We start from the raw sequence: 56,646 nt of genomic DNA, 5'->3' as shown, positions 1-56,646 counted from the left end.
CCACGCTGCCCGCGGCATGCGCGCCCGGCTGCTTATCCACCAGGGTTTCGGCGAGGTCTTCTGGAGAATCGGCCACGCTGTCGAGGCATAATACCGGCCAAATCGTCAGCCGGAGAAACTCGAGCCGTGATCCGCCTGGGCACCAGCAAAAAGGAACTTGAACGGGCCGCCGAACTGCTGGCCCGCGGCGAGCTGGTCGCCGTACCGACCGAGACGGTCTACGGCCTGGCCGGCGACGCCGCCAATGCCGAGGCCGTTCGCCGCATCTTCGCCGCCAAGGGCAGGCCCGCCGACCATCCGCTCATCGTCCACTTGCCCGGCAGCGAGACGATGAATGACTGGGCTCGGGAAGTGCCCGAATCAGCCCGGCGTCTGGCCCGCGCCTTCTGGCCCGGCCCGCTGACCCTGATCCTGCCCAAGGCAGACCATGTCGCCGACGTCGTAACCGGCGGCCAGCAAACCGTCGGCTTGCGGGTGCCCGAGCACCCAGTCACCCTCAAACTGCTGAAGATCTTCGGCCGGGCCGTCGCCGCGCCCTCGGCCAACCGCTTTGGCCGCATCAGCCCGACCACCGCCGACCACGTAATCAGTGAGTTCAAAGGCCGCGACACCGTCGCCGCCGTCATCGATGGCGGTCCCTGCGATATCGGCGTCGAGTCGACCATCGTCGACTGCAGCGGCGCACGCCCGAGGGTGCTGCGCCCGGGCATGATCGATCTTGACCAGCTCAGCCGGGTACTCGGCGCAGCTCCGATACTGGCTGACGAGCGGGAAGGTCCGAGGGCCCCCGGCCGGCTGCCCTCGCACTATGCGCCAGAAACCAAACTCGAACTGGTCGACGCCGAAACTCTCTCGACGCCGGATGCCCATGCCGCCGTGCTGGCTCTTGACGACACCCCGAACCCGGGTGGCTTCATGGCCTGGCAGTCGCTGCCCAAAGATCCCACCGCTTACGCCCGCGGCCTTTATGCCGTGCTGCGTCGCCTCGACGACTTGGGTGCCGAACGCATCCTGGTGCAGCGGCCGCCCGAACAATCGGCCTGGTCCGCCATCCGCGACCGCATCACCAGGGCCACGAACTGAGCGGCGCCAAAGCCGGAACCAAGCAGTACAAGTGACCGCTTGTGCTGCCGGGCCGATGACCTGATACTGTCTTGTGCGAAGCGCAACTGAAGAGGCCAGTCAGCCCCTTGAACCGCCGTGCTGATCAGACGGAGAGAATGGGGGGAAGTCAACGCAGAACCGGACGCTGGCGTCGGCTGCGGCGGCGTCTGCGCACGCAATCAGTTCTAACCCTCCTGATGGCCGGTTTTGCACTGGTCGCCTTTCCCCTGCTGATCGGCCTGATCGTTTCCGGCCAGCAGATCGATCGCGTTACACACCAGAGCGAACAACTACTTGAGCGCGCGATTTCCGTCACCCAGTCGGCGCGCCAGATCAGCGATCGTGTCATTGCCTTCGAGCGATCGGCACGGCAGTTCAGAATTCTGCGGGACGCGGATGCACGAACCAGCCTGTACGACCGCCACCGGGCACTTTCCGAAGAACTCACAAGCTTCTCAGCGCTGATTGAGCGAGAGGCACTGCTTGAACTCGCCGACACGATTGCTCAGAGAAGCCGAGAGCTGCATCAACGCACGCTGAACGCCGAGGTTGAGACCGAATGGCCGCCGTCCCTGTCGGCGCTGTTCGAGGGTCTGCGTGAGATCGCAAACGAATTGCTGATCGCCACCGAAACCGATTCACAACGCGAATTGAAGCGGCTGGAAGCCATGGGCGAGGCAGCCCGTGACGCCTCGCTGCTGAGCCTGGTCTCGACCGTCCCGATTGCGATCATGCTGGCCTTTCTGATGGCCAACTTTCTCAACCGACGCATTCGCCGCCTCGACCGCGGCATGCGGGCGCTGGCCCAGCCCGAATCCGCCCGAATCGAACAGGTGACCAGCCCGCGCGATCTCCGAGCCCTGTCGACGCGGCTCGAGTGGGTGCGGCGCCGGCTGGTTCGCACCGAACGTGATCGGCGCCAACTGGTAGGCCAGGTTTCGCACGAGCTCAAGACGCCGCTAAGCGCCATTCGAGAAGGCACGAGCCTGCTGGCCGACCAGAACTTCGGCCAGCTGGGTGAACAGCAGCAGGAAGTTATCGGAATCATCCAGTCCAACATCTCCCGCCTGCAGGAACAGATCGAGAACCTGCTGCGCTTCAACCGGCTCCAGGCCCGGCCTGGCCCCGTGAGGCAGGAGGGCGTGTTGCTGGACGAACTCGTCGAGCGCGTGCTGGAGGGCCACCGACTTCGCATCGAGGCACACCGGATCAAGGTCAGGCGCAGCCGGTCTTCGGGCATCCGATTGAGTGCTGACCCCGACATGCTCACGACTGCCATCGACAACCTGGTGTCCAACGCACTGAAGTTTTCGCCCTCCGGCAGCACCATCGGCGTCGAGGTCAAACGTCAGGGTGACCGCGCACTCGTGCTGGTGGCCGATCGCGGCCCCGGCGTACCAGCGGCCGACCGGCACCGCCTCTTCGAACCCTTCTTTCGCGGCACCCGCCCGCAGAACCAGTTTCGTCCGGGCAGCGGACTGGGGCTGGCCATCTGCCGCGACCTGGTCCGCACCCACCGGGGCGAAGTCGAGCTCGTGGAACGCGCCGGCTGGTCGACGGTCTTTGCCATCGAATTACCCATCAATCCTTCAGGAGACGTTGCCGCATGACGTTCTTTCGAATCTTCCTCATTCTTGCGCTAGTACTCATCGCCGCCCCTGCGTCGGCGGCCGAGCCCGACTACATCGACGGCGCCCACATCATCGACCGCGTCGACCGTGCCATGCGCGTCAACCCGTCCACCGCCGGCATCTGGTACGCCGGGGTAGCCAACCTCGATTCCTGGCCCGCCCGGCTCGAGCGGGCCCTGCTCGAAACCCTGGGCCCTGCCGAGCTGCGAGAAACCGAGGTCGGCCTGCAGACGCTTCGAACCCTCCTGAAAGAGGATTCTCCGATTATCCCGGTTACCAGGAATGGACGCGATACGCTGTCGGTTATCGTGCAATTGGTCGAAACTCAACTGGCACTGGCGCATGAGCGTGACCGGATCGCCCGGGCACTGGAACACGAGCGCGAGGCGCACCGCCAAACGACCGACAAGCTCAACGCACTGCGCCAGATCGACCACCAGCTCGACGAACGCGAAAGTGATGGAGGTCGATGAGATGCCGGAACGGCAATCAAGCAATGATGCCCACAGTGAATCCGCGCGAATCCTCCTGGTCGACGACGATCCGGGCTTGCTACGCCTGATCAGCCTCAGGCTGGAATCCAGCGGCTACACGGTCGACACCGCCGACAGTGGCGAATCTGCGATGGGCCGGGTCGCCAGCCAGACGCCAGATGCGGTTGTCACCGACTTGCGCATGGAGGGCATGGACGGCATGGCGCTGTTCAGGCAACTGCGCGAGCGGGATCCGACTTTGCCGGTGATCATTCTGACCGCGCACGGTACGATTCCCGACGCAGTGGCCGCCACGCGCGAAGGCGCGTTCGGCTTCCTCACAAAGCCCTTCGACAGCACCGAGCTGCTCGAAACGATTGCCGAGGCCACCGGCCGACGCCGTGCAAGCGCCAGTCGCGATGCGAGTTGGCGGCAGGGTGTCGTAACGCGCAGCCATGCAATGGAAACGCTGCTTTCGGAACTGGAACTGGTAGCCGAGAGCGATGCCAGCGTGCTGATCTACGGGGAAAGCGGCAGCGGCAAGGAGATCATCGCGCGCGCAATCCACGACGCCAGCCCGCGCAAGGATGGCCCATTCGTCGCCATCAACTGCGCCGCGGTTCCCGCCGAGCTGCTGGAATCGGAACTGTTCGGGTACCGCAAAGGCGCGTTCACCGGTGCCGATAGCGACCGGGACGGCCTGTTCGTCCAGGCCCGCAGCGGTACCCTTCTTCTCGACGAAATCGGCGACATGCCGGCCGCCTTCCAGGCCAAGCTGCTACGCGCCCTGCAGGAACGGCGCGTACGCCCCGTCGGAGCGACCCGGGAAGTCGATACCGATGTACGGGTCATCTCCGCCACGCATCGCGACCTGGAGGATGCCATCAGAGCGGGCGAGTTTCGCGAAGACCTGTTCTACCGCCTCAATGTCGTTCAACTCGACATCCCCCCGCTACGCGACCGGCCCGAAGACATCGTGCCGCTGGCCGAGCACTTCCTGACCGACCTGCAGAAGGATCTCCCCGAATCAAGGCGCATTCAGGGCTTCTCGCGCGAAGCCCTGCGCGCGCTGCTCGGCCACGACTGGCCGGGCAACGTGCGACAGCTGGCCAATGTCGTGGAACAGGCCAGGGTACTGTGCCGCAAGGGCCCCATTCCCGCCAGTCTGGTCCAGCGGGCACTGCGGGGCGACCCGGGCGGCGTAAGGCCACTGGCCGAGGCCCGTGACGCCTTCGAACGCGACTACCTCGCACGCATCATGCGCATGGCCGGTGGCAACGTCAGCGAAGCGGCGCGCATGGCCGGACGCAACCGCACCGAGTTCTACCGCCTGCTCAAGCGACACGAACTCGAGCCGGCCGATTTCAAAGACTGAAGGCCCATTGACGGGAACTGTCGCCTATCGACGACAGGGCGGAACTCCCTGATCGAGGCGCTCTGCGCGCTTGTGGCCGACCCGACTGTTGCCGGCTGGCAACATATCCGGCGTGTCGCCTGCCGACGCGTCGCTATAACCCATTGATTCAACTGATTCATCGTGCGTTGGCACGGGACCTGCTGATACCGGGGCGAGCCCCCAAAAGGCTCACCCGAACGGAGAGCAGACGGACCCTCCGTTCTGCCCTGACGGAACTCCGTTCATCCCAAGCCGGTTTGCCCGCCGCCCTTGCCGGGGTTGGCGGGCTCTTTTTTGTGTGTGTCGGGCCAGGTGGGTTACTCAGTTTATACTCGCGACATTCAATCCAAGCGGCATCAACCCTGAGTCAACCCGGCAAACAGAAACGCGACCTCTACCCCGATGCGCTGCGCGCACTGGCGCTGCTCGTGGTGGTCTTCGGCCACTGGTTTGCCACCCTGCCGCGTCTGGAGGGCGGCGAATTCATCGCCACCGATCACCTGCTGCACGAATGGATACCTGCCGCCTTTCTGACCTGGGCCGTCCAGGTCGTGCCGCTGTTCGTTTTCGTCTCCGCAGCGGTCAGCGCGGACGGTGTCGCACGCCGAATGCACCAGGGCCATTCGCAGCTTCAGTGGTGGGGCGGCCGCGCCTTGCGCCTGGCCCGACCCACCGTCACCTACTTGGCCGCATTGACGCTCTTCGTGATAGCCGCGCAGTTCACAGGTGGCCGCTTCCTGGACACATTCGACGGATCGCTCACCATCCACCTGTGGTTTCTGATCATGCTGCTGGTCATCCAGGCCCTGCTGCCGCTCAGCGTGGAGGCCGACCGACGATTTGGTCTGGGCGCCGTAGTCGGCTTGATCGTACTGTCGGCTGCGGTCGATATCATGCGCGCCGGTGCCTTTTCGCCCCTGCAGTGGCCAACCCTGGGCGCCCGCGTGACTGGTACCGACGGCGGAATCGGCTGGCTCAATGTCTTCCTGGTGTGGCTGGTGCCGCAGCAGCTCGGTATCGCCTGGAAGCGCGGCCGTTTCAAGGGCGCCTTGACGGGCCTGTCGCTGTTCGCCCTCGGAGTCGCCTGGCTGGTCGCAACGGTCATCAGCGGCTATCCAGTCGGCATGATCGGACAGGATCTGGACGGCAACAGCAATATGCTGCCGCCCACACTCGCGTTGATCGGTGTGATGTGGCTGCAGGTCGGCCTGGTTCTGCTGTTCGAGCAGCCGGCTCGCTGGCTGCTCGACCGGGAGCGTCTTGCCGGCTTCGTCGCCTTCCTCGGCGCCTTCGGCATGCCGCTGTACCTGTGGCACAAACTGGCCGAGCTCCCGGCCGCATGGCTGGGCGAGAAGATCGGCGCACCCATCGACGCCGGCTCACCCGGCGATCCCGGATTCTGGAGCGGTCGGTTGTGGTGGCTGGGGCTGTGCCTGCTGATGGTCGTGCCCGTGCTCGCGATCGTGGCGTGGATTGAAACGCAGCGGCGCAAGACGGTGCCGCATTCCGAATCGGTGCCGGCAATCCTCATCGGCGGACTGGCACTGTTGCTCGGCCTGGGCTGCGCCCTGCTCATGGGGGCAATGCCGGGTGCGGTGATCGGGCTCGTGGGGGTGGTTCTTGCCTCGCTGCTGCTGCGCAGTCGCCAAAACGCCTGATCCGCTACTCAGCGGATTCGGCGCACTGCGTTGGCTTATCTGCTGCCCACCAGGCAAGCGCGGCACGGTATGCCGCCGGGGCCGAGGATGCATGATGCTGGCCTTCCAGCGGCTTGACGCTCAGATCCAATGCATCGGATTGAGCGGACTGCCAGTGTTCCAGCCAGCGATCGAGCGCGATCCGGAATGGTTCGCCGTCTTCACTCGCCCGCGTAATCATCAGAGGCGCCGGTGACGCCCGTTCTGCCGGCTCGAGATCATCAATGAAGTACTCGAGGTTGCGATGCAACGCCGGATTGATGGAAAGATAGGCTCCGAACAGCTCCGGCCGGGTCAGTGCCGTGTACAGCGTGAACTGTCCACCCAGGGACTGTCCCAGCACCAGGCTACGCTGGTGATCGATGCGGTAGTCCTTCCTGACTCGCGGAATAAGCTCTTCGGCCAGGAATTCCTGGAACGCGGCTGCGCCGCCGTAGTACTCCGGCTCGGGGGCCGGTGCCGTGTAATCGGTCGATCGCAGGTTGCCGTTGTCAAAACCCAAGCCGCCGTAGGAGATACCCACGAGTACCGCCGGCGGCGCCAGCTCGTCGATCTCCATCATGAAGTGGTATGGCGTGAGCATCGGAAAGAGGATGCCGCCATCGAGCATGTACACGACGGGCCAATCGCAGTCTGACTCGCCATATTGCAGCGGCAGTCGGACGTAAACATGAAAGTCGCGGTCAAGCGTTTTGGAATGAATGGTGAAGGTCTTCGCCGGCCCCATTCCGAACAATCGATCCAGTTCAACGCTGTCGGCAGTTGCTGAGGCATTCGCAAGCGCGAGGCCAAAAAGCATGACCCAGGAAGTCAGGAAAAGTCTTGTGCCTGATTTCATATCCATAACGGAGTGATGAGGGCCCGAAGCACATTCTCCTGCGGCTCGGGCCCTGTGGCAATCAGCGATTCATGGCGGCGCCTACATGGCGTGAATCACTCACTGTCTACTTCATCATTGATCCGGGGGGCCGGCAACTCCTGCCCGCCCTGGTAAAGGGTCAGACCGCTCGCTGGGCCGGTTTCGGGCAGGTCGAAGACGATGTCGGCACCAATCTGGCTGTTGTAGAACTTCACCGGCGATTCGGCCTGCATCGTGAAAGGCGGCTGGCCGGTCGCCTGGATTTGCATGCCGCCGTCGACCACACGAACGGTCAGGACGAAACCTGGCTGAATTTCGTAACGACCGGTCAGGCGGTCGAGCTGCTCCGCGGAGACTTCGGTCGACTCCCGCTCCCAGACTTCGTCGCTGACCCGCTCGGCCCGTTCGCCGTCGCCGCCCCAACCCTGGTGCAGAATCAAGGCCACGATGGCGCCGGAGTCATCGCGCTCGACGGTGAACCAGCTGATGGATTCGGTGAACACCAATCGGTCACCTTCGACCGGTATCACGCGCAACTCGCTGCCGCCCTGACGCTGGCTGATCAGCTTGCCGTCCTCGAAGCGAAGGGTACGTACCGTTTCCTCGTCGATTCGGTAGGTGCCCTGGAAGGCCTTCAAAGCTTCGTCGGAAAGCTCCAGTTCGGGTAGTTCGCCCGGGTAGGACTTGTCCATCGCCAATCCGGCCAGACGCAAGGTGATGTCCTGGTTCGAGTGGCCGGGCCCGGCACGGTTGGTAAGCAATATGATCGACAGCTGCGGTTCGGGCAACCAGAAGGTCATGGTCATGAAGCCGTTGATGCCGCCTCCATGATAGATCGCGGGCTGGCCCATCCACTCGGTCAGAAGCAGGCCATAGCCATAATCATGACCGCCGTATGCCTCGCGCGAAACGGAGTCCGGCGCGATCATCCGCTCGTACATCGCGTCACTCAGTACGCGACCGCCGTGGAGCGCACGTTGCCAGCGATCGACATCGATCGCAGTCGACATCAGGGAGCCTGCTGCGTGCGGCTGGGTCATGGAAAGAAAGCCGGCATTCTGTGGTTCATCGGCCGGTCCGGCATACCCGGGCACTCGGCCGGGCAGCACGGTGGCATCGGCATAGGCGTCGGTCGACTCGATTTCCAACGGCTCGAGCAATCGTTCGCGGATAAATTCGTTCCAGGGCTTGTCGGTGACCTGTTCGATGATGGCGCCGAGCAGTACGTAGCCCGAGTTGTTGTACGACCATTGTTCACCCGGCGAAAAATCCACCGGCTCATCGGCAAATACGGCGACCAGTTCATCGGTCGTCAGGTCCTTGCGAATCCGCTCGGAACTCATGTAGCCCTCGATACTGGTGTAGCTCTTGATGCCCGAGGTGTGGTTGAGCAACTGGTGAACGGTCACCTCACCCACCGGGAAGTCCGGGAGGAACTTCGACAGCGGATCGTCGAGTGAAAGCTTGCCATCCTCGGCCAGTGCCAGGATTGCAGCCGCCGTGTACTGCTTGGTCACCGAAGCCAGACGCAGGATGTGGTCAGGCGCCATGGGCACATTCAGTTCCAGACTGGCCATACCGAAAGCCTCATTGAAAACAACTTCTCCGTCACGGCTGACCACAACGACCGCGCCGGGTGTCTGCTCGGTGTAAATCGAACCGAGCATCTCACTGGCCTGCTCGGCAAAGCCATCATCGGCCTGGCCCCAGCAGGGCGCAGCAATGAACGCGGCGGCGAAAACGCCGGCAATGATTCGGCCCATTCGGACTCTCCCTGGTGAAGTGATCGTGGCGCCAGTCTAGGCGGAAGCAGAAGGAAACCGCGCGTGCCGGAAGTCACTGTGCCGCCACTCGATATGCCCTGGCACCACTTTTCGACCCATTTCGTTTGTATTGATAGAACCGCCCTCTTTTCCTGCCGAATGGCACCACAAGGAAGCCGAACAATGAAAGTACTCCGCCCGTCAAACGCCAATCCGCTGCGCCGCCCACTCCGATGGCTGCCTCTGCTGGCACTGACCTGGACCTTCATGGGCCACGCCGGTGTCGAACTGGACCAGCAAGTCTTTGGCTGGCGTGGCGACGTTGCGGTTGCCGTCGGCGGCGACTCCGAACAGATGCTGGCGCAGACCTACGAATCGCGTCTGGACGGCACGCTGGATCACGTCACGCTCGTGATCGGCTGCAGCATCGGCAGTCCGGGAATAGTCACGGTGGAACTCCGCGAAGTGCTGTCCGACGGCACCCCGTCGCATGTTGTGCTGGCAGCCACGACCCGCTTGGCCGATTCATTTGCGTCCGCGGCCATCTTGGAGGATATCGCGATGCCCGCGATCCCGATCACCAGCGGCACGGACTATGCGCTGATCCTGTCGGCGACTGCCGATGCCCAGTGCGCTACGCGGCAGGGCGGCAACGAAATGTTCCGTAGTTCCGGCGTGCGAGACGCATTTTTCGACGCCCGCCCGAATCCGCCCGGCTGGGTGCCCTGGACCTACTTCGGCATCGATGGCGCCCTGCCATTCTCGGTCTACGTCGACACCGGCACCCCCACGGGACCGCGCTTCTGCGATTTCGAAACCGCCGACGGTATTCCCAACGACTGGCTGCCAAATGATGTACCCCTGTGCGGTTGTGCCCGTGACCCAGGACTGGTCGCTCACCGGTGCTGGTTCGCCACACCCGACTTCGTACTCTGGCGCACGCTGCCCCTGGTCTTCGAAAAGCCGCGGGTCCGAGCGGAATGGAGCCTGGTACCCATGGTCGCCGACCTGCCGGGCATATCCATCAAGGAATACGATCCCGATGGCCAATTCGCCAGCGATGCGATCCTCTTCAAAGCGGGCGCGAAGCCAGGGAAGCCAATCCGGCAGAATGTTCTCTACTCCGGCAGCACCAAGCAGTCGGAAGTGATGATCCTGATCGATGGTGAGGCCGCACCAATCAACATCATCTTCGAGACGCTGCTGGATATTCCGACGAATAAGTAGTCTTTCCAGCTGACAGTTCCGTCGTCGTTTCGGCCACACGGGCGAGTTGGCCCGGCGACAGCCTATTGAGGCTGCAATCGCGCCAGAATCCAACATGAATACAGCCGGCTGGGGTGGTAACGGACTTCGAAAGTAGCCACAACAACGTTGTCGCCCTGGACCTGAGCTGAGCGGTCGGGCTAGTCACTCAGGTCGGCCTCGCTCTTGCAACGAAACGAGTCGCTCACCCGCCTTTCCAGCGGAATGATGGCAAACTCGCCGGCCAGTTCCGGGTCGTCGATGGTGTACTGAACCAGGCCACGGTCGCAATCGGAAAACTCGATGGTCATGCTGCCAACTTCCACCGATTCCTGCCCGGGCTGGGCCGGAGCGTCGAACCGCCCGCCGGTCGAAGCGTAGAGAGGGCCGCTGGCGACATTACCGTCCACGTCGAGTGAAGCAGTCAGCCAACGATTGTCGACCGCGCCGATCCTGTCGACACCCTCGGACGAATCGGTTGCAGCCGCGTCGACATAGGTAAACCAGGCTACGAAAAGCAGGTCGGCGAAGGGCATGTGATCGAGGGCCAGGCCCTGCCCGTGCCCGATCAGCTCCTCTTCATCGGCCACCCACTGGCCATCGGCGTCCAGCGTGAAATCGAACGCCTGCGGCGTTTGCTCGTTGCAACCCGACGCTTCGCTATCGGAGGACTGCTTGCAGTGAGCCACGTAGTCGACTTCCATGGTCGCCTCGTCGAGATCCGGATCGATGGCACCGCCCAGGTTGCCGCCCATGGCGACGTTAAGCAGCACAAACATCGGCTCCTCGTAGACCGGGCAGTTACTGACGTCGTAGCTGCGCATCAGTTCACCGTCCATGAAGAAAGCAATCTCGTCGGCGCTCCATTCCATGGCGTAGGTATGCCACTCGGTCACGTCGGCCGCGCCGCCGGGATAAGGAAAGCGGGCCTCGCTGCCGCAGGCACCCCCGTAATTGTTGAAGAAATTGACGATGTAGGAATCGGACTCATTGGAAAACCACTCCCACACGTCGATCTCCGAAGCCCCCGGATTGGGCCACCCGACGTTGTCGTTGTCACCCTTGACGGGTTGTTCGTCGATGCGGTTTTCCAGCATCCAGAACGCGGGCCAGGTGCCGCCCTCGAGGTCGTGGACGCGGATTCGCGCCTCGATACGGCCGTAAAGAAATTCCCGCTTGTCCTTGGTGTTGATGCGCCCGGAGGTCCAGCTCTTGGGCGTGCCGTTGAGCCCGGGGCAGTCAATGGCCTGACGGCGCGCGATGATCTTGAGCGTGCCGTCGGAGACATCGTAGTTTCGATCCGGAGACGCGTCGTCGTCGGTATAGCACTGGACTTCGTTGTTGTAGTTGGCAGCGGTCTGGGCCGTCCAGTTGTCCCAGTTGACGCCGTCGCCATCGAAGCGCTCGATCCACGCGAGCTGCCAGCCCGCAGACGCCGAGGCGGCAAGCAAAAGCCCGACGCCGAAGATGAGAATTCTGTGCATGATGACACCGCTGTCTTTTCAGTCGTGGCACCAAGTTAATTCATCGGATGGGTCCGCGTCCATGGCCGCGATCACCTCGAGCACAAGCTGGAAGCTGCCCGTCCCCGTATCGTGGGTGGCGCCGAGGCGCACGACCACCAGAGAGCAAAGAGATACTGTGAGGATACCGCGACCCCGCCCAGCCGGCATATGGCCCCAGTCACCCGGCCCGCATAAACTGTCTGCCTGAGGCATTCCCGTCTAGTGCAGTGGGAGAAAAGCAAGACATGAAAAACGACCTACCGAAAACCAATCGACTCCGGCGTCGCTTCGAGCGCATCCAGCGCATCCACGCCCCACCCGATGCCGTCTTTCCTCTGCTCTGCCCAGTGCGGGAATATGACTGGATTCCCGAGTGGGATTGCCGGCTTCTCTATACCGAGTCGGGACTGGCCGAGGCCGGCTGCGTCTTCCAGACCAACCGCGAAGCCGAAGGCGGCCTGGACACCTGGGTGATCAGTCGGTATGAGCCCAACCGGCATATCGCCTTCGTACGCATCAATCATCTGCGCGCCATGCAGTACGACGTCCGTCTTGAAGCGATCGATCAAAATTCGAGCAAACTGCTATGGGCACAGGTCATCACCGCCCTGTCCGACAAAGGGGATCGACACGTGGCCTCGCTGCAGGAAGCCGACTTTGCCCGGGGGATCGCCAACCTGGAGACGTTATTGAACGACTACCTCGCGAGACAGGCAAACGCGCAAGCCGGGAGCTGAGCAATGCAGACCGCTGGCCGCCTTATGCGACCGAATTGGGGTGCTCGATCGCCCGGCTGGCGCCCGCCACCCAGATGAAAACGGCCATCAGGAACGGCAGAGTCAAGTCGTACCACAGGGGCTCACGCGAAAGCAGCAACATCTGATACCAGGCCTGCGGCGCTTCGACGAGAAAACGAACGGGAAGGAACCACTGATGCCAGGCGGCATCAATCAGCCCCAACACCGCCACAACGACGACCAGACCGATGACTGCGCCGAGCGAACCGGACAGGCGATGCACCACCCAGCCGCCAATGCAGGCGGCAATCAGGGACACCACCATCGAGATACCGATCCAGAGGTTGTTGAACGCCAGGCTTTCGTCCAGGGCCCGCTGCGGCCCCATGATGATCGAAAGCGGCACCAGAAAGAGAAGCACCACGCCGGCCATCAGGGCCAGGGCGGCGACGACACCACGAACCGTACGCATATGGAAATGCCTCCCGGAAAGATACGGCAAACGGGGCCGCACCGGTCTGTCCCGAAAGACGAGGATCAGGCTAGCATTGGATTTGAAATCCGGGGCGAAGTTCCTATCGGCCCACACTTGAAAGAAAACGTCCACTCACTTTCGCCTCAGTTGGTGGATGTCTTCCGCCCGCCCTGGGCAGGAGCAATCAACTCCCGTCTGGAATTTCCGGCTCGACCAGTTTCGCCAGCAGCTCAAGTGATTCCTGCCAGCCGAGGTAGCAGTGTTCCGGCGGGATGGCGTCAGGCAGGCCTTCCTGCGTGATGTTCACTTCCGTGCCGCAGGACACTTCGCGCAGGGTCACCGTCACTTTCATCTCCCCGGGCACGTTCGGATCGTCGAATTTGTCGGTGGAGACGATGCGCTCGTTCTCGATCAGTTCGAGGTACTCCCCGCCGAAGGTATGGGCCTGGCCGGTACCGAAGTTGATGAACGACATCTGGAAGGTGCCGCCAGGCTTGGCCTCGTGATGGTGCACCTTCGCGGTGAAGCCGTTGGGTGGATTCCACTTGACGATGGCCTCGGGCTCCAGGAAGGCGCGGTAAATCCGCTCAGGCGGTGCAGTAAAAACACGATGGATTCGAACGGTATTGGGCATGTCGGTGCGCTCCGTGGTCAGTCATTACATACTTCTAGATCGAACGGGCGGATGCAAATTCGACAGGTTCGAAATCATCCGGGAGAGTCGTCATCGACATCAGCTGCCGCGTCTCCGTTTGCGCACAGGTGAGCGCGCGACTACGATGGGAAACGGGCTCCCAGGGTGCTCTGGACATGATTCGCCAGCAAATCCGGATTGCCAACACCAGTGATGGCGTACGACTGGCCTGGTCGCGCGTGGGATCGGGGCCGACCCTGCTCAAGGCAGCCAACTGGCTGACGCACCTGCAGTACGACTGGGAAAGCCCGGTCTGGCGACATTGGATGGACTTCCTCGCCGGCCACTTTTCTTTCGTTCGCTACGACGAGCGCGGCTGCGGAATGTCCGACTGGCAGGCCGATGATGTCTCCGAAGACAACTGGCTCAATGACCTCGAATGCGTCGCCGATGCGGCCGGGATCGACGAGCCGGCCATCCTGCTTGGCGTTTCCCAGGGGGCCGTGACGGTCATCCGCTATGCCGTCGAACATCCCGAGCGGGTTTCGAAGCTGATTCTCTACGGCGGCTATGGGCTGGGATGGGGCAAACGCGGCGGTCGCGAGGACGAGCACTTCTTCGCCGTGCTCGAGATGATCCGCCTCGGCTGGGGCCACGACAACCCGGTCTTTCGCCAGGCATTCACGTCGCGCTTCCTGCCCGACGGCACCCACGAGCAGATCGACTGGTTCAACGAACTGTGCCGCAGGACAGTCTCGCCGGAACAGGCCGTTCCCCTGCTCGAGGCACGGGGCGACGTCGATATCCGGCACCTGCTCGACAGAGTTCGAGTCCCCACGCTGGTCTTGCATGCGCGAAACGACCAGGTCGTGCCGTTTTCGGAAGGCCAGAGGCTGGCCAGCGAGATTCCCGGCGCGCACTTCGTGGAGCTGGACTCCCGCAATCATGTGCTGCAGGCGGACGAACCGGCCTGGCGGGAATTCAAGCAAGCAGTCCTGGACTTCACGGGGGTTGCAGCCGATGATGCGGCGACTCCCACCGATCGACTTTCGGCACGCGAACGTCAGATCTTCTCCGTTCTGGCACAGGGCGCGACCAACAAGGAAATCGCCCGAACCCTGCACATCAGCGAAAAGACCGTTCGCAATCACCTCACGAACGTCTACCGAAAGTTGGGTGTGCACTCGCGCGCTCAGGCGATCGTCAAGGCCGCCCGGGTCGAGCCGGCCAGTCAAGTTTAGTCGTAAACCGGGACAAATGTCCCAGTCAGCCGGCCCGGCGTCGAGCAATTGGGCCGCCTGCCCCATTGTCTGCATGCCGTACCCCGCATAGCGTAAAGCCCGCTTTCGAAATTTATGGAGATTCCGCCATGCAACGCATCGCGATCCTGCTTTTCGGTCTGATTGCCTATGCCGTCTTTTTCGGCACGTTCCTGTACCTGATTGCCTTCGTCGGCAATCTTCAGCAAACCGCGCTCGCGCAATCGCTGCCCTGGCTGCCCGAGCTGGTGCCGCATTCGATTGATGCAGGGCGCCCGACCGGTCCGGTTGCCCTGGCGGTGGCTGTCAACCTCGGGCTGATCGCGCTGTTCGGTTTGCAGCACAGCGTCATGGCACGCATTGGTTTCAAGGACTGGCTGAAGCAGAAGCTGCCGGCCGCTGCCGAGCGCAGTGTCTATGTCCTGTTGGCCAGCCTGATGCTGATACTCCTGTTCTGGCAGTGGCGACCGATTCCCGAGGTGATCTGGTCGGCCGAATCCGGCCTCGGACAGGCGATTGGCTGGACCGTGTTCGCCGCTGGCTTTGCCATGGTGCTGCTCGCCACATTCCTGATCGACCATTTCGACCTGTTCGGGCTCAAGCAGGTCTGGAACCAGTTCGTCGGGCGGCGCCCCGAACCACCCCGCTTCGTCACGCCCCTGTTCTACCGCCTGGTGCGACACCCGCTCTATCTGGGGTTCATCCTCGCGTTCTGGGGCGGGCCGGTGATGAGCGTCGGCGGCCTACTGTTCGCCGCAGCCATGACCGGCTACATCCTGATCGCCATTCAGCTCGAGGAACGGGACCTGATCAAGTTCCTTGGCGCGGACTACGAAGACTATCGCCAGCGCGTGCCGATGCTGGTGCCGGGCACGAAGCGGCGGCAAGCTTCGCAAGTCGACCAGCGGGGGGCTGCCCACTGATCGTTTGATCGGCCGGCGCGATCTTCGGGCGATCGAGAACCGGGAAGTCCCGGATATGCGCGTACGCGCATTCCGGGACGACAGCCGTTCCTGCGCATCGCGCAGTCTACCTAACGGGCTTGCGACCGGTGAACATGGCCCGCACCAGGTTTTCACGATGAAGCCGGCTGGAAATGACCACGCCCAGGACGTGTATGATCACCAGCCCAAGCATGACGTTGACCAGCACTTCGTGGGTTTCCTCCCAGAAATGCTCATCTGCTGACCATATCGCCTGGGCACCGCCCTCGCCGGCCTCGATGACCCAGCCAGCCAGCGGACCGGCATTTTCCTCCAGGGCGTAGAGCACGATGCCGCTGAAGGCCAGCGCGGTCATGCAGGCGAGCAGCAGCAGGATCATGATTCCGCCGGCAGGATTGTGACCCAGATAGTGTTTCGCCCGGCCGCGGAAGAGATCGCCGAGGTACCGAGCGACCGTCGAAGGCGAACGGACGAAGTCGCCGAAGCGGGCATGCTCGGTGCCGATAACGCCCCACAGCACCCTGAACAGTACGATCGCCACGATCGAGTAGCCGATCCAAACGTGCAGAGACATCACCTCGTCTTCCATGATGTAATTGGTGAAAAAGCCAATGACCAGCAGCCAGTGGCCGATTCGGATGATTGAATCCCAGACCTTGATGGATGAGCTGTTTGCAGGGACATTCATGCCGATACTCCTTCGGTTTGAGCTGGAATAAGCATGTCCCGGGCCCCATCACATTAGAATCCGGCAAATGACCTGTTCACCCGTCTGAGCCCGCTTATGTCGAATGACACACCACAGATGCCCGGCAGGCACATTTTGCTGATCACCTTCGGCACGATCGCTGCCCTGATCGGCTGGGATCTGCTCTCGGACTACAACGAGGGTGTCGAACCGTTACACGTCCTGGTGGAGCTGACGGTATTGCTGCTCGCTGCATCCATGTTCGGTTATGTTTTGGTCCGAATGATCCAGGGACGACGCCAGCTCAACCAAATGCACACGCGCCTCGACTCTGTCCAGACTGAATCCCGCCAGTGGCGCGAGCGCTATCAATTCACGATCCGTGGGCTGAGCGAAGCGATCCAGGAACAGTTCGAAATCTGGCAGTTGAGCAAGGCCGAAGCCGAGATCGCACTGCTCTTGCTCAAGGGCCTGAGCCTGAAGGAGATTGCCGCCGTGAGAACAACGGGCGAGCGGACGGTGCGCGAACAGGCACGCGCCATTTACCGCAAGGCGGGACTGGCGGGCCGGTCGGAACTGTCGGCGTTCTTTCTCGAAGACCTGCTGCTGCCAGACCCCGAGGCAATCCCCGACAGGGAATAAGCGCCAATCATGGAATCCGAGATTCGCAGCCTGGAACAACTGCTCGATCGCATTCGCGAAATCGACAAAGTGCACGATCCGGTGCGCCTGGAGTCGATTCTTCATGCCGTGGGTCGACGCTCGTTCGGACCCATCATTCTGGTCACTGGATTGATCACCCTGGCGCCACTGATCGGGGATATACCCGGTGTACCGACCATGATGGGCCTGTTGGTGTTGTTGACCGCCGGCCAATTGCTGGTGGGCCGCAAGACTTTCTGGCTACCAGGCTTCCTGTTGCAGCGCTCGGTAGATCGCACTCGCCTGCACCGGGTCCTGGATTGGCTCGAAAAACCGGTCCGATTCATCGATCGCTTCCTGCACCCGCGCCTGGAAGTGATCACTCACGGCAAAGGGGCGCTGGTCATTGCCGTGGCCTGCGTGTGCATCGCCCTGACCATGCCGGCACTGGAATTCATTCCCTTCAGCGCCAACCTGGCCGGCGCCGCACTGACTGCCTTCGGCCTGGCCCTGATCGTTCGCGACGGCTACCTGGCGGTATTTGCATTAGCGGTCACCGCCGGGACGTTCTGGGCGGTCATCGCCAACATCAGCAAGATTTGGGGTGAATAGGCGATCGAGCGATGGACCGCTCTCGCCTCCCCTGCGCGCTCAGTCGCAGGCCTTGATGGCGGGACGCTGGCTGACGGCTTGATACCAGCGCGCCAGATGGGTCAATTCGTCGGGCCGCGGCACTTTCAGGCCCCACTGAGCGAAATCCACGGTCACGAGTGCCGTGATGTCGGCAACCGAAAACGCTTCGCCCGCGACATACTCGGTTTTTGCCAGCATGGCATCCAGGTCTTCGAGAAACCAGCGAAAGCGCTCACGGCCGCGATCAGCCAGCTCGGGAATCTGGGCCACCGGCCTCCGGCCGGGCAAAGCGTGATCCTTCATCCGGGGTGCGACATTGCGGAACCCTTCCATTACCGCCAGCAGGCCATTCATTTCGATCCAGCGATCGCGATCGTCGATGCGGGCGCACTCTTCCGGCGAGCTGCCCAGCAGCGGCGGATCGGGCTGAACGGATTCGAGATAACGGCAAATCGCGGCACAGGAACTCAGGCAGGTGCCATCGTCGAGTTCGAGAACCGGCAGGGTGCAGTCGGGATGAATGGCGGCGAATTCATCGGACATGTGCTCCGCCTTGCGCATGTCGACGATTACCTGCTCGATCTCCAGTTCCTTTTCGGCCAGGAACAGGTGCACGCGGCGCGGGCTGGGGGCTGTGGGAAATGTATGTAGTTTCATGACGGCATTCTGGATGGTGGCTCCGGGCGCGTCAATCAAGTTCGACGTCTACGTGTGAATGGGAGAAGCCCTCCCGCCGTATGGCGGGGTGTAGCACACCGAAATCCTGCCGGAAGGCTTTTAGCCGCCAACGCCGCCGGGCCGGCGATCAGGGTTCAACGGTGTGGCTGAAGCGCAGATCACCGCCATCAAGGTAGACACGCAATCTGCGGCGTTCGAACAGGCCCAGGAAAGGCGGTTGCATTCTTTCCTCGCCGGCTCGCGACTCGTGCCGGACGATGGTTTCGTGTTCCTTGAGCAAGGTCGAGCGAACCAGCTGATAGAGCTCCCGGCGACCCTTGTCGTCGGCTTGCACAAATGCTTCTTCCGACGCCTGCATTTCACTCAGGGCGTCGAGCGCGCTCGCACCCCACAATCGCAGGTTGTTCCAGGTGGTCGTGAACTCACGCAATGCGCGACGCGGGTCGGGGATACGCTCGACCAGGTCGGCAAACTCGGCCAGTTGCCGGGGCAATTCGGCCAGCCCCAGCAGGCCGCAGTCCGGATTGAAGTGCAGGCGGTGGGCGTGCATATAGGTCACCATCCGTTGTCGTCGGTTGCGGGCGGTGCGGCGGTCGGCCCGCTCGAGGCGAGTGGCCTCGGCCCGCAGCAGGGACTCGGCGGTGCGGTAGAGTTTGGCCACGTGGTGGCGTGTGATGTTCTGGCGCCGGAAGTCACAGGCCAGGTGATCGAGCAAATCGATGACACGCGGATCGAGCCAGACGCCCACGCCGTTGCGATTGTCGCGCGGATGCTGGAACAACGGCGTGATGCGGCGCTTTTTGTCGATCGTCTCCGAGCGCAGGCTGACGATATCGAGCAATCGGCCATCGCACAGCTGCATGGCCGACTCGAGATCGAGCATGACCTGCCTGTCTTCCCGCCCCTGCCGCTTGAGCCGGATGGCCTCGTCGAGATGCCGACTCACCCGCTCCTGTGCGAGCTGCCGCCCCTTGAGCCGGCGCGTCTCCTCGTCGGGTGGAACGCAGTCGACAAGCGAACCGTAGACGATCTCCCACGCCGTGGTGCCGCGGTTGGCGATATCCTGCTCGAGCAGCAGCGCATCGATGCGCGGCAGCTCCCCACCCTGTTTCCTCAGCACCGTCGGCTGCGTGCCCTCGCTCAGCCCCAGGCTGCTGAACTTCCAGCTTGAGTAGCGGATCGAAGTGGGCAGCCCCTCACCATGAGCGAGGTTGTCCACGGCGCCTTCGCGACCGAAGTGAATACCGGAACAATCGCCCTCGAACGTCGGCTCGCCCACGGTCAGGCTGTCGAGCTCATGGCTCTCGAGACAGTCCCAGCCCTGTTTCCTGGCTTTTTGCAAAACACGAAACGCCTTGCCGGGAAAGTTGAGGATGTTTTCGGGTTTCAGGTCGGTATGGGTGACATCATCCTCGAGCATCTGGTGCCCGTTTCGGAACAGGTTGGCCGCCATGCGCAGTCGATGGCTCAGCGAGCAGTCTTCGATCAGGCGCTTTTGGGCCCGAAAATCTGAAAGCATGCCCTCGTAACTCCAGTCGAAAACGGCCAGCAACAGCTTGCGCTCGTAATCGACGGTGACCTGGTGCAGAAGTGGGCCGATATTTCGGCTGAACAGGCCGCTCCAGTCGGCCTCGATGGCTTTCCGGCCCGGTGCTCCGTTCGGGTCGAGGACATTGTCGCGTTCGCTCAGCAGGCTGGTGGCGCTGGCCAGAATTTCGTCGGTCAAGCTCGGATGGGCACTGGCCTGGGCGACCAGGGCCGGTGCCTGCACGCCGTGAACATACTGGTGAGCCTGGATGAGGCGAACCAGATCCCCCACGGATTCGAATGGCACCGCTTTGACCGCCACGCGCTGATCGCCATTGCAGTAGGCTGCCACGTTGCGGTGACTGCCCATGACGCGCGGCGCGTCATCGTCATCGCGTTCCAGCACCCACTCCAGACCCTTCATCACAAAGCGATCGTGGTCGTGAAAATAGGCCTCGCACTCGCCGGGCCCGCCCCAGATTCGCTCTTCGGCATTGCGGCGCCAGGTGTTGCGGCCCAGTGCCCGAAGCCGGTCGGCTGTGCGGTTCTCGACGAATGCCCGGAAGCGCTTTTCAAATATGCTGCCGGGAGTAAGGTAGGCCAGCTTGCCATTGCGCCCGCGAAAGGCGATCCCGCGGGCATTGCCGATCAGGACGCTGGTAATCGATTGCGCATAGCATCCATCATCTCGCTGATGGGGACGCACCGACATTCGCAGCGAAATCGGCCCTTCTCGCCCTGCCTTGCGATCGAAATCAAAGCTCTGCATGGCTTCACGAAAGGCGTCGCGGCCGGCAGCCGCCGGCCTGGGTCGGGTCACGATGTTGTGGTTGAAGTTCTGAATCGTGGCCAGGAGATCCAGCTCGCTGGCGCCGTGGTCGGGCAAAAGTATCCCGTTCAGCCACCCCCCCAGTTCCCGATTGCCGTCGCTTTGTGCGGCCATCAAGGCGAAGATCCGGCGGAAGTAAGCCTGGCGCAACTTCTCCCGGCCCCTGACTTGCTCGACAGTGTGGACGCAGCCGTTGAAATGGAGCGGATCCTCGATGCGCGCATACAAACGCACCTTGCCCAGGTTGACCTGGTGCACGGCACCGTCGTACGAAGCGGTGTAACGGAACCGCAACTCCACATAGACCACGGCCGGATTGCCGGTCGGGAAGATCCGGCATGGCCGGGCTTCGAGATCGGCGAAACGCGCCGTGCCCAGTGCTGAATCGTCCTGGCCGGTCCGGTGTTGCACCAGCGGAATATGCGGGATACGCCGCGCGAACTCGTTGACCAACGCATGTTCCCGCCTCAGCACCCTCTGCAGAGCCGCTTCGGAAAGCCTCCGATCGTTGCGGGCAGAAGAGAACAGGCGGGAATGCAGGTACGCGATCAAGGGGTTTCTTATGGCGTCATGAGACCGGAATCAGCCCGAAGCACTTTACTGGAGGCATCCGGGCGCGGCAAGTCGGCGAATCACCCCGCGCATCTCGGACCTTCGGGCAAGGACTCAGCCCTCCAGGCCGACGACCAGGGCCGCCAGGCCGGCAAGCACCACCACGGTGATCAACATCCAGCGGATCATCGCTCGTCGCGCCGCTTCGGCACCTTCGGATTCAAGCCGCTGAAATTCGTGCTCGTTCAGCGCTGTTTCGGCGGCATGCTCGGGATCTTCCAGCAGCGCGACAGCGTCTTCGGCCTGCTCGGGCAGCACGGCCCAAAGCGCGGCCCGGAACTGGCCCTGGTGAGCCAGGTTGAGCCTGAGCGAGGTCATGTCGGAGACATGCGTGGCAATGCCGCGCGACCGCAGAAACGCGGCACGTTCCTCAGCCTCCGAGCGCGAGGCAAACTTTGCGATCATCTGCATGGCAACAAAACTACCATGATCGGCAGATGGCGACGTGGATCACGGGGCCTTGCTATCATCGGTCGCATCGCTCCCCGGAGAAACACGATGTCAATCCGCAAACCATTCCGCGTTCGAGCCTTGGCGGTCATACTGATCACAGCCGTTCTGGCCATCGCACCCGCGCTCGCTCAGAACACCGCCAAGCCCATCCTGCACGGCAAGCACTGGGTGGCCGTGACCGGCAAGCCACTGGGCGCGACCGCCGGCGCGAAGATGTTCGAGCGCGGCGGAAACGCTGTCGATGCCGCGGCGGCGATGCTCGCCGCTACCGCCACCATGTGGGACACGCTCGGCTGGGGCGGCGAGACCCAGGCACTGATCTACAACCCCGAGACCGGCGAAGTCATCGGCGTCAACGGCGTCGGCGTGGCACCGACCGGGGCGACGCCGGAGTTCTTCCGCGACCAGGGCATGCTCTACCCGCCCGAGTACGGCCCGCTGGCTGCAGTCACCCCCGGCACGCCCGGCAGCCTGATGGTGATGGTCGCCGAATACGGCAAGCTCAGTCTGGCCGAGGTCCTCGCCCCCGCCATCGAGATGGCCGAGGGCTATCCCATCGAAAAAGCGCAGGCAGACAACATGGAGCGCCGGCGCGAAGTGATCGAGCAGTGGCCATCCTCCAGAGAAGTCTTCCTGCCGCACTACGACCCGGAAAATCCGGACCAGCGGGCCGCGCCACGCGAAGGCGAAGTCTTCGTCCAGGAAGACCTTGCCAATACCCTCAAGAAACTGGTCGAGGCAGAGCAACAGGCGCTGGACGAAGGCAAGAGCCGCAAGGAAGCCATCCAGGCCGCCTACGATCGTTTCTACACCGGCGACATTGCCGAGGAGATCGTCTCGGCTACGCGCGAGGCTGGCGGCCTGTTCACCCTGGAAGATCTGGCCGAGTGGGAGGTCAAACTCGAGGAGCCCGTGACCACCGACTACCGCGGCATCGACGTCTACAAGCTCACGACCTGGACCCAGGGCCCGGTGATGCTACAGGCGCTCAACATCCTGGAAGGATTCGACCTCAAGGCGATGGGTCACAACTCGGCGCGCTATATCCACACGCTCTACCAGGCCATGAACCTGGCCTTCGCCGACCGCGATTTCTACTACGGCGACCCTTACTTCCCTCCCGAAGAGCCGATCGAGGGCCTGCTGTCGAAGGACTATGCGGCCGAACGGCGCAAGCTGATTCCCGAAGACCAAAACCTGACCGAATACCTGCCCGGCAATCCGTACCAGTTCCAGGCCGGCGACAACCCGTACGAGGAACTGCGCCAGAACTGGCAGATCGTGCCGCCCGACGCCGAAGCCGAAGGCGAGGAAGGCTTCCAGCAGGCGCATCTCATGGACTTCGAGGAAGGCTTCCGCGCCGGCACCACCGCGATCCAGGCGGCCGATGCCGACGGCTGGGTCGTTTCCATCACTCCGTCGGGGGGCTGGGTACCGGCCTTCATCGCGGGTGAATCCGGCATCGGCCTGAGCCAGCGCATGCAAAGCTTCGTGCTCGACGAGGCGCTCAACCCCTACAACGTCGTTGCACCCGGCAAGCGCCCGCGCGTGACGCTCACCCCCTCGATGGCCCTCAAGGACGGCAAGCCCCTGATGGCGTTTTCGGTGCAGGGCGGCGACACGCAGGACCAGAACCTGCTGCAATTCTTCCTCGGCATGGTCGAGTGGGACATGAACGTGCAACAGGCCGCCGAAGGTCTGGGCAACATCATGAGTTACCAGATGCAGAGCAGTTTCGGTGCCCATCAGGCCGAACCCGGCCGGCTGGAGGTTCCGAAGGAAATGACTACGCCTTACACCCGGGCAGCATTGTCGAAGATGGGGTACGACGTCGAAGTGGTGGAACGCGTCTACAACCCGACCCAGGCGATCTGGTTCGATTGGGACAATGGCACCATGCAGGGCGGAGCCAGCGATCAGGGCGAGGATTACGGCATTGCCTGGTAGGCCGGACGTCCTCTGCTGCAACTTGCCTCGATTAGCGGCAGTGCTTTGCCTGTGTGCGGCGATGCCGTCGGTACTGGCTGAGCCGGCCGGACTGCGCGAGACTCCGGAACGCTGGGGACTGGCCATCGTGGATGTCGAGACCACCGGCCTGGATCCGGACCATCACGAGGTGATCGACCTGGGTGCGATCTATACCGATCTGGAAGGCAATGAAATCAGTCGCTTCTTCGTCCGCATCCAGCCGGATCACCCGGAACGAGTCAGTGACGTCGCCAAGAGCATCAACGGATTCTCGGTGGAGCGGTGGCAGTCTCTGGACGCAGTGACCCCCGAAACTGCGGCAAGTCGATTCGTGGCATTTCACAAGGAGGTGTCGTCGAGCCGGCAGTTCCTGTTCACCGCCTACAACGCCAGTTTCGATCGGCGCTTCCTGAATGCGCTGCTCCTGCGCCTGGAAACCGAATTCCTCGATCTTTACCCGTACTACACGCTCGATCTTCCGTCCATGGCCTTTGGTGCCGGAAGTCCATCCATGATCAATGCGGAAGTTGCAGAGCACTTCGATGTGTCTCCGGAAACAAGGGACCCGCTGCAACACACGGGCATCTCGGGCGCCGAATGGAATCTGGCGCTGTATCGCGCCATGCTCGAAGCCGGTTTCGGGCCGGCTTCACGGGGCAAGTGAATGAGTTCGCGACAGCCTGGCGCCGGTGACATAGAGCGCAGGGTCGTCACGGCACATACGGCTTCGAGGGCAATGGTGCTAATCTCCTGAGAACCAACAAGCAAGAGGGACCCAAGCCATGACCACGGAACTCTACTATCTGACCCTGAGCGCACTGCTTGCTGCATTCCTATGGGTGCCCTACACCCTGAACGTGATCGCCGCCAACCCGATCACCGACGCCGTCGGCTATCCCGAACAACCACTGAGAATGGCACCCTGGGCCGAACGGCTGAAGAAGGCGCACTACAACGCGGTCGAGAACCTGGTCGTCTTCGCCGCACTGATACTGACCGCCCACCTGCTCGATGCCGGCAACGGCATGACCGAGGCCGCGGCCATGACCTACTTCTGGGCACGCGTCGTGCACGCCGTCGCCTACACCGCGGCAATACCCTGGGTCCGCACCCTGGCATTCGCAGTCGCCTGGGCGGCCATGGTCCTGATCGCCTGGGTAATCCTGCACGGCTGAACGAGCGTCACTCGGAGTCGATAGCGGGACCAGGCTACAAGCGCACCGCTTCTCCTTGGAGAATGCTGCCTGGGCACTTCGCAACGGGCGCGAAACCCCATCGGCGTCAATGGGTGGAATGCGTGGTCGTTCACCCTGACCTTCGACGAACCGGCCGAGCTGATCCGCTATTTCTGCGAACTTCACGGTGGCCTAGGCGGCACGGGCATGTCGGGCACGATTACGGTTGAGTCCGCCGAGCCGGACGACCAGGTGTTCGCAGACCGCTTCGAGCAGCTCTGAGGACGCACCCTTGAGCTAGCCTCCCAACCCAGATAGCCACCCGACTAGCTGGCTTCTTGGTTCGGCTCTGGCTAATCCTTTATCTGAATGGAGATATCGCCACTTCTCTCATAGTGGGCCATCTTTATTTCTTCCAATCTGGCCCCATTTCCAAGCAGGCGGATTGCTTCTTGCAAGTCTCTTTCAGAAATATGATTGCGTTTCATGCTTTCCCATTGGATCTCGCCGTCTTTTACCAGGATTTGGAAGTTTCCCTTCACCAGGTCACCAACAGAGTCCCATCTGAAGGAAGTCACCGCCATCAACCAGTGAAGGAACACGAGGGTAAACGCGGCAATGATCGAGGCAAAGAATGGTGCATTCCCGGTAATGGTCCTGCCCAGTATCGAGCCGAGAACAATTCCTAGAACGATGTCAAACGCGGTGTGCTTACCAAAGATCCTCTTCCCCCCAAGACGCACCATGATGATCGCGAGAAAGAACACGATGGTGGCCCGGACTGCCGCTTGCCACCAAAGAATGGTCTCCTCACCACTTCCGATTAGATATTGAATCATTTCCATTTTGGCTACTCCTGGACTCAACCGCTAATACTGACGCCTCTGAAGTGGCGCAAATCGGGACAATCATAGCCCCTGCGACCCACCTATACCGGAAAGGCTCTTATACGGAAAGCTCTAGCTTAGTCACCGGATCAATAAGGTTGCCCGCACTCGTTTGGAGAAACGAGTGCGGGCGCCACGTGCTTCGATCGATTCGGGTGAGGGAGCCCGGTCACGATGCGTTCATCCGACTGAGCGGATAAATGCGCGTGGTTCTGGATGCTCCTTGCGAGCAGCCAATGCCAGATTGCCAGACTCCGGAACGGATCGTCAGTGCGGTAGCGCACAGATCCTGCGGCTCCTGACGGCTGAATATCAACTCGGCCGGAAACTGCCTGAATGCCTGGTGCAAATGCAACGAAATTCTGATGTTATGCAGCAGCGGGGCTCACCCACCAGGCCCTGCCCAAGGAGAACAATATGCCTTTAGAACGAACTCAAGACAGCATGCTGGGCGATCTACTAAAAATCGTATTAGCAGTGATTCTACCGCCCCTTGGTGTATTTCTCGAGGTTGGTCTGGGCAAGCACTTCTGGATCAATATCATTCTTACATTGCTCGGATTTATACCCGGCATTATTCACGCGGTTTATATCATCGCCTCCAGATGAAACTGGAACATGCCTGCAAAAAACAATCCAGATTCCATAAATCGTGAGACGCTGATAAAACTTCAGAAACTCTCGGACTTGATGGATAGGGCCTTTACCATACCCGGAACAAATGTTCACTTCGGCTTGGACTCCATTGTCGGCCTGATTCCGGTGATTGGAGATACTTTAACCGTCGCGGTATCAGGCTACATATACAGTTTCGCCAAACAGGCTGGCGTTCCCGGACGTAAACGGATGCGAATGGCCTGGAATATCTTTATCGACTGGCTGGTCGGACTCATTCCCCTGTTAGGAGATATCTTTGATGTTGCGTTTAAAGCAAACAGCAAGAATGTCCGTATCATCATGACACACGTTGAAAGTCATATTGATACCGATACCATGGGCTTTGATTATGAGCGTACAGCCTGATACAAGGCGCCGGTCGCCCCGGACCCCGGTCGCTGTTCCGTGTTTCACTTTGTCTATGATATTCGCTCTTACGATTACCCCCTCCTTATCTCTTGGCCAGTCAGCATGCTCGGGAATTCACGTGGAAATTATGGATATCAAGAACAGCACCGGGACCGTAGCATGCGCACTTTTCGATGCACCAGAGGGTTTCCCGACTGAGTTTCTCCGCCATGCGACGCGCATCATGATGATGAAAATCGAGGACACGAAGGGACGCTGCGACTTTCTGGATATAGAACCCGGCACGTATGCCTTGGCCGTCATTCATGATGAAAACATGAACGGCAAGATGGACACCAACTGGCTGGGAGCCCCCGAGGAAGGCTATGGCTTCTCATCGGGGGCAAAGGTCTCCATGAGCGCGCCCTCGTTCGAGGACGCGAGCTTTTCCTACGATGGGGAAAACTTGGATCTTACGATCAGTTTGAATTACTAGAAGACCCATGGATCCCTGAGTTGAGCGGGGCAGCTGTTTCCTGCGCGGACTGTAGGCAACCCGCAGGACAGCGGCGCGGGCGGGCGGATTTTCTCGCTCGAGATCTGGGACCGGAGCTCGCTCCGGAAGTGATTTTCAGCGATCGGTTTGAAGGGTCGCCGACGTTATAAGTACATGGCGTTGGCAGGGCCGTGCCAAGCTGCTATACGAGATCCCGGCACAAGGCCGGGATGACAGATCAACTCAATTTTGTAGTTTCGACGCCAGGATTTTGACGCCGCGGCGTATCTCTGCCGGCGGTGCAGCGGTGAAGCAGAGGCGGATGTGTTCGGGGTAGGGGCCAAAACTGGGACCGGGGGCGACCAGTACGCCGGCCTCGGCCAGGTCGCCGAGAAAACCGTCCAGACCTCGATCATCAAGGGCGTGCGAAACATCCGGGAACAGGAAGGTACTGCCCTTGGGTTCTGGCAGCTTGAGGGCCATGGCGGCGTGCCGGCCCAGTTCGGCATATTTCTCACGCGCATTCGCGACCCAGTCGTCGGCCGCACCGTCAAGTGCTTTCAGGGCGGCCAGTTGCGAGGCCGAGCAGGCCGAATAGTTGATGTTGGTCATGATGCGCTTGACCGCATCGATGGCCTCATTGGGGCCGGTCAGGTAGCCGCAGCGGTTGCCGGCCATGCCGTAGGCCTTGGAGAAGCTGTGTACGGAGATCGTGTTGTCCGGCGAGAGCGAACGGGTGTAGACGTGTTCACCTTTGTAGACGTAGTCCTCGTAGACATCGTCGGAGAAAATCCAAAGATTGTGCTTGCGCGCCCACTTGCTCATCGCTTCGAGCCAGTCGCGCGGCAGTAGCCGGCCGGTGGGGTTGTGCGGGGTGTTCCAGTAGACAGCTACGGTCTTGTCGCTCCGGTGCTGCTCGAGACGTGCGACGGCTTCTTCGGCGGCCTCAACCTCGGTCATCATGGGCACGTCCACCGGCGTGGCACCGAAGGCGCGCACGCTGCCAGCGATCAGCGGCCAGTAAGGGGCGATCAACAACACCTCCTCTCCGGGCGATACGAGGGCGCCGACCACCGCGGCCAGGCCGGCCGTCGCGCCGCCAGTGACCAAGACCTGGCTGCGTTCGGTGGCGATACCAGTGCGCTCGCCGTGGACTTCGGCGATGCGATCGCGCAACTGTGGATAGCCCGGCACGGGCGAGTAGCGGTGCATGCCGGGATGGTCGTCGATCGTTAGGTCCTGCATGCGGCAGCCGTCTGCAGGTTCCATCCAGGTGTCGCCGACATGCAGCGGCACCGGGGGCCGGCCGGAAGCGGGCTTTTTCTTGAGTCCGGAATAGACCGAGCCCTTTACGCCCTGCACGGACTCGGCGATCTCGGGGAATCTGGGCATATCCTCTCCATGGGAGTGATTCGATGGCTCCAATGTAGAATTTGTCGCCATGAAACTCAAACCAGAACACAGGACTGTCATTGCTTACGTGGTCGCGTTTGTGCTCCTGGGAGCGGGACTCGCCGCCACTGGGTGGTTCCCCCCGGGATACGAAAAATTGGCCTTCCCGATTGCGGCATTGATCATCCCGGTGACCGTCGTGGTGGTGTTGGTACTCATCGACTATTGAGGGGTCTGGAGAGAACCACGAAAGTCAGGATGAAGATTGTTCGAAGGTGTGAGTCAGGGCGGATTGATCGACCGGAAGCCTGCTTGAAGCGCGCTGTAGCCGGAGAAAGCCAGCAGTCCCAGGCCCATGGCGCCCAGCAATATTCGGCCATGGGTGTGCGCGAGCAACCAGTCCAGGGCGCCCTCGAGCCCCTGCGTTTCGTCCGGGGTCACTCTCCAGGCGGCCAGTATCAGAAGATAGCCAATGATGAGAAAGACGAGACCGCGTGCGTAGAGACCTGTGCGGCAGACCGGATCGGTCCAGCGGCGCTTGTCGGAGGGGATTTGAAGAAACCGGTCATACTTTTTCCGATAACCCTTGACCAGATGTGCAACGCCCGCACCCAACACCGCGATACCGACGACCGCCACCGCCCAGCGGCCCGCCGGTTGCGACATCAGCCAGCCAACCCAGGTTCGGGAACCGTTGTCGCCGCTGTCATAGACGACGAAGATGCCCAGTTGGAAGACAATGTCGAACATGAGCAACGCCAGCAACAAATGCAGGATGCAGCTGACCAAAAGCCCCATGCGCACCACCAGCCCCTTGAGCGAGCGTCCGTGATCATCGGTGTCGAACACCGCCTCGGCAAAGCGCCACATCGAATAGCACAGCAGCCCGAGCAGAATCACCACCAGCAGGGTCGAACCCCCAGGATGATTCAGCAGTTCACCGAGCGCGCCGCGCGTGCTCTTCGGTGTCATCAAAAGCGCAAACAGGCCCAGCAGCACGTAAACCGCCGCACGCGCCGCATAACCCACCCGCGCCAACAACGTGAAAATTCGTTCGTACGTCTCGACGAGGCGGCCGCTACGTGCCCGTGGTGATGTGACCATCGATGATCCTCGCCGGGAAAGAGTTGGTGCAACAGCATCTTCGTGTTGTCACGATAGATCGCTCTCGACTCCGGCAGCCAGTATAGACCGGGCCCCATTGATGAGGCCGCTGACCAGAAATGGAGTCAGGGTCCCTGATTGCGTGAATTGGAGCCATCTGGATGACCTGGCGCGCTGCGCCTGGACCGAATCAACTCGGCGAGGGCAAACCCGACCAGCAGCCAGAACCCGCCTACGAGGAACCCGGCAACCACGTCGCTGGTGTAGTGCAGGCTCAGCAGCATGCGGCTGAAACCGATGAGCACGATCAGCACCGCCGACCAGAACACGATCTCGAAGCGCCGCCGGACCGTGACTGCCTCTCTTGAGAGCACATAGGCGATGAAGCCGTAGACGGCAATGGCGCTGGTAGCGTGGCCGCTGGGAAACGAGGGCGTAACGGCTATGATTTCGGTCAGGAACTCCGGTCGCTCGCGACCAAAGCCATATTTGCCCGCGTAAGTCGTCATCTGCGAGCCAAGCACCACCACCCACAGCGGCATCACGAGGTGTCCATGACGAAGCGCCAGCAGCAGGCCGGTGGTGACGGCCGCCACAGCCACAACGGCTGAAGCATTGGCCCATTCGGTGATGAAGGCAAAGACATGCACAATTTCGTCGGTGCGGAAGACGGCAAGGGCATCGTTGATACCCTCATCCATCCTGACCAGCTCCTCGGCCTCGCGCAGTTCATCGATCAGGCCGCCGAGCAGGGCAGCGATGTAGACGGCAGCCAGCACCATCAGCGTAAGCGCCAGACCAGTGAATTTTCTCGGAGTCAGGCGTGCTTCGATCAAAGCCATGGTGCGCGGAAACATCTTACCCAGGTTGGCGCGTGTCGAGCGGAAAAGCTCACCCGGCCGCCCCGTTGTGGCCACTGAACTGGCTTTGGCAATCAAATGATTGGTGCTTTTGAGCGACAACCAGGCCAGCCAGCGGACGAGGATCAGGGCGACGACCAGCGTGGCCAGAAAGATCAGGTTGGTTTCCAAACCGGGCGCCTTCGCCATGTTTTTCTCGGTTTGAATATACCCCGGCGCCCGCACGAATGCGTAGGTTCGCAGCCAATTGGTCCCGGGAGGTCACAAGGGCCAAGATTGGACGTTTCCATCCAATTCGGATCGGGATTGACGGCCGAGGCCGTATAATCGCGGTTTGATCTTCATTGTGAATGCTGCTGATGCTCCGCCTGCTCCACCCTTTGATGGCGCTATTGCTGATGACCGCCTTGCCGGCCCTGGCCGCGCAGCAGGCGTCGGGCAGCAATGAATGGGCAAAGCTTGATCGCGAATTCGGCCAGATTCTGGAATCGGCGGCTGTGCCGGGTGCAGCCTGGGCCGTCGTGCGCGACGGGCATATCGTGCACGCGACCGGATTCGGCGTGCTCAGCAGCGGCGGCACTCGACCGGTAACACCCGAATCCGTCTTCCGCATCGCCTCGGTGTCCAAGACTTTCGCGGCCCAGCTCACCGGCCAACTTGTGTCCGAGGGCACGCTGCGCTGGAACGACCCGGTCCGGCGTTTCGTGCCGCAATTCACCCTGGCCCGGCCCGATCATGCGCAGCGGCTGACCATCGAACACCTGCTCGGCCAGTCCGCCGGCATCGTGCCCAACGCCTACGACAACCTGCTTAACGCCGGGCGCACGCTTGATCAGATCCTGCCTCAGTTTGGCCAGGTCGAGCCGATGTGCCCACCCGGTGAGTGCTACTCCTACCAGAACGTGCTGTTCTCCCTGCTCGAGCCAGCGATCAAGGCCAGCACCGGGCGCGACTACGCCGAGTTGCTGGAAGAGCGCCTGTTCGAACCCCTGGAGATGCAGCAAGCTTCGGTCGGCCTGGCCGGTTATCTGTCGGACCAGAACCGCGCAACGCCGCACGTCAAAGTCAATCGCTGGCGCTGGGCGCCGACGGACGTCAACGAGAACTACTACCGGGTTGCACCTGCAGCCGGGATCAATGCCAGCGCCCTCGACCTGGGCCAGTGGTTGATCGCCCAAATGGGGCATCGTCCCGACATCATTGCCCCTGAACTGGTCGGCGAGCTGACGCGAAAACGCCTGCGCACGGCCCGTGACATGCGCCAGAAGAGCTGGCGCGGCCTGCTGACCGATGCCCACTACGGCCTGGGCTGGCGGATTTACACCGTCGGCGATGAAGATATCGTCATGCACAGTGGCTGGGTCCGCGGCTTCGTCGCCCAGGTGGGCTACTCACGCGACCGTCGTACCGGTATTGCAGTCCTTTTGAACGCCGAAACCTCCGCACTCAACGCCATGACCGCGCATTTCTGGAAGCAGACACTGGCCGAACCGTCGCTCATCGCCCGGGATGAGCGACCAGGCGCCGAACCCCGCCCTGGCAATTCCGCCACGCCGATTGCTGCTATTTCCGGGCGAACCGACATCGCCGAAGGGCCATGAAACCTTCCGTCCTGCTCGGCACCGCCACAATCCCGGACACCAACAAGCAGATGCTGCTCTACCAGCACGAGGTGAAGTTCTCGATCACCATCCCCGGTCGGGGCGAGTTGATGAACAGCCGGGTCAACGGGTCTGAAAAGGCGCTGGCGGAGCTGACCTGCGAGCGGATCAAGAATGTCTCGAATCCGCGATTGCTTATTGGCGGCCTGGGCATGGGCTTCACGCTGGCCTCGGCCCTGAAAGCAACCGGACCCGACGCCGAAGTGGTCGTGGCCGAGCTGGTACCGGAAGTGGTCGACTGGAACCGTGACCTGATGGGCGAACCGGCCGGTCATCCCCTGGCCGACCCACGCACCACCGTCTACGTGGGCGACGTCAGTGACGTGATCCGCAAGCCCGAAAGCGGCTTCGACGCGATCCTGCTCGACGTCGATAACGGGCCCGAGGCACTGATCCGGCGCGAGAACGACTGGCTCTACTCGACCGCCGGACTGGCCGCCATCGCCCGCTCATTGCGGCCCGGCGGCGTTCTGTCGATCTGGTCGGCCGGACCCGACCGCCTGTTCGTCAAGCGTATGAAGCAGGCTGGCTTCCAGGTCGACGAACGCGTCGTGCGCCCTCACCGGGCTGGCAAGGGCGCACGTCATTTCATCTGGTTCGGCACGCTGAGCGAGTGATCGCTTACTCGACCGTAAATACTTTGTGCATCTCGCCGGCGTTGATTTCCGAAATCCACAGGTAACGCCCGGGGGACAGGTCGACGGTCAGGTAACCGTGATTGCCGGCTTCCATGTGCTCCACGCCGCCGAGGAATTCCACCGGTGCGGGCGCGCGCAGGCCGCCGACGTTCGACCAGTCCATCCAGAAAACAATCTCTTCAAGATCCGAGTCCTCCCCGAGCCGCGCCAGGTTGACGTCATAGGGCATGAACGTCTCGGGGCGGTCGTTGATATCGACCCGAATCGTCTGCCGGCCGGCAGGCAAGGTCTCGGGTGCCTCGATCCCGTCATTCGAGATGGCAATCGTAAAGTCGGACTCGGGTTCGACACCCTCGTCTTCCTGATCGGTCACCTCGACCTGGGTCAGCATGCCCATCGAAGTGTGCCAGGTACCGTCGGTCGACTTGACGTAGCACTCCATCAGGTAAGTGCCCGCTTCCGGTACCCGGAAGCTGGACTGGGTCGTCTTGCCAGGCGCCACCAGACCTGCGCCGCCGATATAGGTCATCTGCAAGCCCCATTCGGGGATGTTCTCAACCAGGAAGTTGCCGATATCGGCTTTTTCAATCTCGCCATTGCGAATACCCGCCATTACAGCGTCGAATGCCGGCACCACTTCGCGGCGCTGGTCTTCGATGGTCCTGCCTTCGGCGAGGCGGTACATGATCACGAAATGGGTCTGCTGGCCCTGGTTATCGAGGCGCATGGTGTACCAGCCAGTATCCATCTGCTCGGGCGCCTCGATGGAGAAGTCCCGCGCAATAACGTCGATCACACGCTCTTCTGGTGCATCCGGTGCGGCTTCGGCACCTGCTTCAACGTCGTCCTCAGCCGCATTCGACGGCGTCTCAGACGCGTCTGGTTTTCCCGGCTCTTCCTGTTCCTGCGAAGTGTCCGCACCGCATCCGGCCAGGCTGAATATCAGTGTCGCGAGAATCAATGCCCTTAATGTCGATACATTTTTCATGACGTCCTCCCGTCAATAGGCAGAAGTTGCGCTCTCACGGTTGCGCCGGCAGCTCAATGGGTTTCGGTCGCACCGCGATGGAGCAGTTCGAGCCAGCGATCGGGCGGGATAAAGCCACCACCCCACTGCTCGTCGAATTCCGAGGTAATGCCTGCGGCCTGGATCTCCTCCAGGGACATGCCCTGCTCGATCGCATCGCCGAGCCGTTCGTGAACGATCTTCAGCATCTCATGATAGCCGAGCAGTTGCTCACGGTCGATGAGCGGCCCGTGCCCTGGAATGATGGCAGTGTTTTCGTCGGCCAGTTCGGCGATACGCTCCACACCTGCAATCACGCCATCAAGGCTCCCGCCAGAGTCGACATCGACAAAGGGATACAAGCCGTAGAAAACCACGTCACCGGCATGGATGACATTGGCCTCGGGCAGGTGTACCACCGAATCGCCATCGGTATGCGCATGCGGCAAATGGAAGCTGCGAATCTCGTGGTCACCCAGGTAAAAAGAGATTGCGTCATTAAAGGTCACCACCGGCAGGGCCCCATCGGCAGATGCCGGCGTGGTGCGGCCGAAGAACTCACTCACCTGCTCGCTCGACATGCGTTCGCGCACGTTATCGTGGGCAACTACCAAGGTGCCCTTTGCAGCCAGGTTTTCGTTGCCCCCGGTGTGGTCACCATGCCAGTGCGTATTGAGCACGAACTTCACCGGCTGGTCGGTGACGGAACGAACCGCCGCCAGAATCTTGTCGGTCAACGGCGCGTACTGATCATCAATCAGGAAGGCCCCGTCTTCGGACACCACCAGGCCGATGTTGCCACCGCGGCCGGTGAGCATATAGACACCCTCGGCGACCGTCTCGACGCCGATCTCGACATCTTCCATGGATTGTGCAGACAGCAACCCGGAAGCGAGCAACAACCCCGCGAAGAGGGCGATTCCAGTGATTCGATGCAGCATGAGATTCTCTCCCTGCTCAGGACTCTGAGCGTTTCATCCTACCAATTCCACGTTACCCGGGCCTTTTTGGCCGAAGCCGCTTCACCCGCCGGGCTGCTCGTCCAGTCTTTGCTCGAGCCTTTCTGCCCTGGCCAGGAGCGGATGCCCTGCGACTACGTCACTGGCCTGCAAACGGACGGCAGCAATCTCGACCAGTTCGCGGGCACCTTCCGCCTCGGACATGGACAGCAACTGCTCGGCACGCCGGATTTCCAGCCGGGCGATCACGGAGACGTCTCCAGGTTCCAGGCGCGCCTGTTCGATCAAGGAGTCAGGAATAATCGAGGCCTCGACATCCGTCAGCCCGGCCATGGCACAGGCTGCCTCGGCTTCGGCCAGCGCCCGCGAGCTCTCCGACACCAGCGCCGAGCGAGCGTTATCGAGTAATGGCTCAGCCTGCGTCGGTTGACCGATCTCGCAGCGGTAGCGTGCCAAATCGGCCTGCGCCTCGGCGATACGGCCCGGTGGAGCTTCCTGGCCCATGCTCATCCGCTCGATAGCCACTTCAATGCTCTCAGCGGCTTGTTGATATCGATGGGCATCGCCATAGAGCTCTGCACGGTAATAATGGATGAAGAAATCTTCCTCGACCGTATCGAGATCGAGCAGGCGACGCCACTCCTCGGCGCTGCGTTCGATCAACCGTTCGGCTTCCTCGAACCGCCCTTGCCATCGCCGGATATCGGCCAGGCCCAACAGGCTGGTAGCACGCGTGCCCTGGGGCAAGTCGCCGAATGGTTCGAGCAAGTCCAGCACTTCATTGTGACGGAACTCGGCCAGCCGATACTGGCCGATCTGGGCGTGCAGGCCGGCCAGGTTCACGAGCGTGGTAGCCAGTGACAATGGACTCACCTGTTCATCGGTGCGCTTGAGGCGCAGCACTTCCTCGAATTGTGAAATGGCCCGTTCGAACTGACCGGAACGCCCGGCCACCACCGCCAGGTCACCGGCCAGACGCAGCTGCAGATCGTCAGTGTCTGCCCTTGAGCGAGCCGAGCGCTGGACGTCCTCGAGGATTTCGGCGGCACGCTCGTGCTGTTCTCGCCGCATGTGAAGTCGACCGAGATCGCGCTGCATCTCCAGACGCTCGATCGCTTGCGGATTGTGTCGATCAAGCATCGCAATGGCGTGCTCGAGCGCCGATTCCATGGCATTGAATTCATTCCGGAGACGCGTCCGGTCCACGTCCAACATCGCCAGCCGAATCGCCAGAGCTTGATGAGCTTCGGTGTCAACCAGGCTATGCGCTTCCTCGATAAGGACATCAGCCTGATCGAGCTGCTTGCGCGAGAGCAGGATCCCGGCGAGCGTCAGCATCAAATCCGCTCGTACCTCGGGCGGACCGGTTACCGGATCGCGCGCTTGCTCGATACCCTGCTCGACGATCTGACGAGTGGTGGGCATTTCGTCCGGCGGCAGGTCAGGAATCTCGGCTTCGAACAAATCGAGCAGGAAGCGATTGGTGGCTTCCGCCCGCGCCTGTGATGCCTCGGCCGCTTGGGCATTACGCTCGGCCCGATCTGCGGCAAGGCGCGCGCGGTCCGCCTGCCAGAACGCCACTGCTGTCCCCGCCAGCAGGGCCACGACAGCGAGAACGCCTGCCGTAGCGAGGCTGCGATGGCGACCGAACCAACGTCTGAAGCGATAGACACTGCCACCCTTACGCGCGGCCACCGGGAAACCATCGGACCAGCGATCCAGGTCATCGAGCAAGGCTTCGACACTGCGGTAACGGTTCTCCGGTTTGGCGGTCAGGGCCTGCCCGATGATGGCATCGAGATCGGCATCGTCGCTGGTAAAGGCGCGCACTCCGACATCTCCATTCGACTCGGTAAACCCGCCGCTGATCAGGCGAGTTTGTTCTGGCGCCGAGCGAATGCCATGTCCGGCAATCAGCCTGAAGAGTAAGGCGCCCAGGGCGAAGACATCGTCGCTGATCGACGGCGCTCGACCGGCCAGACGTTCGGGAGAAGCGTAGCCGGGAGAACACCAGCGCATCGGCTCAACCGCAGTTGAGGAAGAAGTCGAGTCAGCCAGGCGCGCGGCAATGCCGAAATCCAGGAGCCTCACCCGCCCGTTGTCGTCGACCAGGATATTGCCGGGCTTGATATCGCCGTGAGCCACCAGCGCGCGATGACAATAGGACACTGCGTCGGCCACCTGCCGGAACAACGCGATCCGCTCATTCCGCGATGGTTCATGACGATCGCACCAGGCATCCAGGGCGAGTCCGTCCACGAATTCCATGGTCAGCCAGCCCACCCCGTCCTCGCGCACACCGCCGTCGACGAGCCGTGCGATTCCGGGATGCTCGAGTTGCGCCAGGGTGCGCACTTCCTGCTCGATGACGGACTGGGCATCCGCATCAATGGCATCCGGATCGAGCACCTTGATAGCCACCCGCATCTCGAAACGGCCGTCGGCGCGCTCGCCTTCGAGCACCAGACCCATGCCGCCCCGCCCCACGTGCTCGCGTGCCCGCCAGGGTCCGAACTGCTGACCGACAAGCTCTTCCGGGGCGGGGCCGCCCGGTGCGCCGCTCAATCCACGGGCAAGATCGTCGATTCTGCGATCAATGATGAGCGAGCGGTCGGCGTCGTGAGCCTCGAGCAATTCGTTCAGCCACCGGCGCACGGAATCGGGGACATCGCGACCGGCCATGATGTGTTCGCGCTCGCTCGAAGGGCGCGTGGCCAGCTCATCGAACAGGGCCGCGGCCTGCGACCAGACCTGGCGATCAGGGGTCACGGCGCCAATTGCGTGCGCAGGTAGGCCCGGGCACGCGCCCAGTAACGTGCGGCACTACGGCGGGAGGTGACCATCATCTCGGCCGCTTCTTCGAGCGTCGCGCCGCCGAAAAAGCGCAGAACGACCAGCTCCGCCGCGTGGGGATCGAGCCGCTCCAGCCGCTCCAGCGCCTTCTCGAGGGCGAGCAGGTCATCACCCGAATCATTGTTGACGCTCGGCAATAACTCCTCGAACAGAGGTAGTTCCATCGCGCGGTCTCGCTTCTCCGCACCGCGATAGCGCGCATAGTCGACCAGCAACTGCCGCATTGCCAGTGCAGCGGTCTTGAGGTAATGCATGCGATTGTTGGCCGGTGCATCGGACTGCTCAAGCTTGAGCCAGGCCTCGTGCACCAGGGCGGTGGTGTTCATGGTTTGCTGGGGGTTCACCGAACGCGCATTCCGGGCCGCCTGGCGCAACTGGCGATAAACCTGGACGAAGTACTCGTCCCGAGCGGAAGCTCTGGACAATTCCCCCCGAGTATCCCGCTCGACCTCCGTCATTGCGACTCCCTGACCCGTGATTACTCGAAGGCGCCCGAGGCGCGTCTTGGAAGGATTCTCTGCGGTTTTGGCACGGAAATCAAACCAGAGTCACTAGAACCACTGAAACCGCTCCCGATTCGGGACCGGAATCGCCCAACCCATTGATAAAAAAGGACATGACGGATTAATAAATGATTTCCAATGCCGGCCTTGTGCCTGCCGGCCCCCTTCTCGGCGAGGGCTGTCTACGGCGTCACACATCAGGGACGACGAAGTCGTGGAGTACAACCCCGATACGTGGGGAATTCGTTCCAACGGCGGTTGAACTGAATGAGCATCCGAGCTGGCAGCGCGCCGGTTTCGACGCCCTGGCAGCCATCAAGCGCGGCGACCTCATTTTCGCCGATCGGTTCGAGGATTCAACAGGCACCGGGAGCTGGCAGCGCTCCCGGTGCTCTTTATCATGCTTACTTGAGCGTGGCCTTGAGCGAGATCTCGGCGGCAGCCAGCACCTTCGATACCGGGCAACCCTGCTTGGCCGCTTCGGCATGCTTCTGGAACTCGTCGTCATCGATGCCCGGCACCACGGCCTCGGTCACCAGTTCGATCCTGGTGATTCCCGGCCCGTCGTCACCCACTTCGAGATGCACACTGGCCTCAGTCTCGACCGAGTCGGGTGTGTGACCGGCCTCGGCCAGGATGTTCGACAGCGCCATCGAGAAACAGCCGGCGTGCGCGGCGGCGATCAGCTCTTCGGGATTGGAGCCGGTGCCTTCCTCGAAACGCGAACTGAAGGAATACTGACCTTCCCAGGCACCGCTACCGAACGCCATGCGGCCCTTGCCTGATTTGAGGTCACCCTGCCAGTGGGCATTGGCTTTTCTTACGCTCATGTCATCGCTCCTGGTTTGCTGAAGTCAGGACCAATTGTACGCTCCACGCCTGTGAACGGTAGCGCAACGCTAAGATTCGAGCGACGCCGGCACTGTAGGCTCGATACCCGGGTTGGGCGTATGCTTTCACCCATGAGTGGATCGACCCTGTTGCTCACCAATCCCGGCAGCCGTTCCGGCGACGGCGATATCGATCAGGCGGCGGAGAGGCTGCAAGACGGCGGTCGCGTTGAAGTGATCAGGCCGGACAAACCGCAGGAGCTGCCGGATGCCATTCGCGAGCGCGCACGCGAATTCGACCGTATTGTGCTCGGCGGCGGCGATGGCACGATCAACCTCGCCCTCGACGCTCTGCTGGACGTCGACATCCCCGTCGGCATTCTGCCCTTGGGCACCGCCAATGATCTGGCACGATCGCTCGGCATCCCCGGCAAAGTCGATGGCGCCGTCGATGTCATCCTGGCCGGACACCTGTGCCGACTCGACGCAGGCCGCGCCAACGACGTGAGCTTCATCAACGCCATCGGCATCGGCATGGGCCCGCAGATGACGCGCGAGATGGACCCTGAGTCCAAGGCGCAGCTCGGCGTGTTGGCCTATCTCAAGGGAATCGTGGAGGTTCTTCAGCGCAAGCACGTCTTCCACGCCCGCATCGAAAGCGAAGAACGCTCGGATGAAGGTGAGTATATGCAGATCACCATTGCAAACGGCATTCACTATGGTGGCGGCATGACCATCGCCGACGATGCCAAGCTCGACGACGGCCGGCTGGATGTACTACTGGTGCCGAAACAAAGTCATTTGAGCCTGCTGGGCAATGCGCACCGATTTCGCACCGGGGTCACGCGCCCGTCCGATACTCTTGTGCACTGGCGCTGCAGCGAGATCAGCATCGAAACCGGCACCCCGATGGACGTCACGGCCGACGGCGAGATTCTGACCAGAACACCGGTCAAATGCCGCGTCATTCCCTCGTGCCTGTCGATCTACGCGCCGCGCTGAAACCACTTTGCGTCATGACACCATCATGCTCTGCGGGTCGAGCAACTGTACGGACCGGGCCGGGGCGGATAGACTGCATGGCAGCACCATCGTCGAGCAAGCATGGAGCCGAAGGTCATGAACGAACCGATCGTCTACAGCGATGAACAGGCCGCCCTTTTAGACGCCCATGCTCACGCCTGCGCGTTGTCCCAGCGCTACAACCATGCCTGTGATGAACTGCTCGATGGCGGCGAACTCAGGGATCGCCTGAAAGTTCGGCACGAGGCGCTGCGCACCCTTTGCGACACCCTGGAAGCCCGCATCCGTGACAGAGGCATGCTGCCGCACGACATCAACGTCGATCGCGAGGATCTCGCACGCCTGGCTGATCGCTTCCGAGAGTGGCTTGATCACGAACGCCATTCATACCTTCAGCGCGCCCTGGCCGACCGGGAAGCTGAGCTTCTCGATCGCCTCGAGGCTCTGCACGACGCAGGAATCAACGACGACGCGGTGAAGGAAGCCCACGCCGCCGGCCGCCGAATGATCGAAATACTGCAGAAGGACTGAACGCGTTCAGCCGTCCATGCGGCACAGCCCACCCGGCGGTGTCGCCGCCCCAACCATTCTCGGGTTCTGAGAAAATCTTCGGCATAATGTTCGCTCATGGCTGGCGAACGGACTTTCATCCTCACCCCTACCGCGCGCCTGGCGCGGTCCGAGAAGCGGCGCCAGGCGATGGCGCGGCAGGCCGCGGGCGAGCAAGCCTGGCAATCGCCGGAAGTGTTGGCCTTTCCGAGCTGGATCGGCCGACTGCGCGACGACTGGTTTCTGACCGCCGCAGCCCCGCAGGTCCCGATCAGCGCCTCCCAGGCCCTGGTTTTGTGGCAGTCGGTGATCGACCGTGACGTGTTCATCGGCGAACCCCGGGTGGCCGAGATGGTGGCCGCCAGCTGGCGCCTTGTTCACGAGTACTGCATCGATGATCCTGCCGACTGGTCCGATCTGATTCTCAGCGAGGACAGCCGGCATTTCCGCGACTGGTCCGGACGCTTCCTCGAACTGTGCGAACAGCGCGGACTGATCGACGAGTGGGGCTTTGCCGCTCGGCTTCCCGACCTGATCCGGGCCGGCGAGATTGCGCTACCGGAAACCATTCGTCTGTCCGGCTTCGAGCTGGCGATGACGCCGCTGCAGCGCACCATCCTCGAGGCCGCCGAAGCAGCCGGAACACGCATTGAGCCGGGCCCCGCGCGCGAGGGCGCGGGTGTAATTGAAACGGTGACCGCTCACACCGAAGACACGGACGAACTGATCGACGCCGCACGCTGGGCTCGTGGCCTTCTGGAAGCACAACCCGACCAGAGCATCGCCGTCGTCGTGCCCGGCCTGCGTGATCGGCTGGGTACGGTAGAGCGGGTTTTCCGCCAGGTGTTCGACCCGCCAGGTTTCGCGCTGGATGCCGATCGCAACGAGCCTTGGCACATCTCGCTGGGCCCGACCCTGGCACGCTGGCCACTGGTGGCCGACGCCCTGTCCTTGCTCAGGATCGACCCGCACCGCATCAGCCAGCCGCAGGTCGGCACCCTGCTGCGATCCCCATTCCTCAGCGGCTGGGAGGTCGAGTCCCTGGCCCGCGCCAGCGCACTGGCTGCCGTCATCCGCTACCGCCCCTACTGGCTGCACGCCGGGCAGCTCGCCTGGCAACTTGGCGAAAGCGGTGCGAAGCAGCTTTCCGGCAGGCTGACCGAATGGGAGCTGCTTCGGCGCGAGCACCGCGACAAGAGCTTGCCATCGCAATGGGTGGCGCACTTCCAGACGGAGCTCGAAGCCATGGGCTTCGGCCGCGGTCGCGGCCTCGATAGCCGCGAGTTTCAGGTCCTGCAACGCTTTCACGACCTGCTCGAGGATTTCAGCGCACTTGACCTGGTGATCGAGCGACCGATCTCCCGACCCGAGGCCGTGCGCCGCCTGAACGAGCGCGCCGCAACGGCGGCGTTTCGCGAGCGAAACCCCGGCGCCCCGGTCGAAATCCTGGGCGTTGAGGAAGCGCTCGGTTCTCGTTTCGACGCAATCCGGATCACCGGCCTGGACCACCAGACCTGGCCGTCGCCGACACGGCGTGATCCGTTCATCCCCGCCAGCCTGCAAGCCGATGTCCCGGCCGCCAGCGCCGATGGCGCCCTGGAGCGCGCCCGCAGCGAGCTCGACGGCCTGACAAGGGCGGCACCCGCTGTGACCGGCAGCTTCAGCCGCGGCAGTGACGACGAGCAACGTCATCTCACGCCGCTGCTGGCCGACTGCCCGGTCGGGGAAGCCGACGCACTGGAACCCCCGAGGCCGGCCGAAATCGAGACCCTGCCCGAGGACACGTTCGCGCCCGAGCATCCCGGCGGCGAGGTCCGAGGCGGAACATCGGTGCTGCAGCGCCAGTCCGATTGTCCGTTCAAGGCCTTCGCCGAGACGCGCCTGGGCGCCGGCGACCTGACGCCGCCCCGACCCGGTCTCGACGCACGCGACCGCGGCAGCCTGGTGCACAAGGCGCTGGAGCATTTCTGGTCCGAGCTCGACGGCCGCGATGCGCTCGAATCACTCGACGAGACAGCCCTGGGCGAGCGTATTGCCGCTGCCCGCGATGCGGCGCTGGAAGATTTCGCCCGGCGCAGCCCGCTGGCCCTGACCGAGGCCGGGCTGACCATCGAGGCCCGGTGCCTCGAACGCGCGCTATCAGGATGGCTGGCGATCGAGCGCGATCGAGCGCCGTTTTCCGTCACGGCACGGGAGACAAAGATCGATCTGGCCTTCGACCGGCTCCACCTGAGCGGCAAGATCGACCGCATCGACGAACTGGAAGGCGGCGGTTCAGTCGTGATCGATTACAAGACGGGGGCGTCCGGCAAGAACGGCTGGGCGCCGGAGACACACCTGGCCGACGTGCAGCTGCCCGCCTATGCGACAAGTCTTCAGCCCCGTCCCGTCGCCATCGCGTTCGCAAGACTTCGTCCCGACAACATGGGCTTCGACGGCCTGGCCGAGGTTGACGCCGGGATTGACGGCGTGCAGGTCATCGGCGAGATCAAGGGCCGCTCGAAGTTCAGTGAGGTCGAGTCCTGGCCATCACTGGTCGCCGACTGGCGTGGGCACCTGGATGATCTGGCCGCGGACTTCCTGGCCGGTCATTCGCAGGTCGAACCACGCGACAACCAGGTCTGCAAGTACTGCCACTTGCACGCGCTTTGCCGTATCAACGAACGCGTGATCCTGCCGGAGGCTGACGATGAGTGACGACAGGCAACGCAGGCTCGCGGTCGAGCCGCAGCGCTCGGTGATCGTCCAGGCACCGGCCGGATCGGGCAAGACCACCCTGCTGGTCGAGCGCTACCTGGGCCTGCTCGGCGTGGTCGAGGTGCCCGAGGAAATCCTGGCGATCACCTTCACGCGCAAGGCGGCCGCCGAGATGCGCGAGCGTATCCTGCAGTTTCTGGAACCCGGCTACCAGGCGGACGGCCCGCACGAGGAAGCCGCGCTCGCCAAAGCGCAAGCCGTGGCCGGCAAGGTCGCCGGATGGGGCCTGCTCGACAATCCCCAGCGGCTGTTGATCCGCACGATCGACAGCTTCAATCACTATCTGGCGCGGACCATGCCGGTGGCCAGCCAGCTCGGCCCGGTGCCCGCGCCCGCCGAGAACGCTCGCGCCCTGTACCGCGAGGCCGCGCGCCGCGTTCTCACGCGCGCCGACGGCCGCGACGAACTGGCCGAGGACGTCAAGTGCCTGCTGCTGTGGCGCGACCACCGCAGCCAGGACATCGAGGATCTGCTGGTGGCCCTGCTGGGCAAGCGCGAGCAGTGGCTGCGCGCCCTGGGCATGAGCGGCCGTCCCGAACGCGCGGTCTTCGAGCGAACGCTGCAGGAGGTGGTTTCCGACCAGCTCGATACAGCGCGGCAGGCGCTTCAGGCCGGCCTGACCGAAGCGCGCGTCGATCCCGAGGCTCTGCTCGAAGTCCTGCGCCAGGCTGTCGCCAGCCTGCAGGCCGAAGACAGGCCCTCGCCCTTTGACGAAAGCGCCGATCTCACCCACCTGCCCGGGACCGACCCGACCGATCTGCCGGCCTGGCGCGCGCTGGGTTTTGCCCTGCTGACCAACGGGGGCGGCTGGCGGGCCGCACCCAACAAGAACCAGGGCTTTCCGGCGAAGAGCGAGCACAAGGACCGCATCGTGGCGATGCTCGATGCGCTGCGTGGAAACGCTGAACTGGCCGGCTGGATCGATCGTGCGCGCAGTCTGCCCGAGCCGCGCTACGGCGACGAGGAATGGGACGTGCTCGCCGCGATGATCCGGGTACTCGAGGCCACCGCCGCCGAGCTGGAATTGGTGTTCGCCGAAACCGGCCAGACCGACTTTGCCGGCATCGGTGCGGCCGCCCTGCGCGGACTGGGCGATGAAGAAACGGGTTACACCGACCTGGCTCTCTACCTCGACCGGCGTATCCGCCACATCCTGGTCGACGAGTACCAGGACACCAACTGGGGCCAGTTCCACCTGCTGGAGAAACTGGTCGGCGGCTGGCAGCCCGGCGAGCAACGCAGCCTGTTCCTGGTCGGCGATCCAATGCAGTCGATCTACCGTTTCCGCGAGGCCGAGGTCGGGCTGTTCATGCGCACGCGCGAGCACGGCATCGGCGCACAGGCGGTCGAATCCTGCCGCCTGACGCGCAACTTTCGCTCGCGCGCCGAAGTCGTCGGATGGGTCAACGAACGGCTGGGTCCGGTCTTTCCCGAGGTCGAGGACATTTCCGCCGGCGCGGTGAGCTACGCGACTTCCGAGCCGGGTCGCGATGCGGGCGGAAGCGTCGAAATTCTGGCCCGGCCCGACCGTGGCTCGGAAGCGGAAGCCGTGGCGCAGACGGTTGCCCGGGCAATCGACAAGCATCGCGACGACTCGGACTTTTCCGCCGCGATCATCGTGCGGGCACGCTCGCACCTGGCCGACATCCTGCCGGCGCTGGAGCGCCACGATATCGGCTATCGTGCGGTCAAGCTCGACCCCCTGCTGACCCGGCCGGTGGTCCAGGACTTGCTGGCGATCACGCGGGCCATCATCAATCCGGCCGATACCACCGCCGTGCTGGCCGTGCTGCGCTCACCGGCCTGCGGGCTGACGCTGGCCGACCTGCACGCCCTGGCCGGCGACGGCCGATCACTGAATGACGAGAATGCCCTCGAGCGGCTTTCCAAAGACGGCCGCCATCGCGCCGCGCGGGTGTTCGAGGCACTGGCTCATGCGCGGGAACTGTGGCGCAAGCGCTCGATGCGCGACCTGGTCGAGGGCGCCTGGACGCGACTGGGCGGCCCGCAGGTGCTGGCCAGGCCCGAATCGGAAAGACGCGATGCCGAAGCCTGTCTCGGTGCGATCGCCACCGCCGAGGAACAGGATCTGCTCGCCGACTGGAATGCCTTCATGGAGCTGCTCGAAGAGCGCTACACCGAGGGCGATCCGCCCAGCGACGACATCAAACTCGAGATCCTGACCATGCACGGCGCCAAGGGCTTGGAGTGGGACCTGGTGGTGCTGCCCGGTCTCGACCGCGGCACCGGCGGCAACAACCGGGAGATGCTCTACTGGCTGCCGTTCACGCCCGAAGCCGGAGAAGAGCGTGTGCTGCTGGCCCCGCTGCGTTCGGCCGAGCAAGACGACAACAGCGACCTGATCAAGCTGATTCGCACCGAGCAGAAAGAACGCGAAGCATTCGAGCACCAGCGCCTGCTGTATGTGGCGGCAACCCGGGCGCGTGAACAGCTCGTGCTTTCGGCAACACTCGATCCCGAACGCGACGAGATCAATCCTTCCTCGGGCAGTCTGCTGGCGGATCTGTGGCCGACCTGCGGCGGGGACTTTCTGCACGCCCTCGAACAGGCACCCGATGCAGGCAGCTCGGCGCCGAGTGCCGACGCGCGCCCCGACCAGTCCCTGCGCCGGGTGAGTGCCAACTGGCAGCCACCAATCGGCGAGCGCCTGAACTGGCGCCCGGCCCTGCCGCCAAGAGAGCGCGAAGTCGAGATCGAGTTCAACTGGGCCGGCGTGCAGGCCCGGCGCATCGGCACGGTGTTGCACCGCCTGCTAGAACGGGTCGGGCAGGTCGGCATCGAGCACTTCGACAAGAACCGGCAGCAGGCGCTGCGGGATCGCATCCCCGGCCTGCTGAGGGCCATGGGCACCGGCAACCCTGATCTCGAAACTGCAGTGGCACCCATCCGCGAGGCCTTCGATCAGACCATCGAAAGTGACACCGGGCGCTGGATTCTCAGCGGGCGGCATCGCGAGGCCGCCTGCGAGCTGCCGCTGACCGGCGTAATCGACGGTGAACTGGTCAACGCCGTCATCGACCGCACCTTCATCGACGAGCACGGCACGCGCTGGATCATCGACTACAAGTCCGGCTATCACGCCGGCGGCGCGCTCGACGACTTCCTGGCTGATGAGGCCGCGCGCTACCAAGTGCAACTGGGACTGTATCGACGCCTGTTCGAACAACTCGGTGAAACCGACATCCGGGCCGCACTCTACCTGCCCCGGCACGACCGGCTGATCGAATCTTGCTAGGAGATCGCTGAAAACTCTCCTAGCGCATCAGCTCCGGCAGGAAGAGTGCAATCTGCGGGAACAGGATCAGTAGCACCGTCGACAACAACAGGATGGCCACGAACGGCGGTGTACCGGCAATGACATCGAGGTAGGGCCGCCGAAAGATGGCCACCGCCGTGAAGATATCGCAGCCGAACGGCGGTGTGGCCGAGCCGATGGCCGCCTGCAATACGACGATGGTGCCGACATGCACTGGATCAAGCCCGGCCGACTGGATCGCCGGCGCGAAGATCGGAGTCAGGATCAGGATGACGACGATCGGGTCGACGAACATGCAACCGACGAAGTAGGCGACCGCGACGAGCGCGAGCACCATCAACGGATTGTCGGCGGCATTGGCAACCACATCACCGAGCAGCAGATCGGGAATCTGGGCAAAGGACACGATCCAGGAGAATGCCATGCCGGCGGCAACCAGAATGAAGACCACCGCCGTGATCATGCCGGTCGATAGCGCGATCCCCGGCAGATCCGAGAACTTGACTTCGCGGTAAACGACCATTTCGAGCAGCAGTGCATAGGCGACCGACATCGATGCCGCCTCGGTCGGACTGAAATAGCCCGAGTAGATGCCGCCGATGATGATCACCGGAAAACCAAAAGCCAGACCCGCCCGACGCAGGGCCAGCCAGCGCTCCGGCCAGGTGGCCGCCTTGCGCGGCGGAACCTTCTTCCACACCGAAATGACATAGCAGTAGACGGCGAACAGCGCCAGAATCATCAGGCCCGGCCCGATACCGGCGATGAACAAGTCACCCACCGAAGTGCCCGACGCCACGCCATAGATGATCATGCCGATCGAGGGCGGAATCAGCAGCGCGATGTCGCTGGCGTTGATGATCAGCGCCATGGAGAAGCGATCGGTGTAGCCGGCTTCGAGCAGTTTTGGCCGCAACGGCTTGCCCATGGCGACCACGGTGGCCTGCGTGGAGCCCGACACGGCACCGAACAGCGTGCACGACACCGCCGTGGTCACCGCCAACCCACCACGAACATGGCCGACGAATCGACTGACCAGGTCGAGCAGACGCTCGGCGGTGTGTCCCTTGATCATGATATCGGCGGCCAGGATGAACATCGGCACGGCCACCAGGACGCTCTGCTCGACCCCGCCGATCATTTGCTGAACCAGCATCCCCGGCTCGAGCATCGAGAACTTGGAAAACAGCAGCACCATGGCACCAACGGTCAGCGGCACCATCATGGGAAAGCCCAGCAGCAACAGCACCACCATGACGGCGGCGGCCACCAGCGCCACCTGGGCGTCGCTCAGTGCGGCCAGTCCCAGCAGGTCGAAGAACTCAGCCATCGGCGCCCTCTCGCTTGTCGTCGTTTTCGCCAGGAATCCGGCCCAGGGAAGTCTGCCCGACTGCCTGCTCCTCGCTTTCATACTCGTCACGGTGGTACCAGGACAAATAGTTGTCGCGACTGACGACGTTGCGCAGGCCGGCCAGGAAGAACTGCACGCCGCCGAGGAAGAAGCCCAGCGGCACGACCATGTAGATCAGATAGACCGGAAAGCCGGTCGACGAGGTCACCCGACAGCGGCCGCTGCGATTTTCGACCAGTTCGATGAACAGGCCGAACAGAAGTGCCCCGAGAGCCAACCCGGCGGCAATCGTCACAAACAATACGATGTGGCGGCGCCTGTTGGACATGGCGCCGAGCAAACGGCCACCGACCTCGGCCACGAGCCGTATGAGATGACCGCTAAGGACCATGGCAATCAGCGTAAGGGCCAGTCCGAGCCAAAGCGGCGTCGCGCCGAATGCCTCGGGCAGCACGCGGCAACTGCGCTGCGCCGACTGCGCATAGGCCCAGCCATAGCTGGCGAAAAGGAAAAGCAGCACCGAGGTGCCAAAGCCGACAAGGGTCAGCAAGACTTTCTGCGCCGACGCGGGGAGCAAGTCGTGAATCGCGGAAACGCGGATATGGCGAGCGTTGCGTGCCCCGATGCCGATGCCCATGAAGGTCACGACGACCAGCAAAAGTTGCGTCACGTCGGCGGCAAACTGCAGGCTCGAACCCACGGTGTTGCGCGAAATCACGTTGACCACGCTGACGATGGCCATGGCTGAAATGCCAGTGACCAGCACAAACCGCTCGAACCAGTCCAACCCCTTGTCGAACCAGTTGAACGGACGCCGGACAGCCTGTCGCCAGCCGCTTCGCGAACCTGGCCTGGAATCGTTCATTGGCTTTTGCCCGTATCTGGCCGACACAGCCCTGTAACAGTCCCCGGGTGCACGTTCGGCTTGCCTCTCGTCCCTGAACTTGCATCCATTCTACACACCGCACGATTCGTTTCCCGGGCTTCGTCCGGCCGGCCGGCAGGGAGCATGTTATGTTGAATGCAAGTCTCATTGTTGGAGGCAAGACATGAACCGAGCACGCACTGCCCGTATCGGAATGATCCTGTTGTTCGCGCTGCTGCTGAGCGCCTGCGGTGACTCCGGACAGACGCCAGGAGAGCAGACCAACGGCGGCGAGGAAGACCAGGCGCAAGCCGAAGAAACGGCGACCTGGCGGTTCGCGCTGGAGGAAGTCGAAGGCAGCGTGCAGGACGCCTACGCCCGGGAGTTCAAGCGCCGCATCGAGGAACGCAGCGACGGGGCGATCGAGATCGAGATCTACCCCTACGGCGCGCTGGGCACCTCGTCTCAGCTGACCGAGATGGCCCAGGGCGGCGGTATCGAACTGACTTTCGCCTCGCCCGGCCACCTGGCCGACCTGATTCCGGAGGTGGGCGTGTTTACACTGCACTTCGTGCTGTCAGAACACAACGAGGTCAACCGGGAAGTGCTGTCGGACGATGCCATCTACACGCTGTTTCAGCCCCTGTACAACGATCAGGACCTGCAGCTGCTCGACATCGTCCCCGAGGGCTGGATGGTCTGGAGCGGCAACAAGCCGCTACGCACGCTGGACGACTTCGAGGATTTCCGCATTCGCACCATGACCTCGCCGATCCTGGTCGAGTCGTACCGGGCGTACGGTGCAAACCCGACGCCGATGCCCTACTCCGAAGTCTACAGTGGCCTGCAGCTTGGCCAGATCGACGGCCAGGTCAACCCGATCTTCGCGATCGAGGAAATGAGCTTCTACGAGGAGCAGGACTACCTCACCTCCGGCCGACACGCCCAGTTCATCTCGACCCTGGCGGCCAGCCGGCAGTGGTTCGATTCGCTGTCGGAGCAACAGCAAACGATGGTGCTCGAGGTGCGCGACGAACTGGTCGACTGGATCGACGAGGAACAAATCCAGTTCAACGAGGAACGCCGTCAGATCATCCTCGACCAGGGCGGCACCGAATGGGTCGAACTGACCGACGAAGAGCGCGAGGCCTTCCGCGAGGCCAGCATGGGTGTTCGCGACACCTATATCGAGCAGACCGGGGAGACCGGACAGGAAATCCTCGACACCCTGCTCAAACGCATCGGGCAAGCCGAAGCCGAAATGGAAGGCGAAGACGAGGACGAAAGCTGATCGAAGCGAGATTCTGAATATCCCGGCCTGCGCATCGGGCCGAGCGCCTTAACGCAACTGGCTGTCCTTGCTGCCACGCCGGTTGTAGCCGCTGAAGCTTTTCTTTTCGGCTTCGTCGAGTTCTTCCTGGCAAGACAGGCATAGCTGAACGCCGGGCAGTGCCTTGCGGCGCGCTTCGGGAATCGGCTCGCCGCACTCCGCACAGTCCTGCCGGCTCTCCCCCTTGGGAATTCGGTCGCGCACACGCGCCAGCCCATCCTCCACGGTGCTGTCAATCTGGTCTTGCACCGCATCGTCCCTTGCCCAGCCCCCGGCCATCAGCGACAGGCCTCGGGCTGGTGATCGCAGTTTCCGGCCTGGGCGAGCTCCGGCTGCAAGGTGGGATGATCGATCTCGTGCACCTCCAGCAATCTGCGATTGAGGGCCGCCAGCGTAGACGGCCAGTCTCCCAGGTCGGCGACCACCACATGCGCCGAAAGCGCGACGCGATCGCTGGAGACCTGCCAGACATGCAGGTCGTGAATTTCCTCGACGCCTGACACTGCAGTCATGGTCGAACAGACTTTCTCGAGATCCAGGCCCTGCGGCACCCCTTCCATGACCACGTGCGCACCCTCCATGAGCAGGCGCACAGCAGCCACGAGGATCAGTGCACAGATCAGCAGTGACAGGATCGGATCGATCGGTGCCCAGCCGGTGGCCAGGATGACGATGCCGGAGACCAGGGCCGCGACCGACCCCAGCAAGTCGCCGAGTACGTGCAACAAAGCGCCACGCAGGTTGAGATTGCTGCGGCCGCGGCTGAGCACGAAGAACACAAGCAGGTTGACCACCAGCCCGACCAGGGCCACGGCCAGAACCGTGCCGCCGCTGATTTCACGTGGGTCCTGAAAACGCTCGAAGGCATGCCAGGCAATGGAACCCACCAGGGCGAGCATCACCGCACCGTTGATCAGCGCGGCCAGCACTTCGGCTCGACCATAACCCCAGGTGCGCCGATTGCTGGCCGGGCGTACCGCCATCCAGGCGGCGAAGGCGGCCAGGCCCAGGGCCGAGGAATCGGTCAGCATATGGCCGGCATCGGCCACCAGGGCCAGGGAGTTGGCCCACAGGCCGGCGACGAACTCGACGACTGCGAAGGCCAGCGTCAGGCACAGGGCGGCCAGCAGCGCGTTTCCACTGGAAGGTGCGTGATGGTGGTTATGCGAGCCCATGATCGAGAATCTACCGCATTACGGTCCTGTAATAACATTTCGACCACGAAAAAGCCCCGCCGTAGCGGGGCGTTTCAGATCAGAATGAAAATTACCGCAATCGACCGGTCAGTCCAGCAGGAAGTTTTCGAGAAACAGAACCACGGCCTCGCTGTAGAGGTCGCGGTTTTCCTTGCGGCGGTAGCCGTGACCTTCATTGAGCGCGTTCATGTACCAGACCGGGCTGCCCTGCTCGCGCAAGGCGGCGACGATCTGCTCGGCCTCGCTGACCGGCACGCGTGGATCATTCTCGCCCTGGACAACGAACATCGGCACGTCGATCTTCTCGACGTTATTGAGCGGGCTGATGGCCTGCAGGTGAGCCCGCATTTCCGAGTCGCGCTCATCGCCGTATTCGACGCGCCGCAGATCACGACGATAGTCCTGGGTGTTCTCCAGGAAGGTCACGAAGTTGCTGATGCCAACGATATCGACGGCGGCCTTGAGCCGGTCGCTGTAGTGCACGGCGCTGGCGAGCACCATGTAGCCGCCGTAGCTGCCGCCGTAGACGGCCACGCGGTCGGCATCGAGGTCGGGCTGGGCCTCGATCCAGTCGAGCAGCGCGCCGATGTCCTTGACCGAGTCCTCGCGCAGCAGTCCATTGTCGAGCCTCAGGTAGCTCTTGCCGTAACCGGACGAACCACGCACGTTAGGCCGGATAACGGCCGCGCCGAGATGGTCGATCCACAGCTGGTAGGTGCTGGAGAAGCCGGGGCGCGACTGGCCCTCCGGCCCGCCGTGGATCTGGATAATGACCGGATGCGGCCCCTCGCCCGCCGGACGGTAGACAAAGGCCGGGATCTCGCGTGGCTCGCCGTCCACTTCGTCAAAGGTCGGATAGTGGACCAATTCCGGCATGACGAATTGCTCGGTATCGAGACCGCCGACTTCGCTATAAGTCCAGCGTGTGAGCTCGGCACTTTCCCAATCCATGACGTAGACGTCGCTGGGCGAGCGCGGATTGTTGACCACCAGGGCCAGCGACTGGTCGTCTTCGCTGAACGAAGCGCCGTAGACCAGTCCTTCGGGAACAGAGTCGATGCGTCTGTAGCTTTCGTCAGCGGGGTCGAAGCGGTAAACGCGGCTGATACCGTCCTCATTGGTGGCAAACACGCCGGCGTCGCCAGCATGATTGAGTTCCAGGCCCTGCACCGACCACGGAATGTCGCCGGTGATCACGCGCGCCTCACCATCGGGGTCGAGCGGGCGCCATGCCAACTGGGCGAATTCACTCCCGGCATCGGTGCTGAGATACACGCCTTTGTTGCTGGCGTCGAAGCCAAAGGGCAAGTTACGCGAGGGCTCTTCCTCGCTGCCGGCGATACGCGTCAGTTCACCCGAGTCCAGGTCCAGGACATGGATGCGCGAGTCGTTGATGCTGACGTACTGGACGATCAGCAGCTTGCCGTTGTCGTCGGAAAACTCGACCGGCCCCCACCAGCTGCCATCCGGGGATTCGAGGACAATCTCGGCCTCGCGGTCGTTCTCGAAGTCGAACATCCAGATATCGTTCGAGCGGCCGTTGCGGCGCGTCGACTGGAAGGCCAGGTAGCGGCCGTCTTCGGACCATTCCAGGGCGCCGTTGCGCGAGGAACCGTCGCTGATCATCTCGCGGCTGCCGTCGCGCGGATCGAATAGATAGATCTGGTCGAACTCGCTACCACCCTCGTCCATCAGGAAGGCCATGAGGTCACTGCCCGGGCGGCGGGCGGCACCGCCGACCGGTTCCTCATACCAGGTCAGTTGGTGTCGCGTCCCGCCCGGCTGATCGACGCGATGAATCTGGCTGACCTCGGCAAAGCGCGTGGAGATGTAAATACTCTCGCCGTCCGCGCTCCAGTCGATCAGACCGGCCGAGCGTGTGTTCTGGTACTGCGTCAGCGCCTCACTGATGCGCTCGGGAATCTCGGGCACATCCTCAAGCACGACGTTGCCGGAATTGGCGGTGCGGCGGTCGACTTCGGCGTTGGCCGCAGACGCCGCCAAGACGAACACAATCGAAACGATGAACAAGCGTCGCATAGGATCTCTCGTCAGGTTGGGAATCAAGTCAGTGTATCGGGTCGTCTGCGAAAAGCGCGCGCAGTCGCACTATGAGCGCTTGCGCACCAGGGTAAGTCCGTCACCGATCGGTACCAGCGAGACGTCGATTTCCTCGCGATCGCGCAGGTAATCGTTGAATTCACGGATCGCCTCGGTGTCCTCGTCGAGCGCGCCCGAGTCGACTACCTTGCCGTCCCACAGCGTATTGTCGATCATGATCAGCCCACCCGGGCGGACCAGCTCGTGGCAGCGCTCGAAGTAATCGATGTAGCCGGTCTTGTCGGCGTCGATGAAGGCCAGGTCGAAGGTGTCCTCGCAACCGGAGACCAGCAGCTCCTCCAGGGTCTTCAGGGCCGGTCCGAGCTCGAGCAGGATGCGTTCCTCCAGACCGGCTCGCTGCCAGAACTGGCGGGCAATATCGGTCCATTCCTTGCTGACATCGCAGGTAATGGTGCGACCGTCGTCCGGCATGGCCAGGGTGACCGCCAGCGCACTGTAGCCGGTGAAGGTCCCGACTTCGATATAGCGTTTGGCACCGATCAGGCGTGCCATCAGGGCCATGAACTGACCCTGCTCGGGTGCGATCTGCATATTGCGCTCTTCGAGCCGGGCGGTTTCCTCGCGCAGCTCGGCAAGCAATGGATGTTCATGCAGGGCATGATCCAGGACATAGCGCTGCAGTTCGTCGGTGAGGCCGATGGATTGATTGGACATGAGCTCTAGCCGTTCGGATTGATTTCGAAAGTCGCCGTGACATGGTCACGCAGATTGCGCAGGTCGCGCTCGAGCAACTGCCGCTCGTTTTCGAGGGCCGCTTCGCGCGACGCCAGCAGTCGATCAGAACTGGCGACGACCGGCGCCGCATTCAAGCCGGCCACGCGAAGCGTCGGATCCTCGACTCCGGGAGGCTGCCAGAGCATCCAGACGGAGACGATCACCACCAATGCTCCCAGGGTACCGGCCAGCGCGGGAAAGCCGACGGGCCATCGGTCCGGTCGAAGCTTTCCTGCGCGAAGTCGCGCGGCAACGCGGTGCCGCAGGTGCGGCGGACACGAGACCCGAAGGCGCTCGGCATCATTCCGCAGTCGGTATTCCAGATCCTGTCTATTCATTCGAGACGACCTCTTCGGACAGCCAGTCCGCGGCATCGATCGATTCGGCCAGGCGCTGGCGCGAGCGGTGCAGCGTTACCTTAACCCAGGCCACCGAGCGACCGAGGATCCGGGCGATTTCCCGGGTCGTGCGATCTTCGGCATAGTACAGCCACAACACGTCGAACCACTCAGATGGTAGCAGTTCACGCGCAAGCGCCCAGATATTATCGCGCTGCTGACCCCGCTGCGCCGCATCCTCCGGGCCCTGCGTCGGATCGACCAGGCCGGCAGGCAGCTCGGCAAAATCGTAGCGCCGCCCCGACGCCTGCCGGCGGGCGATGGTGTAGAGCCAGGTGGAAAATCGCCAGCGATTCCGGTAGCTGCCCAGATGGCGCCAGGCGGCCAGGAAGGTGTCCTGCACGATATCCTCTGCGTCCGCCCGGGAAGCGCCGCGCACCAGCACGAATCGAAACAGTCGGTCCTGGTGGGCCTGCATCAGCGATTCGAACGCAACCAGCGAGCCCGAGCGGGCTCGCCTGATGAGGTCACGTTCCACGTCCGGACTCATTGCTCAAACCGGCGCCCGCTCAGTCCAGCAGTTCCATCAACTCCTGCGAGCTGACCTGTACCGACAGACTCACGCGTTCGCCATCGCGCTGCGTCTGCAGCGTAGAGACAAAAGCCAGCTCAGGCTCATCATTGGCCAGGGCCTGCAGACCGATGACGCCCTGAACGATGTTCTGAAGCGCCCGGGCCTGGGCCTCATCGACAGCGATCAGTTCGATGTTGACGTCGTAGCTACCATCGGCGTCGGTCAGCGCGAAGCCCGCCTTCCGGATGTTTCGCATGACTTTCGAATTCCAGTTGCCGTGGCCGGCGCCGATCGATTCGGTATCAACGGCGCCGGAAAGCAGCGGCTCGGCCCGGATGACCAGCAACTCGGATGCCGTCACGGGTGCGAATCTTGCGCCGGCCAGAAAAGCATCAAGCAGCGAACGGCTGGTGGTCACAAAACTGCCAGTACCCTCACCGAAGGCGAGAAACAGCGAGCGCTCGTCGATATCAAATTTCAGTTCGCCGGCCAGCTCTTCGTTGGCCCCAACCACCCAGGCATCGCCGCCGGGAATGTCGGAAAGCGGTTCGGCAGCCAGTCGCTTGATCACGCTCTGGCGCATGTCAGCGTCCATGCGGCCATCGAGCACGATGCCCAGTTCGGCGCCATCATCGCTCGCACCGAAGACGGTGACGGCATCGAAGTCGTCAACACTGCCTTCCCCGAATTCTTCTTCGAGGTCGTCGATCACCTCGCGCTGAACCCAGCCGTATAGAGCACCGTCGTCAGAAGCATCGCGCATGGCCGCCAGGTTGACCTGGACGAACCAGCGGCTGTCCTCGCCCAGCGTAGCGCCGGCGGCCGGGGCTGCGATCGGCAGCAGGAAGAGGGTCAGGAGTAAGGATCGAAACATGATTACTTGCCTCGCAATGGCATGGATGTGTAACCCCTTGTAGCGCCGAAAACGGGTTTCGGTTACAGACAGGTCGAGTATGCTGAATCGAAGATTGATTCACATGAGGCACAAGTCATGGACGAATTCATGCAAGCCGCCATCGACGAAGCCCGCCAGGGGCTGGCCGAAGGCGGCATTCCGATCGGTTCGGTGCTGGTCCACGGCGGGCGCATCATCGGGCGCGGCCACAATCAACGCGTGCAGTCGGGCAGCGTGGTGCTGCACGGCGAGATGGATGCGCTGGAAAACGCCGGCCGCCAACCGGCCGGTGTCTATCGCGAAAGCACGCTCTACACCACGCTATCGCCCTGCCCCATGTGCTCGGGCGCGATCCTGCTCTACGGCATAAAGCGCGTGGTTATCGGCGAAAATCGTACGTTCCTGGGCGACGAGGACCACCTGCGCGCCCGCGGCGTGGAACTGACCGTGGTCGACAGCGACGAGTGCATTGCCCTGATGGAGCGCTTTATCGCCGAATCGCCCGCGCTCTGGAACGAAGACATCGGAACGTAAC

The 56,646-nt window shown here is 62.6% G+C and carries 53 protein-coding genes; 26 read left to right on the top strand and 27 right to left on the bottom strand.

The features are described from left to right. The first annotated feature begins 126 nt into the window (after positions 1-126). The 5 genes from G4Y73_RS11270 (at position 127) to G4Y73_RS11250 (ending at position 6,262) form a co-directional block, all read left to right on the top strand. Positions 127-1,083, top strand: coding sequence for an L-threonylcarbamoyladenylate synthase (locus G4Y73_RS11270; protein ID WP_205596606.1), 957 nt, complete (start codon positions 127-129; stop codon positions 1,081-1,083). A 218-nt stretch (positions 1,084-1,301) separates the two neighbouring features. Next, positions 1,302-2,714: an ATP-binding protein gene (locus tag G4Y73_RS11265; protein WP_164231736.1), complete on the top strand. Its 1,413-nt coding sequence runs from the start codon at positions 1,302-1,304 to the stop codon at positions 2,712-2,714. After that, a complete protein-coding gene (locus G4Y73_RS11260) occupies positions 2,711-3,208 on the top strand; it encodes a hypothetical protein (protein WP_164231735.1) in 498 nt (165 codons plus the stop codon). Before G4Y73_RS11265 ends, G4Y73_RS11260 begins: the two co-directional genes overlap by 4 nt. Further along, on the top strand, positions 3,195-4,583 hold the full coding sequence (locus G4Y73_RS11255) for a sigma 54-interacting transcriptional regulator (RefSeq protein WP_240451320.1): 1,389 nt from the start codon (positions 3,195-3,197) through the stop codon (positions 4,581-4,583). The genes G4Y73_RS11260 and G4Y73_RS11255 overlap by 14 nt, the downstream gene beginning before the upstream one ends. Positions 4,584-4,900: 317 nt before the next feature. Then, entirely contained in the window at positions 4,901-6,262 is a 1,362-nt protein-coding gene (locus tag G4Y73_RS11250) for an acyltransferase (protein ID WP_346426852.1), read from the top strand. A gap of 4 nt (positions 6,263-6,266) precedes the next feature. On the opposite strand, the gene G4Y73_RS11245 is transcribed toward G4Y73_RS11250, so the two are convergent. Beyond that, positions 6,267-7,100, bottom strand: coding sequence for an alpha/beta hydrolase-fold protein (locus G4Y73_RS11245; RefSeq protein WP_164231733.1), 834 nt, complete (start codon positions 7,098-7,100; stop codon positions 6,267-6,269). A 134-nt stretch (positions 7,101-7,234) separates the two neighbouring features. Continuing rightward, complete coding sequence (locus tag G4Y73_RS11240; protein WP_164231732.1) at positions 7,235-8,923, bottom strand: serine hydrolase; 1,689 nt, start codon at positions 8,921-8,923, stop codon at positions 7,235-7,237. A gap of 183 nt (positions 8,924-9,106) precedes the next feature. Here G4Y73_RS11240 and G4Y73_RS11235 point away from each other — a divergent pair, with 183 nt between their 5' ends. Next, positions 9,107-10,150, top strand: a complete 1,044-nt coding sequence (locus G4Y73_RS11235; RefSeq protein ID WP_164231731.1) for a hypothetical protein — start codon at positions 9,107-9,109, stop codon at positions 10,148-10,150. Between the two features lie 179 nt (positions 10,151-10,329). On the opposite strand, the gene G4Y73_RS11230 is transcribed toward G4Y73_RS11235, so the two are convergent. Then, positions 10,330-11,652 (bottom strand): glycoside hydrolase family 16 protein, encoded by a 1,323-nt coding sequence (locus tag G4Y73_RS11230; RefSeq protein WP_164231730.1) that lies wholly within the window; start codon positions 11,650-11,652, stop codon positions 10,330-10,332. A 266-nt stretch (positions 11,653-11,918) separates the two neighbouring features. Here G4Y73_RS11230 and G4Y73_RS11225 point away from each other — a divergent pair, with 266 nt between their 5' ends. Beyond that, a complete protein-coding gene (locus G4Y73_RS11225) occupies positions 11,919-12,410 on the top strand; it encodes a hypothetical protein (protein WP_164231729.1) in 492 nt (163 codons plus the stop codon). Positions 12,411-12,432: 22 nt separating this feature from the next. On the opposite strand, the gene G4Y73_RS11220 is transcribed toward G4Y73_RS11225, so the two are convergent. Together G4Y73_RS11220 and G4Y73_RS11215 are read right to left on the bottom strand one after the other, a co-directional pair. Next, positions 12,433-12,882 (bottom strand): hypothetical protein, encoded by a 450-nt coding sequence (locus tag G4Y73_RS11220; protein ID WP_164231728.1) that lies wholly within the window; start codon positions 12,880-12,882, stop codon positions 12,433-12,435. A 187-nt stretch (positions 12,883-13,069) separates the two neighbouring features. After that, the gene (locus G4Y73_RS11215; RefSeq protein ID WP_164231727.1) at positions 13,070-13,519 is read right to left on the bottom strand and encodes an SRPBCC family protein; all 450 of its coding nucleotides are present in this window, start codon (positions 13,517-13,519) and stop codon (positions 13,070-13,072) included. A 176-nt stretch (positions 13,520-13,695) separates the two neighbouring features. Between G4Y73_RS11215 and G4Y73_RS14210 the strand changes: the two genes are divergently transcribed. Beyond that, positions 13,696-14,760: an alpha/beta fold hydrolase gene (locus G4Y73_RS14210; protein WP_164231726.1), complete on the top strand. Its 1,065-nt coding sequence runs from the start codon at positions 13,696-13,698 to the stop codon at positions 14,758-14,760. Between the two features lie 128 nt (positions 14,761-14,888). Next, positions 14,889-15,701 carry a methanethiol S-methyltransferase gene (gene mddA, locus G4Y73_RS11205; protein ID WP_164231725.1) on the top strand — a complete coding sequence of 271 codons (813 nt, stop codon included), beginning with the start codon at positions 14,889-14,891 and terminating at the stop codon, positions 15,699-15,701. A 106-nt stretch (positions 15,702-15,807) separates the two neighbouring features. Here mddA and G4Y73_RS11200 read toward each other — a convergent pair whose 3' ends face one another. Beyond that, complete coding sequence (locus tag G4Y73_RS11200) at positions 15,808-16,410, bottom strand: cytochrome b/b6 domain-containing protein (protein ID WP_164231724.1); 603 nt, start codon at positions 16,408-16,410, stop codon at positions 15,808-15,810. A gap of 96 nt (positions 16,411-16,506) precedes the next feature. Between G4Y73_RS11200 and G4Y73_RS11195 the strand changes: the two genes are divergently transcribed. Together G4Y73_RS11195 and G4Y73_RS11190 are read left to right on the top strand one after the other, a co-directional pair. Further along, on the top strand, positions 16,507-17,052 hold the full coding sequence (locus tag G4Y73_RS11195; protein ID WP_205596605.1) for a LuxR C-terminal-related transcriptional regulator: 546 nt from the start codon (positions 16,507-16,509) through the stop codon (positions 17,050-17,052). A gap of 9 nt (positions 17,053-17,061) precedes the next feature. Beyond that, the gene (locus G4Y73_RS11190) at positions 17,062-17,664 is read left to right on the top strand and encodes an exopolysaccharide biosynthesis protein (RefSeq protein WP_164231723.1); all 603 of its coding nucleotides are present in this window, start codon (positions 17,062-17,064) and stop codon (positions 17,662-17,664) included. Between the two features lie 39 nt (positions 17,665-17,703). On the opposite strand, the gene G4Y73_RS11185 is transcribed toward G4Y73_RS11190, so the two are convergent. From G4Y73_RS11185 to G4Y73_RS11175, 3 genes are all read right to left on the bottom strand, one after another. Further along, a complete protein-coding gene (locus G4Y73_RS11185; protein ID WP_164231722.1) occupies positions 17,704-18,342 on the bottom strand; it encodes a glutathione S-transferase family protein in 639 nt (212 codons plus the stop codon). Positions 18,343-18,490: 148 nt separating this feature from the next. After that, positions 18,491-21,271 carry a hypothetical protein gene (locus G4Y73_RS11180; protein WP_164231721.1) on the bottom strand — a complete coding sequence of 927 codons (2,781 nt, stop codon included), beginning with the start codon at positions 21,269-21,271 and terminating at the stop codon, positions 18,491-18,493. Between the two features lie 114 nt (positions 21,272-21,385). Next, complete coding sequence (locus tag G4Y73_RS11175) at positions 21,386-21,742, bottom strand: hypothetical protein (RefSeq protein WP_164231720.1); 357 nt, start codon at positions 21,740-21,742, stop codon at positions 21,386-21,388. 87 nt (positions 21,743-21,829) lie between these two features. Between G4Y73_RS11175 and G4Y73_RS11170 the strand changes: the two genes are divergently transcribed. From G4Y73_RS11170 to G4Y73_RS11160, 3 genes are all read left to right on the top strand, one after another. Further along, entirely contained in the window at positions 21,830-23,731 is a 1,902-nt protein-coding gene (locus G4Y73_RS11170) for a gamma-glutamyltransferase (protein WP_164231719.1), read from the top strand. Positions 23,732-23,792: 61 nt separating this feature from the next. Next, on the top strand, positions 23,793-24,416 hold the full coding sequence (locus G4Y73_RS11165; RefSeq protein ID WP_164231718.1) for a 3'-5' exonuclease: 624 nt from the start codon (positions 23,793-23,795) through the stop codon (positions 24,414-24,416). Positions 24,417-24,534: 118 nt separating this feature from the next. Next, on the top strand, positions 24,535-24,927 hold the full coding sequence (locus G4Y73_RS11160; RefSeq protein WP_164231717.1) for an MAPEG family protein: 393 nt from the start codon (positions 24,535-24,537) through the stop codon (positions 24,925-24,927). A gap of 353 nt (positions 24,928-25,280) precedes the next feature. On the opposite strand, the gene G4Y73_RS11155 is transcribed toward G4Y73_RS11160, so the two are convergent. Further along, positions 25,281-25,772: a YetF domain-containing protein gene (locus G4Y73_RS11155; protein ID WP_205596604.1), complete on the bottom strand. Its 492-nt coding sequence runs from the start codon at positions 25,770-25,772 to the stop codon at positions 25,281-25,283. A 486-nt stretch (positions 25,773-26,258) separates the two neighbouring features. Here G4Y73_RS11155 and G4Y73_RS11150 point away from each other — a divergent pair, with 486 nt between their 5' ends. From G4Y73_RS11150 to G4Y73_RS11140, 3 genes are all read left to right on the top strand, one after another. Beyond that, entirely contained in the window at positions 26,259-26,423 is a 165-nt protein-coding gene (locus tag G4Y73_RS11150; protein ID WP_164231818.1) for a YqaE/Pmp3 family membrane protein, read from the top strand. A gap of 9 nt (positions 26,424-26,432) precedes the next feature. Beyond that, a complete protein-coding gene (locus G4Y73_RS11145) occupies positions 26,433-26,837 on the top strand; it encodes a DUF4112 domain-containing protein (RefSeq protein ID WP_164231716.1) in 405 nt (134 codons plus the stop codon). Between the two features lie 130 nt (positions 26,838-26,967). Beyond that, complete coding sequence (locus G4Y73_RS11140) at positions 26,968-27,315, top strand: DUF2141 domain-containing protein (protein WP_240451318.1); 348 nt, start codon at positions 26,968-26,970, stop codon at positions 27,313-27,315. Between the two features lie 243 nt (positions 27,316-27,558). On the opposite strand, the gene G4Y73_RS11135 is transcribed toward G4Y73_RS11140, so the two are convergent. Continuing rightward, positions 27,559-28,707, bottom strand: a complete 1,149-nt coding sequence (locus G4Y73_RS11135; RefSeq protein WP_164231714.1) for a pyridoxal phosphate-dependent aminotransferase — start codon at positions 28,705-28,707, stop codon at positions 27,559-27,561. A 49-nt stretch (positions 28,708-28,756) separates the two neighbouring features. Here G4Y73_RS11135 and G4Y73_RS11130 point away from each other — a divergent pair, with 49 nt between their 5' ends. Next, on the top strand, positions 28,757-28,936 hold the full coding sequence (locus G4Y73_RS11130) for a hypothetical protein (RefSeq protein ID WP_164231713.1): 180 nt from the start codon (positions 28,757-28,759) through the stop codon (positions 28,934-28,936). 53 nt (positions 28,937-28,989) lie between these two features. On the opposite strand, the gene G4Y73_RS11125 is transcribed toward G4Y73_RS11130, so the two are convergent. Both G4Y73_RS11125 and G4Y73_RS11120 read right to left on the bottom strand, forming a co-directional pair. Further along, entirely contained in the window at positions 28,990-29,811 is an 822-nt protein-coding gene (locus G4Y73_RS11125) for a DUF1206 domain-containing protein (RefSeq protein WP_276207556.1), read from the bottom strand. A gap of 125 nt (positions 29,812-29,936) precedes the next feature. Continuing rightward, positions 29,937-30,860, bottom strand: coding sequence for a phosphatase PAP2 family protein (locus G4Y73_RS11120; RefSeq protein WP_164231711.1), 924 nt, complete (start codon positions 30,858-30,860; stop codon positions 29,937-29,939). A gap of 161 nt (positions 30,861-31,021) precedes the next feature. Between G4Y73_RS11120 and G4Y73_RS11115 the strand changes: the two genes are divergently transcribed. Both G4Y73_RS11115 and G4Y73_RS11110 read left to right on the top strand, forming a co-directional pair. Next, positions 31,022-32,272, top strand: a complete 1,251-nt coding sequence (locus G4Y73_RS11115) for a serine hydrolase domain-containing protein (RefSeq protein WP_164231710.1) — start codon at positions 31,022-31,024, stop codon at positions 32,270-32,272. Next, positions 32,269-32,949, top strand: coding sequence for a hypothetical protein (locus tag G4Y73_RS11110; RefSeq protein ID WP_164231709.1), 681 nt, complete (start codon positions 32,269-32,271; stop codon positions 32,947-32,949). Before G4Y73_RS11115 ends, G4Y73_RS11110 begins: the two co-directional genes overlap by 4 nt. Before the next feature lie 4 nt (positions 32,950-32,953). Here the strand turns inward: G4Y73_RS11110 and G4Y73_RS11105 are convergent, their stop codons facing one another. The 5 genes from G4Y73_RS11105 to G4Y73_RS11085 form a co-directional block, all read right to left on the bottom strand. Beyond that, positions 32,954-33,958: a hypothetical protein gene (locus G4Y73_RS11105; protein WP_164231708.1), complete on the bottom strand. Its 1,005-nt coding sequence runs from the start codon at positions 33,956-33,958 to the stop codon at positions 32,954-32,956. Positions 33,959-34,011: 53 nt separating this feature from the next. After that, positions 34,012-34,917: an MBL fold metallo-hydrolase gene (locus tag G4Y73_RS11100; RefSeq protein ID WP_164231707.1), complete on the bottom strand. Its 906-nt coding sequence runs from the start codon at positions 34,915-34,917 to the stop codon at positions 34,012-34,014. Positions 34,918-34,998: 81 nt separating this feature from the next. Beyond that, positions 34,999-37,704, bottom strand: coding sequence for a protein kinase (locus tag G4Y73_RS11095; protein WP_164231706.1), 2,706 nt, complete (start codon positions 37,702-37,704; stop codon positions 34,999-35,001). After that, positions 37,701-38,213 carry an ECF-type sigma factor gene (locus tag G4Y73_RS11090; protein ID WP_164231705.1) on the bottom strand — a complete coding sequence of 171 codons (513 nt, stop codon included), beginning with the start codon at positions 38,211-38,213 and terminating at the stop codon, positions 37,701-37,703. The genes G4Y73_RS11095 and G4Y73_RS11090 overlap by 4 nt, the downstream gene beginning before the upstream one ends. A 482-nt stretch (positions 38,214-38,695) precedes the next feature. Beyond that, complete coding sequence (locus G4Y73_RS11085; RefSeq protein ID WP_164231704.1) at positions 38,696-39,121, bottom strand: OsmC family protein; 426 nt, start codon at positions 39,119-39,121, stop codon at positions 38,696-38,698. Positions 39,122-39,253: 132 nt separating this feature from the next. On the opposite strand from G4Y73_RS11085, the gene G4Y73_RS11080 reads away from it, so the two are divergent. From G4Y73_RS11080 to G4Y73_RS11065, 4 genes are all read left to right on the top strand, one after another. Beyond that, positions 39,254-40,123: a YegS/Rv2252/BmrU family lipid kinase gene (locus tag G4Y73_RS11080; protein WP_164231703.1), complete on the top strand. Its 870-nt coding sequence runs from the start codon at positions 39,254-39,256 to the stop codon at positions 40,121-40,123. A gap of 117 nt (positions 40,124-40,240) precedes the next feature. Further along, the gene (locus G4Y73_RS11075) at positions 40,241-40,675 is read left to right on the top strand and encodes a hypothetical protein (protein WP_164231702.1); all 435 of its coding nucleotides are present in this window, start codon (positions 40,241-40,243) and stop codon (positions 40,673-40,675) included. A gap of 96 nt (positions 40,676-40,771) precedes the next feature. Beyond that, a complete protein-coding gene (locus G4Y73_RS11070) occupies positions 40,772-43,390 on the top strand; it encodes a PD-(D/E)XK nuclease family protein (RefSeq protein WP_164231701.1) in 2,619 nt (872 codons plus the stop codon). Further along, positions 43,383-46,706: a UvrD-helicase domain-containing protein gene (locus tag G4Y73_RS11065; protein ID WP_164231700.1), complete on the top strand. Its 3,324-nt coding sequence runs from the start codon at positions 43,383-43,385 to the stop codon at positions 46,704-46,706. Before G4Y73_RS11070 ends, G4Y73_RS11065 begins: the two co-directional genes overlap by 8 nt. A 19-nt stretch (positions 46,707-46,725) precedes the next feature. On the opposite strand, the gene G4Y73_RS11060 is transcribed toward G4Y73_RS11065, so the two are convergent. Continuing rightward, complete coding sequence (locus G4Y73_RS11060; protein WP_205596602.1) at positions 46,726-48,057, bottom strand: TRAP transporter large permease; 1,332 nt, start codon at positions 48,055-48,057, stop codon at positions 46,726-46,728. Next, positions 48,050-48,943: a TRAP transporter small permease subunit gene (locus G4Y73_RS11055; protein ID WP_164231699.1), complete on the bottom strand. Its 894-nt coding sequence runs from the start codon at positions 48,941-48,943 to the stop codon at positions 48,050-48,052. Before G4Y73_RS11055 ends, G4Y73_RS11060 begins: the two co-directional genes overlap by 8 nt. A gap of 184 nt (positions 48,944-49,127) precedes the next feature. Here G4Y73_RS11055 and dctP point away from each other — a divergent pair, with 184 nt between their 5' ends. Next, a complete protein-coding gene (gene dctP / locus G4Y73_RS11050; RefSeq protein ID WP_164231698.1) occupies positions 49,128-50,234 on the top strand; it encodes a TRAP transporter substrate-binding protein DctP in 1,107 nt (368 codons plus the stop codon). A gap of 48 nt (positions 50,235-50,282) precedes the next feature. On the opposite strand, the gene G4Y73_RS11045 is transcribed toward dctP, so the two are convergent. The 7 genes from G4Y73_RS11045 to G4Y73_RS11015 form a co-directional block, all read right to left on the bottom strand. Further along, entirely contained in the window at positions 50,283-50,552 is a 270-nt protein-coding gene (locus tag G4Y73_RS11045) for a DksA/TraR family C4-type zinc finger protein (RefSeq protein WP_164231697.1), read from the bottom strand. Continuing rightward, positions 50,552-51,448 (bottom strand): cation diffusion facilitator family transporter, encoded by an 897-nt coding sequence (locus G4Y73_RS11040; protein ID WP_164231696.1) that lies wholly within the window; start codon positions 51,446-51,448, stop codon positions 50,552-50,554. The genes G4Y73_RS11045 and G4Y73_RS11040 overlap by 1 nt, the downstream gene beginning before the upstream one ends. Before the next feature lie 108 nt (positions 51,449-51,556). Next, positions 51,557-53,509 (bottom strand): alpha/beta fold hydrolase, encoded by a 1,953-nt coding sequence (locus G4Y73_RS11035; RefSeq protein ID WP_164231695.1) that lies wholly within the window; start codon positions 53,507-53,509, stop codon positions 51,557-51,559. A gap of 69 nt (positions 53,510-53,578) precedes the next feature. Beyond that, a complete protein-coding gene (locus G4Y73_RS11030) occupies positions 53,579-54,244 on the bottom strand; it encodes a class I SAM-dependent methyltransferase (RefSeq protein ID WP_164231694.1) in 666 nt (221 codons plus the stop codon). 5 nt (positions 54,245-54,249) lie between these two features. Continuing rightward, a complete protein-coding gene (locus G4Y73_RS11025; RefSeq protein ID WP_164231693.1) occupies positions 54,250-54,642 on the bottom strand; it encodes a hypothetical protein in 393 nt (130 codons plus the stop codon). After that, on the bottom strand, positions 54,635-55,180 hold the full coding sequence (locus G4Y73_RS11020) for a sigma-70 family RNA polymerase sigma factor (protein ID WP_164231692.1): 546 nt from the start codon (positions 55,178-55,180) through the stop codon (positions 54,635-54,637). The genes G4Y73_RS11025 and G4Y73_RS11020 overlap by 8 nt, the downstream gene beginning before the upstream one ends. Positions 55,181-55,211: 31 nt before the next feature. Then, a complete protein-coding gene (locus G4Y73_RS11015; protein WP_164231691.1) occupies positions 55,212-56,090 on the bottom strand; it encodes a hypothetical protein in 879 nt (292 codons plus the stop codon). Between the two features lie 117 nt (positions 56,091-56,207). Between G4Y73_RS11015 and G4Y73_RS11010 the strand changes: the two genes are divergently transcribed. Beyond that, a complete protein-coding gene (locus tag G4Y73_RS11010) occupies positions 56,208-56,645 on the top strand; it encodes a nucleoside deaminase (RefSeq protein ID WP_164231690.1) in 438 nt (145 codons plus the stop codon). Position 56,646 lies beyond the last annotated feature (1 nt).

Origin of the sequence: Wenzhouxiangella sp. XN201, from assembly GCF_011008905.1 — a bacterium.
Classification (GTDB): Bacteria; Pseudomonadota; Gammaproteobacteria; order Xanthomonadales; family Wenzhouxiangellaceae; genus Wenzhouxiangella.
The sequence above is the reverse complement of the archived record's forward strand: the minus strand, read 5'-3'. Positions and strand labels throughout refer to the sequence as shown.

Excerpts from the sequence above, each read along its gene's own strand:
- G4Y73_RS11040 (WP_164231696.1), bottom strand. The coding sequence starts at position 51,448 with ATGGGCTCGCATAACCACCATCACGCACCTTCCAGTGGAAACGCGCTG.
- G4Y73_RS11245 (WP_164231733.1), bottom strand. The coding sequence starts at position 7,100 with ATGCTTTTTGGCCTCGCGCTTGCGAATGCCTCAGCAACTGCCGACAGC.
- G4Y73_RS11220 (WP_164231728.1), bottom strand. The coding sequence starts at position 12,882 with ATGCGTACGGTTCGTGGTGTCGTCGCCGCCCTGGCCCTGATGGCCGGC.
- G4Y73_RS11240 (WP_164231732.1), bottom strand. The coding sequence starts at position 8,923 with ATGGGCCGAATCATTGCCGGCGTTTTCGCCGCCGCGTTCATTGCTGCG.
- G4Y73_RS11100 (WP_164231707.1), bottom strand. The coding sequence starts at position 34,917 with ATGCTGCATCGAATCACTGGAATCGCCCTCTTCGCGGGGTTGTTGCTC.
- G4Y73_RS11045 (WP_164231697.1), bottom strand. The coding sequence starts at position 50,552 with ATGGCCGGGGGCTGGGCAAGGGACGATGCGGTGCAAGACCAGATTGAC.
- G4Y73_RS11185 (WP_164231722.1), bottom strand. The coding sequence starts at position 18,342 with ATGAAACTACATACATTTCCCACAGCCCCCAGCCCGCGCCGCGTGCAC.
- dctP (WP_164231698.1), top strand. The coding sequence starts at position 49,128 with ATGAACCGAGCACGCACTGCCCGTATCGGAATGATCCTGTTGTTCGCG.
- G4Y73_RS11145 (WP_164231716.1), top strand. The coding sequence starts at position 26,433 with ATGCCTGCAAAAAACAATCCAGATTCCATAAATCGTGAGACGCTGATA.
- G4Y73_RS11130 (WP_164231713.1), top strand. The coding sequence starts at position 28,757 with ATGAAACTCAAACCAGAACACAGGACTGTCATTGCTTACGTGGTCGCG.
- G4Y73_RS11200 (WP_164231724.1), bottom strand. The coding sequence starts at position 16,410 with ATGAATGTCCCTGCAAACAGCTCATCCATCAAGGTCTGGGATTCAATC.
- G4Y73_RS11160 (WP_164231717.1), top strand. The coding sequence starts at position 24,535 with ATGACCACGGAACTCTACTATCTGACCCTGAGCGCACTGCTTGCTGCA.
- G4Y73_RS11105 (WP_164231708.1), bottom strand. The coding sequence starts at position 33,958 with ATGAAAAATGTATCGACATTAAGGGCATTGATTCTCGCGACACTGATA.
- G4Y73_RS11125 (WP_276207556.1), bottom strand. The coding sequence starts at position 29,811 with ATGGTCACATCACCACGGGCACGTAGCGGCCGCCTCGTCGAGACGTAC.
- G4Y73_RS11035 (WP_164231695.1), bottom strand. The coding sequence starts at position 53,509 with ATGCGACGCTTGTTCATCGTTTCGATTGTGTTCGTCTTGGCGGCGTCT.
- G4Y73_RS14210 (WP_164231726.1), top strand. The coding sequence starts at position 13,696 with ATGATTCGCCAGCAAATCCGGATTGCCAACACCAGTGATGGCGTACGA.
- G4Y73_RS11010 (WP_164231690.1), top strand. The coding sequence starts at position 56,208 with ATGGACGAATTCATGCAAGCCGCCATCGACGAAGCCCGCCAGGGGCTG.
- G4Y73_RS11155 (WP_205596604.1), bottom strand. The coding sequence starts at position 25,772 with ATGGAAATGATTCAATATCTAATCGGAAGTGGTGAGGAGACCATTCTT.
- G4Y73_RS11265 (WP_164231736.1), top strand. The coding sequence starts at position 1,302 with ATGGCCGGTTTTGCACTGGTCGCCTTTCCCCTGCTGATCGGCCTGATC.
- G4Y73_RS11115 (WP_164231710.1), top strand. The coding sequence starts at position 31,022 with ATGCTGCTGATGCTCCGCCTGCTCCACCCTTTGATGGCGCTATTGCTG.
- G4Y73_RS11230 (WP_164231730.1), bottom strand. The coding sequence starts at position 11,652 with ATGCACAGAATTCTCATCTTCGGCGTCGGGCTTTTGCTTGCCGCCTCG.
- G4Y73_RS11030 (WP_164231694.1), bottom strand. The coding sequence starts at position 54,244 with ATGTCCAATCAATCCATCGGCCTCACCGACGAACTGCAGCGCTATGTC.
- mddA (WP_164231725.1), top strand. The coding sequence starts at position 14,889 with ATGCAACGCATCGCGATCCTGCTTTTCGGTCTGATTGCCTATGCCGTC.
- G4Y73_RS11120 (WP_164231711.1), bottom strand. The coding sequence starts at position 30,860 with ATGGCGAAGGCGCCCGGTTTGGAAACCAACCTGATCTTTCTGGCCACG.
- G4Y73_RS11260 (WP_164231735.1), top strand. The coding sequence starts at position 2,711 with ATGACGTTCTTTCGAATCTTCCTCATTCTTGCGCTAGTACTCATCGCC.
- G4Y73_RS11215 (WP_164231727.1), bottom strand. The coding sequence starts at position 13,519 with ATGCCCAATACCGTTCGAATCCATCGTGTTTTTACTGCACCGCCTGAG.
- G4Y73_RS11110 (WP_164231709.1), top strand. The coding sequence starts at position 32,269 with ATGAAACCTTCCGTCCTGCTCGGCACCGCCACAATCCCGGACACCAAC.
- G4Y73_RS11060 (WP_205596602.1), bottom strand. The coding sequence starts at position 48,057 with ATGGCTGAGTTCTTCGACCTGCTGGGACTGGCCGCACTGAGCGACGCC.
- G4Y73_RS11055 (WP_164231699.1), bottom strand. The coding sequence starts at position 48,943 with ATGAACGATTCCAGGCCAGGTTCGCGAAGCGGCTGGCGACAGGCTGTC.
- G4Y73_RS11025 (WP_164231693.1), bottom strand. The coding sequence starts at position 54,642 with ATGAATAGACAGGATCTGGAATACCGACTGCGGAATGATGCCGAGCGC.
- G4Y73_RS11065 (WP_164231700.1), top strand. The coding sequence starts at position 43,383 with ATGAGTGACGACAGGCAACGCAGGCTCGCGGTCGAGCCGCAGCGCTCG.
- G4Y73_RS11135 (WP_164231714.1), bottom strand. The coding sequence starts at position 28,707 with ATGCCCAGATTCCCCGAGATCGCCGAGTCCGTGCAGGGCGTAAAGGGC.
- G4Y73_RS11170 (WP_164231719.1), top strand. The coding sequence starts at position 21,830 with ATGTCAATCCGCAAACCATTCCGCGTTCGAGCCTTGGCGGTCATACTG.
- G4Y73_RS11195 (WP_205596605.1), top strand. The coding sequence starts at position 16,507 with ATGTCGAATGACACACCACAGATGCCCGGCAGGCACATTTTGCTGATC.
- G4Y73_RS11190 (WP_164231723.1), top strand. The coding sequence starts at position 17,062 with ATGGAATCCGAGATTCGCAGCCTGGAACAACTGCTCGATCGCATTCGC.
- G4Y73_RS11070 (WP_164231701.1), top strand. The coding sequence starts at position 40,772 with ATGGCTGGCGAACGGACTTTCATCCTCACCCCTACCGCGCGCCTGGCG.
- G4Y73_RS11150 (WP_164231818.1), top strand. The coding sequence starts at position 26,259 with ATGCTGGGCGATCTACTAAAAATCGTATTAGCAGTGATTCTACCGCCC.
- G4Y73_RS11140 (WP_240451318.1), top strand. The coding sequence starts at position 26,968 with ATGGATATCAAGAACAGCACCGGGACCGTAGCATGCGCACTTTTCGAT.
- G4Y73_RS11255 (WP_240451320.1), top strand. The coding sequence starts at position 3,195 with ATGGAGGTCGATGAGATGCCGGAACGGCAATCAAGCAATGATGCCCAC.
- G4Y73_RS11075 (WP_164231702.1), top strand. The coding sequence starts at position 40,241 with ATGAACGAACCGATCGTCTACAGCGATGAACAGGCCGCCCTTTTAGAC.
- G4Y73_RS11165 (WP_164231718.1), top strand. The coding sequence starts at position 23,793 with ATGCCGTCGGTACTGGCTGAGCCGGCCGGACTGCGCGAGACTCCGGAA.
- G4Y73_RS11175 (WP_164231720.1), bottom strand. The coding sequence starts at position 21,742 with ATGCAGATGATCGCAAAGTTTGCCTCGCGCTCGGAGGCTGAGGAACGT.
- G4Y73_RS11080 (WP_164231703.1), top strand. The coding sequence starts at position 39,254 with ATGAGTGGATCGACCCTGTTGCTCACCAATCCCGGCAGCCGTTCCGGC.
- G4Y73_RS11225 (WP_164231729.1), top strand. The coding sequence starts at position 11,919 with ATGAAAAACGACCTACCGAAAACCAATCGACTCCGGCGTCGCTTCGAG.
- G4Y73_RS11235 (WP_164231731.1), top strand. The coding sequence starts at position 9,107 with ATGAAAGTACTCCGCCCGTCAAACGCCAATCCGCTGCGCCGCCCACTC.
- G4Y73_RS11085 (WP_164231704.1), bottom strand. The coding sequence starts at position 39,121 with ATGAGCGTAAGAAAAGCCAATGCCCACTGGCAGGGTGACCTCAAATCA.
- G4Y73_RS11015 (WP_164231691.1), bottom strand. The coding sequence starts at position 56,090 with ATGTTTCGATCCTTACTCCTGACCCTCTTCCTGCTGCCGATCGCAGCC.